The sequence below is a fragment of the Sagittula sp. S175 genome, assembly GCF_049800975.1.
GTDB lineage: Bacteria > Pseudomonadota > Alphaproteobacteria > Rhodobacterales > Rhodobacteraceae > Sagittula.
Genome location: NZ_JBNAGB010000012.1, coordinates 109,571 through 154,236, shown reverse-complemented (window position 1 = coordinate 154,236; position 44,666 = coordinate 109,571). Strand labels below are relative to the sequence as shown.

At 63.5% G+C, this 44,666-nt stretch carries 40 protein-coding genes and 1 tRNA gene (1 of these 41 cut by a window edge); 20 read left to right on the top strand and 21 right to left on the bottom strand.

Annotated features, from left to right (window positions below; translation table 11 throughout):
- From ACP16H_RS16155 to ACP16H_RS16130, 6 genes are all read left to right on the top strand, one after another.
- On the top strand, positions 1-380 hold a 380-nt coding region (locus tag ACP16H_RS16155; protein WP_425070187.1), incomplete at its 5' end, for a transposase.
- A 60-nt stretch (positions 381-440) separates the two neighbouring features.
- The gene (locus tag ACP16H_RS16150) at positions 441-1,673 is read left to right on the top strand and encodes a type IIL restriction-modification enzyme MmeI (protein ID WP_425073275.1); all 1,233 of its coding nucleotides are present in this window, start codon (positions 441-443) and stop codon (positions 1,671-1,673) included.
- Positions 1,670-2,458, top strand: a complete 789-nt coding sequence (locus ACP16H_RS16145; protein WP_425073274.1) for a hypothetical protein — start codon at positions 1,670-1,672, stop codon at positions 2,456-2,458. The genes ACP16H_RS16150 and ACP16H_RS16145 overlap by 4 nt, the downstream gene beginning before the upstream one ends.
- Positions 2,455-3,270, top strand: a complete 816-nt coding sequence (locus ACP16H_RS16140) for a hypothetical protein (protein WP_425073273.1) — start codon at positions 2,455-2,457, stop codon at positions 3,268-3,270. Before ACP16H_RS16145 ends, ACP16H_RS16140 begins: the two co-directional genes overlap by 4 nt.
- Before the next feature lies 1 nt (position 3,271).
- Complete coding sequence (locus tag ACP16H_RS16135) at positions 3,272-5,371, top strand: DEAD/DEAH box helicase (protein ID WP_425073272.1); 2,100 nt, start codon at positions 3,272-3,274, stop codon at positions 5,369-5,371.
- Positions 5,371-6,579, top strand: coding sequence for a GIY-YIG nuclease family protein (locus ACP16H_RS16130; RefSeq protein ID WP_425073271.1), 1,209 nt, complete (start codon positions 5,371-5,373; stop codon positions 6,577-6,579). The genes ACP16H_RS16135 and ACP16H_RS16130 overlap by 1 nt, the downstream gene beginning before the upstream one ends.
- A 178-nt stretch (positions 6,580-6,757) precedes the next feature.
- On the opposite strand, the gene ACP16H_RS16125 is transcribed toward ACP16H_RS16130, so the two are convergent.
- From ACP16H_RS16125 to ACP16H_RS16095, 7 genes are all read right to left on the bottom strand, one after another.
- Positions 6,758-6,847 (bottom strand) — tRNA-Ser (locus ACP16H_RS16125).
- A 187-nt stretch (positions 6,848-7,034) separates the two neighbouring features.
- A complete protein-coding gene (locus ACP16H_RS16120) occupies positions 7,035-8,930 on the bottom strand; it encodes a capsule biosynthesis protein (protein WP_425073270.1) in 1,896 nt (631 codons plus the stop codon).
- Positions 8,908-9,567 carry an ABC transporter ATP-binding protein gene (locus tag ACP16H_RS16115; protein WP_425073269.1) on the bottom strand — a complete coding sequence of 220 codons (660 nt, stop codon included), beginning with the start codon at positions 9,565-9,567 and terminating at the stop codon, positions 8,908-8,910. Before ACP16H_RS16115 ends, ACP16H_RS16120 begins: the two co-directional genes overlap by 23 nt.
- Positions 9,568-9,688: 121 nt before the next feature.
- A complete protein-coding gene (locus ACP16H_RS16110; RefSeq protein WP_425073268.1) occupies positions 9,689-10,795 on the bottom strand; it encodes a Hint domain-containing protein in 1,107 nt (368 codons plus the stop codon).
- A gap of 156 nt (positions 10,796-10,951) precedes the next feature.
- Complete coding sequence (locus ACP16H_RS16105) at positions 10,952-12,235, bottom strand: Na+/H+ antiporter NhaA (protein ID WP_425073267.1); 1,284 nt, start codon at positions 12,233-12,235, stop codon at positions 10,952-10,954.
- Between the two features lie 330 nt (positions 12,236-12,565).
- Positions 12,566-13,594: a permease gene (locus ACP16H_RS16100; protein WP_425073266.1), complete on the bottom strand. Its 1,029-nt coding sequence runs from the start codon at positions 13,592-13,594 to the stop codon at positions 12,566-12,568.
- A complete protein-coding gene (locus tag ACP16H_RS16095) occupies positions 13,587-13,925 on the bottom strand; it encodes an ArsR/SmtB family transcription factor (protein ID WP_425073265.1) in 339 nt (112 codons plus the stop codon). Before ACP16H_RS16095 ends, ACP16H_RS16100 begins: the two co-directional genes overlap by 8 nt.
- A 364-nt stretch (positions 13,926-14,289) precedes the next feature.
- Here ACP16H_RS16095 and ACP16H_RS16090 point away from each other — a divergent pair, with 364 nt between their 5' ends.
- Both ACP16H_RS16090 and ACP16H_RS16085 read left to right on the top strand, forming a co-directional pair.
- Positions 14,290-14,886 (top strand): uracil-DNA glycosylase family protein, encoded by a 597-nt coding sequence (locus ACP16H_RS16090; protein ID WP_425073264.1) that lies wholly within the window; start codon positions 14,290-14,292, stop codon positions 14,884-14,886.
- Positions 14,879-15,667: an SseB family protein gene (locus ACP16H_RS16085; RefSeq protein WP_425073263.1), complete on the top strand. Its 789-nt coding sequence runs from the start codon at positions 14,879-14,881 to the stop codon at positions 15,665-15,667. Before ACP16H_RS16090 ends, ACP16H_RS16085 begins: the two co-directional genes overlap by 8 nt.
- Before the next feature lie 39 nt (positions 15,668-15,706).
- Here ACP16H_RS16085 and ACP16H_RS16080 read toward each other — a convergent pair whose 3' ends face one another.
- From ACP16H_RS16080 to ACP16H_RS16060, 5 genes are all read right to left on the bottom strand, one after another.
- Positions 15,707-16,288 carry an Isoquinoline 1-oxidoreductase subunit gene (locus ACP16H_RS16080; RefSeq protein WP_425073262.1) on the bottom strand — a complete coding sequence of 194 codons (582 nt, stop codon included), beginning with the start codon at positions 16,286-16,288 and terminating at the stop codon, positions 15,707-15,709.
- A 51-nt stretch (positions 16,289-16,339) separates the two neighbouring features.
- Positions 16,340-17,329, bottom strand: coding sequence for a P1 family peptidase (locus ACP16H_RS16075; protein ID WP_425073261.1), 990 nt, complete (start codon positions 17,327-17,329; stop codon positions 16,340-16,342).
- 9 nt (positions 17,330-17,338) lie between these two features.
- The gene (locus tag ACP16H_RS16070; RefSeq protein WP_425073260.1) at positions 17,339-18,079 is read right to left on the bottom strand and encodes an SDR family oxidoreductase; all 741 of its coding nucleotides are present in this window, start codon (positions 18,077-18,079) and stop codon (positions 17,339-17,341) included.
- Positions 18,080-18,089: 10 nt separating this feature from the next.
- The gene (locus tag ACP16H_RS16065) at positions 18,090-18,818 is read right to left on the bottom strand and encodes an SDR family NAD(P)-dependent oxidoreductase (protein ID WP_425073259.1); all 729 of its coding nucleotides are present in this window, start codon (positions 18,816-18,818) and stop codon (positions 18,090-18,092) included.
- Positions 18,819-18,886: 68 nt separating this feature from the next.
- The gene (locus tag ACP16H_RS16060; RefSeq protein ID WP_425073282.1) at positions 18,887-19,756 is read right to left on the bottom strand and encodes an alpha/beta fold hydrolase; all 870 of its coding nucleotides are present in this window, start codon (positions 19,754-19,756) and stop codon (positions 18,887-18,889) included.
- 439 nt (positions 19,757-20,195) lie between these two features.
- Here ACP16H_RS16060 and panB point away from each other — a divergent pair, with 439 nt between their 5' ends.
- On the top strand, positions 20,196-21,023 hold the full coding sequence (panB, locus tag ACP16H_RS16055; protein ID WP_425073258.1) for a 3-methyl-2-oxobutanoate hydroxymethyltransferase: 828 nt from the start codon (positions 20,196-20,198) through the stop codon (positions 21,021-21,023).
- Positions 21,020-21,865, top strand: a complete 846-nt coding sequence (gene panC / locus ACP16H_RS16050; RefSeq protein WP_425073257.1) for a pantoate--beta-alanine ligase — start codon at positions 21,020-21,022, stop codon at positions 21,863-21,865. The genes panB and panC overlap by 4 nt, the downstream gene beginning before the upstream one ends.
- Before the next feature lie 49 nt (positions 21,866-21,914).
- On the opposite strand, the gene ACP16H_RS16045 is transcribed toward panC, so the two are convergent.
- Positions 21,915-22,778 (bottom strand): hypothetical protein, encoded by an 864-nt coding sequence (locus ACP16H_RS16045; protein WP_425073256.1) that lies wholly within the window; start codon positions 22,776-22,778, stop codon positions 21,915-21,917.
- Between the two features lie 147 nt (positions 22,779-22,925).
- Between ACP16H_RS16045 and ACP16H_RS16040 the strand changes: the two genes are divergently transcribed.
- Positions 22,926-25,430, top strand: a complete 2,505-nt coding sequence (locus tag ACP16H_RS16040) for a chemotaxis protein CheB (protein ID WP_425073255.1) — start codon at positions 22,926-22,928, stop codon at positions 25,428-25,430.
- A 19-nt stretch (positions 25,431-25,449) separates the two neighbouring features.
- Here the strand turns inward: ACP16H_RS16040 and ACP16H_RS16035 are convergent, their stop codons facing one another.
- The 5 genes from ACP16H_RS16035 to ACP16H_RS16015 form a co-directional block, all read right to left on the bottom strand.
- A complete protein-coding gene (locus ACP16H_RS16035; protein WP_425073254.1) occupies positions 25,450-27,150 on the bottom strand; it encodes a Dyp-type peroxidase in 1,701 nt (566 codons plus the stop codon).
- Complete coding sequence (locus tag ACP16H_RS16030; RefSeq protein ID WP_425073253.1) at positions 27,147-28,223, bottom strand: hypothetical protein; 1,077 nt, start codon at positions 28,221-28,223, stop codon at positions 27,147-27,149. The genes ACP16H_RS16035 and ACP16H_RS16030 overlap by 4 nt, the downstream gene beginning before the upstream one ends.
- 2 nt (positions 28,224-28,225) lie before the next feature.
- A complete protein-coding gene (locus ACP16H_RS16025) occupies positions 28,226-28,930 on the bottom strand; it encodes a hypothetical protein (RefSeq protein ID WP_425073252.1) in 705 nt (234 codons plus the stop codon).
- 139 nt (positions 28,931-29,069) lie between these two features.
- Positions 29,070-31,283, bottom strand: coding sequence for a DEAD/DEAH box helicase (locus ACP16H_RS16020; protein ID WP_425073251.1), 2,214 nt, complete (start codon positions 31,281-31,283; stop codon positions 29,070-29,072).
- A 175-nt stretch (positions 31,284-31,458) separates the two neighbouring features.
- Positions 31,459-32,829: an aspartate aminotransferase family protein gene (locus ACP16H_RS16015; RefSeq protein WP_425073250.1), complete on the bottom strand. Its 1,371-nt coding sequence runs from the start codon at positions 32,827-32,829 to the stop codon at positions 31,459-31,461.
- 264 nt (positions 32,830-33,093) lie between these two features.
- Between ACP16H_RS16015 and argE the strand changes: the two genes are divergently transcribed.
- On the top strand, positions 33,094-34,248 hold the full coding sequence (argE, locus tag ACP16H_RS16010; protein WP_425073249.1) for an acetylornithine deacetylase: 1,155 nt from the start codon (positions 33,094-33,096) through the stop codon (positions 34,246-34,248).
- 4 nt (positions 34,249-34,252) lie between these two features.
- On the opposite strand, the gene ACP16H_RS16005 is transcribed toward argE, so the two are convergent.
- Complete coding sequence (locus ACP16H_RS16005; protein ID WP_425073248.1) at positions 34,253-35,125, bottom strand: glutathione S-transferase N-terminal domain-containing protein; 873 nt, start codon at positions 35,123-35,125, stop codon at positions 34,253-34,255.
- A gap of 210 nt (positions 35,126-35,335) precedes the next feature.
- Here ACP16H_RS16005 and ACP16H_RS16000 point away from each other — a divergent pair, with 210 nt between their 5' ends.
- Both ACP16H_RS16000 and ACP16H_RS15995 read left to right on the top strand, forming a co-directional pair.
- Positions 35,336-36,214 (top strand): RNA polymerase factor sigma-32, encoded by an 879-nt coding sequence (locus ACP16H_RS16000; RefSeq protein WP_425073247.1) that lies wholly within the window; start codon positions 35,336-35,338, stop codon positions 36,212-36,214.
- Positions 36,211-37,002: a ChaN family lipoprotein gene (locus ACP16H_RS15995; RefSeq protein WP_425073246.1), complete on the top strand. Its 792-nt coding sequence runs from the start codon at positions 36,211-36,213 to the stop codon at positions 37,000-37,002. The genes ACP16H_RS16000 and ACP16H_RS15995 overlap by 4 nt, the downstream gene beginning before the upstream one ends.
- An 18-nt stretch (positions 37,003-37,020) precedes the next feature.
- Here the strand turns inward: ACP16H_RS15995 and ACP16H_RS15990 are convergent, their stop codons facing one another.
- Positions 37,021-37,548 carry a putative metalloprotease CJM1_0395 family protein gene (locus tag ACP16H_RS15990; RefSeq protein ID WP_425073245.1) on the bottom strand — a complete coding sequence of 176 codons (528 nt, stop codon included), beginning with the start codon at positions 37,546-37,548 and terminating at the stop codon, positions 37,021-37,023.
- Positions 37,549-37,643: 95 nt separating this feature from the next.
- Here ACP16H_RS15990 and coaBC point away from each other — a divergent pair, with 95 nt between their 5' ends.
- The 5 genes from coaBC (at position 37,644) to ACP16H_RS15965 (ending at position 43,430) form a co-directional block, all read left to right on the top strand.
- Complete coding sequence (coaBC, locus tag ACP16H_RS15985; RefSeq protein WP_425073244.1) at positions 37,644-39,008, top strand: bifunctional phosphopantothenoylcysteine decarboxylase/phosphopantothenate--cysteine ligase CoaBC; 1,365 nt, start codon at positions 37,644-37,646, stop codon at positions 39,006-39,008.
- Positions 39,009-39,027: 19 nt separating this feature from the next.
- Complete coding sequence (dut, locus tag ACP16H_RS15980) at positions 39,028-39,501, top strand: dUTP diphosphatase (protein ID WP_425073243.1); 474 nt, start codon at positions 39,028-39,030, stop codon at positions 39,499-39,501.
- The gene (locus ACP16H_RS15975; RefSeq protein ID WP_425073242.1) at positions 39,501-40,544 is read left to right on the top strand and encodes a HesA/MoeB/ThiF family protein; all 1,044 of its coding nucleotides are present in this window, start codon (positions 39,501-39,503) and stop codon (positions 40,542-40,544) included. Before dut ends, ACP16H_RS15975 begins: the two co-directional genes overlap by 1 nt.
- An 11-nt stretch (positions 40,545-40,555) precedes the next feature.
- Positions 40,556-41,299: a hypothetical protein gene (locus tag ACP16H_RS15970; protein ID WP_425073241.1), complete on the top strand. Its 744-nt coding sequence runs from the start codon at positions 40,556-40,558 to the stop codon at positions 41,297-41,299.
- A 109-nt stretch (positions 41,300-41,408) separates the two neighbouring features.
- Positions 41,409-43,430 (top strand): M3 family metallopeptidase, encoded by a 2,022-nt coding sequence (locus ACP16H_RS15965; RefSeq protein ID WP_425073240.1) that lies wholly within the window; start codon positions 41,409-41,411, stop codon positions 43,428-43,430.
- A 48-nt stretch (positions 43,431-43,478) separates the two neighbouring features.
- Here the strand turns inward: ACP16H_RS15965 and ACP16H_RS15960 are convergent, their stop codons facing one another.
- Positions 43,479-44,471: a TraB/GumN family protein gene (locus tag ACP16H_RS15960; RefSeq protein ID WP_425073239.1), complete on the bottom strand. Its 993-nt coding sequence runs from the start codon at positions 44,469-44,471 to the stop codon at positions 43,479-43,481.
- Between the two features lie 78 nt (positions 44,472-44,549).
- Between ACP16H_RS15960 and ACP16H_RS15955 the strand changes: the two genes are divergently transcribed.
- Positions 44,550-44,666: the 5' portion of a DUF2161 domain-containing phosphodiesterase gene (locus tag ACP16H_RS15955; protein WP_425073238.1), read on the top strand. 561 nt of this gene lie beyond the right edge of the window; the window shows 117 of its 678 coding nt (coding positions 1-117); its start codon is at positions 44,550-44,552; its stop codon lies off the right edge, out of view.

Here is a 44,666-nt window from a genome sequence, read left to right as displayed (position 1 = left end):
CGAACGAGGCGATCGGCAGCGTCACCGCAGACGGTGCGTATGATACCCGCAAATGCCACGACGCCATCGCTGACCGCGGTGCCCATGCCGTCATCCCACCCCGCAAAAACGCTAAGTCGTGGAAGGCCGTCACCGCGGGTGCGGTGGCCAGAAACGAGGCCCTGCGAACTTCGAAATACCTCGGCCGCGCTATCTGGCGAAACTGGAGCGGATACCACCGCCGAAGCCGCGTCGAGACCAAGATGCACTGCGTTAAACTGCTGGGGCAGCGCCTCATGGCGCGGGACTTCGACCGACAGGTCGCTGAGCTTCAGGTCCGTATCGCCGTTCTGAACGGCTACACCGCCCTTGGCATCCCTGTCACAGAAGTCGTGGGATAAATCCGTCCGGGGAAAGGGGAACTCCGCTCAGAGACGGTTTTGTGCAACAGAGTCGCCGGCATGGACCACGTCTTCAAGGGGAAGGTGAAGTCCTACCGAGCATTTGATTTCGTGGCGGCATGGTTCTTCAAAGCGTCGATCTATCTGCGAGGGCGCAATGTCTGTGCGGCTCTGGTGTCGACCAATTCAATCTGCCAAGGGGCATCCGCAGCAAACCTGTGGCCAGAAATCTTGACTGGCGGGGTGGAAATCGGGTTCGCGCACCGATCCTTCAAGTGGCGCAACAATGCATCGGCAAATGCAGCTGTCATTTGCGTCGTCGTCGGTGTGCGAAACAAGTCCAATGCCATCAAGCGCATATTTGATGAAGGTGTTTCTGAGGAAGCCGCGAACATCAATTCCTATCTGCTGAACGATCAAAACGTGTTCGTCTCTGGATCGAGCAAAGGGCTTTTCGGGCTTCCCGAGATGAACTTCGGTTGCATGCCATATGATGCGGGCAACCTGCTGCTGCTTCCGGACGAAAAAGAGAAGATGCTGGCAGAAGCACCCGAGGCTTCGCGGTTCATTCGGCGCTTCATGGGATCGCAAGAGGTGGTGAAAGGCATTGAGCGCCATTGCCTCTGGATCTCAGATCCTGACCTGGCAGATGCAATGGCCATCCCGCAAATTGCACGTCGCGTGGATGCGACCAAGGAAGCTCGCCTCAAGATGACAGACAAAGGCGGCGTCGAACTCGCAGAGCGGCCACATCAATTCCGCGAGCATGTGGCACCTCAACACCATGCCATCTTAGTTCCCAGCGTTACCTCCGAACGCCGCCCCTACCTGCCCGTGGAACGGGTTGGTGCCGATGTGATCGCTTCGAACCTGAACCAAGTACTCTACGATGCCCCTGAATGGTGCATCGCGCTGATCGCCTCACGCCTGCACCTTGTATGGATCGCCACGGTCTGCGGTAAACTGAAATCCGACTTCCGCTACTCCAACACCCTCGGTTGGAACACCTTCCCGGTGCCGAAATTCACCGAGGCGCAGCTGGCCGATCTCTCGACCTCCGCTCGCAAGATCCTCAAGTGTCGCTACAGCCACTACCCCAAGACCATCGCGGACCTCTACGACCCCGAAAAGATGCCCGACGACCTGCGCACCGTGCACCGCGAGAACGACGACCTGCTTGAAACCATGTACATCGGCCGCCCCTTCCGCAACGACACCGAACGACTGGAGAAGCTCTTCAAGCTCTACTCCGCCAAGGTGAAGGCGCAGAGCACGAAAGGCGGCAGCGCATGACCGATGACTACGTCCTTTTCCAGATGTGGGGGTCTCGCCGTCAGTCCCTGATCGACGGGCACCAGTTCTACGTCGAGCAGGCACGGAACCGCCTGCTGAATCAGTTCGGCAACATGGAGGCCGACGCAGATCAGGCGTCGAAGGATTGGCTGAAAAAAGCCAGCCGCGATTTCGACCCAGATCGGCACGATGAAGGCGTTATCTACGACGCCGCCGAACAGGCCGGGGTAGATTTCTACCAGTTGCTTAGCGATATGCGCGATCAAACCTATCTGAGCGTAGTCGCAGGCATGTACCACGGGTGGGACAAACAACTACGCTCTTGGTTGGCGGGCGAAGTCCATCATTGGTATTCTGGATCAGCGGCTTCCCAAAAAATCTGGTCCATCAACGCTGAGAAAATTGAAGACCTGCTGCAGAGTCAGGGGTGGGGCTTTAGCTCCAAGCCGTATCATCGATTGCTGGACGCCTGCCGGCTGATCGTTAACGTGTACAAGCATGGTGAAGGGGGTTCGTTTGAAGACTTGAAGATGCGGTATCCCGAGTACCTTCCGGGCACGAACCATGGTGTCACATCGAACTCTCCGGCGGCATCCTACCTGGACCACACAGACATGAAAGTCAGTGACGCGCAGTTGCAGTCGCTCTCTGATGCTATCGTCGCCTTCTGGAGAGATGTCCCTGAGAACACGCGCATCAAAGACATCCAGAAATTTCCTGGCTGGTTCGCCACGGCAGTTGCACAGGATCAAGCGAAAGTTCCGGGGGCCAAGTGCTTCCCATGAGCGACCCCCAAAAAACAAGCGAGGCGGCGCCCGAAGGCCCGCCTCATGATCTTGTCCACGGGAGGGGCCAGAAGCCTGCCGAAGCACCTAAAGGCAACCTCACCGCGTCTCACGAAAAGATAGATAGCGCCGATATCGCCATGGATCAAGTTCAAACTCTGACCGACCTGACAGTTCAGAAGCTGTTAACGGATTGCCTCAGCGACCGCAGACTTCAACGCTACGCTCCCGCAGCCGACGACTCGGGAGTCGCACGGGAGGATTTGTATCTATGGAACTGCGACATGTCAGAGTCCTTCCACTTTGCGCTACACATCGCCGAAGTGAGCTGCCGTAACAGCATTCACAGCGCTCTCACATATGGCGGACGAAGTTGGTTCGACGACCCGACCTTCCTCAAGATCCTTGCCCCGGCACGCCGGAAAGACTTAGAAAATGCGCTTGACGACGAGTCTTCCCAGCACGGCGCGGTGATGGATACACATCACTTGGTCTCCGCCCTATCCTTCGGATTTTGGGAACACCTTACGACAAAGCGATTCCAACGATACTTGTTTCCACGTGGTTTTCAGAAAAACTTCAAGTGCGCCCCCAAGAGTGCAAAGCTCGACGACCTCCATACATTGATCGAAAGCGTTCGGCGGTGGCGGAACCGCATTGCCCATCACAACGCGATCTTCGACAAGGGCCCCTCCGCAAAATACCAGGACACTCTGAAGTTGATCGCATGGTCCTCATCGGATCTGGAGACATGGGTGGCAAACCGTTGTCGGGTGAACCAGATCATCAATGCCCGCCCAAAGGGAGAATGACATGGTAGAAATGGTGAATGTGACCTTTGGGCACTCAAAATCGACAACCAACGCTCTGGGTCAGCGCGTCATGCAAGCCCGCGCCTACGACGCCCGCGCCGCGCAGTTCCTACTGCTAAAGGCGCCTCCTGCCGCCGGGAAAAGCCGCGCGCTGATGTTCATCGCCTTGGACAAGATGCGCCACCAGGGTCTGTGCAAGACCATCGTCTGCGTGCCCGAGACGTCCATCGGCGGATCGTTCCGCTCGACCGACCTGACCCGCTACGGGTTTGAGGCGGACTGGGAGGTCGAGGACAAGTGGAACCTCTGCCTGACCGGCGATGACGCCGAAAGCCAGAAGGTGAAGGCCTTCGAGGCCTTCATGGTGAACGACGCCAAGGTGCTGGTCTGCACCCACGCGACATTCCGCTTCGGGTTCGACTCCGTGGCTGCGAAGAAGGGCATCGAGACGTTCGATGACTGCTTCATCGCCATCGACGAATTCCACCATGTCTCTGCCTCGGACAACAACCGCCTCGGGGTGATCCTGCGCAGCCTGGTGACCCGTGCGGGCTGTCATGTCATGGCGATGACCGGCAGCTACTTCCGCGGCGACAGCGACCCGGTGCTGCGCCCAGAGGATGAGGACCAGTTCAACAAGGTCACCTACAGCTACTATGAGCAGCTTGAAGGCTACGAGTTCCTCAAGGCGCTGGGGATCAACTACGAGTTCTACAAGGGCAATTACACCAACGGTCTGGAGGGGGTTCTGGACCCCGACAAGAAGACCATCATCCACATCCCGCACCGTGGATCGTCGGAGGCCTTCGACGACAAGTACAACGAGGTCGGGCGGATCATGGATTTCCTCGGCGAGATCGAGGGACGTGACCCGGAGACCGGTTTCGACCTGGTGCGCCGCCCCGATGGCCGCGTGCTGAAGGTCGCGGATCTGGTGGATGACGGCCCCGGCCGGGACATCGTCAAGGCCGCGCTGTCGCGCGAGATCAAGGGACCGGATGGCAAGCGGGATGATGAGGCCGACCGCGCCAAGGTCGACATCATCATCGCGCTTGGCATGGCCAAGGAAGGCTTTGACTGGGTGTGGTGCGAACACGCGCTGACCATCGGCTACCGGTCGTCGCTGACGGAAATCGTGCAGATCATCGGCCGCGCCACCCGGGACGCCCCGGGCAAGCCACGCGCCCTGTTCACCAACCTGGTGGCCGAACCGGGCGTGGAGACGGGTCTGGTGACAGACGCCGTGAACGACATGCTGAAGGCCATCTCCGGCTCGCTGCTGATGGAGCAGGTGCTTGCGCCGAACTTCAAGTTCTACCGCCGCGAGGATGGCGACCTGCGTGACCCGGCCAAGGTGGATGAGGACGGCACCGTCACGATCGGCATCAAGGGACTGATCGAGCCCCCAACCGATCGCGCCCGCGACATCTGCGAGCAGGACATGCACGACTTGTTGGCCACGGCCTATCAGGAAATGGACCGTCGCGTCCTGTCCCCCGAAACTGCGCCGGAGGTGGCCACGCAGATGGTGCTCTCCGAGATCATCGAGAAGCGCTACGAGACCCTGGGGGATGAGGAAGCGGAATCCGTCCGCCAGCACCTCGCAGCCCACATGAACCTGATGACGCTGGCGCGCCGTGCCGAGCAGAAGGGCTTTGGCGAGAAGGAACAGGCCAGCTTCGACGCGGGCAAGGCGTCGAACGAGGGCGGTTCGGGATCCGGAGATGCATCCGATGAGGATGACGATGGTGCCAGCGCGCCCAACACATTGCTGCAGATGGTCAAGAAGTTCATCAATGTCCGCGACATCGATGTCGAGTTGATCGACAGCGTCAACACCTTCCGTGAACGGTTCGAGGTGGCGTCGAAGTCCCTGGACGCGGACCTTCTTGCGCATGTGCAGTCCGCGATGGTTGCCATCCGGGTCAGCATGACCGCAGACGAGGCGCGGACTCTGTGGCCCAAGATCAAGGCATTCCGGGCGATCGAGAAGCGCGAACCCAATCCACATTCGGCTGACCCACTTGAAAAGCGGATGGCCGAGGCCCTCGCCTGGCTCAAGGCCGAGAAAGCGAAGCGCATGCGCGAAGGGGCGCTCTGATGGTACGACCGACGCTTGATGAGATCTTTGCCGAAGACGACGAATTCGGCCTCCTCAACGTGAAGTCGCGCGCGGGTGGCGCTGGGGCGGCGCAAGACAGAGGCTTGCAGGCTTTGCGGTACGTTATGGCATTCCGGGACCAGCATGGTCGGCTGCCGGACCCTGACGCCTTCGACCACGACGAAATGCGGCTGGGGTCGATTTGGGAGAGTGTCCGGCAGGCACCGACCGAGCAGATGCGCGCCGAGGACCATATGGGCCTGCTGGAAGACCCGGAGCCACCTGCCCCCTGCTCATGGCGCGATGAACCGGAAGATAGCGATGTCCCGTCCAGCTTGGATGACATCTTCGATGACGATGACCTTGATGTCGACGCATCTCTGGTCACGCTGAAGCACAGTACGCCGTCCGCCGAGAGGCACCTTCCGGACCACCGCGCCGAGTTCGTTCCTTGCCGCGACTTCGATGCCTTCAAGGAACGGTTTGAAGCAGTACAACAAGCTTTGGAGGCCGGTGATCGCAAGGCTCTGCCCGTCAAGAAATGGGCGGTGATCGAACCAATTGAAGGGGACTTCTTCATCCGTAACGGCTTGCTGGCGATGATCGCCGAGAAGTCCGAGATGACGGCCCGTGGCGGTGCACGTGATCACCGCCTGCGCGTGATCTTCTCGAACGGGATGGAAAGCGATCCGCTGATGTCATCCTTCCGCAAGTCGCTGAACGATGACAAGACCGCTCGCATGGTCGAGAAGGTCGGGCTCGGGCCCTTGGATCCGGAATGGGAATCCGATCGGCTGGAACTGTCCGGCACAATCTATGTGGCCCGATCTCGATCAACTCAGCCAGAGATCCAGTCTCAGCGTATGATCCTGCACAAGATCGGAGTGACGTCTCAGGATGTTGCCCGTCGTGTCGCCGACGCCCGAAACGATCCAACCTTCCTGCTGGCCCCCGTCGAGATCGTTGCAACTTTCGACCTGACGAACCTTGCCCGCGCCAAGGTCGAGAACCTCCTGCATCGCTTCTTTGCCGACGCGCGTCCAGGTGAACTTTTTGTTTTGGACCGCTTTGGCAAGAAGGTGTTCCCGAAAGAGTGGTTCTTTGTTTTGCCGGAACATGTCGCCCGCGCTGCCAAGCTCATCGAGCAGGGCCGGCTGCATCAATACCGATATGATGTATCTTCCCAATCGATCGTACCCAAGACATGATGAGGACAAGTCGATTGGCGCGACGGTCAGGTTTGCTTAGTGCTCAAGACCTACGGATCCGGCACCAGTGACAACCTCCCTGCCATAAGCTGTCGCACGCAAGCGCAATCTGTTTGGCGGGTTAAATGGCGGGTACCCAACCGGTTTCGCCATTTTGCCCAATTTTTTCAAGGGTGTATGGCGGAGAGGAAGGGATTCGAACCCTCGAGACGGTTCCCCGCCTACACACTTTCCAGGCGTGCGCCTTCGACCACTCGGCCACCTCTCCGACGCCGCGTCTAGCAAAGCTCGCAGGGGGGGTGCAAGCAGATTTCCGGGTTATTTGTCAGATTGATGAACGGATCTGCGAAAAGCCGGTCTCCGGACGCGCCTGACCGTCATCGGACCCCTGAAAAGACAAGGCCCTTCGCACCGTTTCCTGTGCGAAGGGCCTGCATGTCAGCGATCCGCCAGTGTCAGCTCGAAACCTGTTCGCGCAGGATCGAAGCGGTCAGCGAGACCATCAGGTACGCCCCGGCGAAGATCAGGAAGGCGAGGATCGTGTTCTCGAATTTCCGCGGATAACTCGGGTCCTCCGACGCGACCGGCGACACCGAGATTGTCATGTAGCGCGCCTGGTTGTCCGCCTCGCTGCGCGCCGTTTCGAGCCGCTCCAGCGCCGATTGCAGCATCAGGTCGCGGGTCGCCAGATCAGCCTCCGCCAGCTTCAGCTGGATCGCCATCTCGGCCAGCGACTGCTCGCCCGAGGTGGCGGTGGTCATCTCGTTGTTGAGCGTCGTCAGCAGGTCCTCGAGACGGCGGATGTCGCCGCGCGTGCCGTCCACCTTGGCCTGGTTCGGGCGCGGGTTGTCCAGCAGGGCCTGCAGCTGCAACCGCTTTTCCTGAAGCTCCAGTTCGCGCGTGTTTATCTGCGCACGCAGCGCGCCGATCTTGGCCTCCGGGTCGACGATGTTGCCCTCCTGCTGCATCCGCACCAGCTTTTCCTGGGCGGCGCGGCGATCGGCGGTGGCCTTTTCAAGGTTCACCTCGGCGGCGACCACCGAATCCGAGCGCTTGCGCATGGTCAGGTTGTCCACGCGCTCCTCGGCATAGCCGATCAGCGCACGACTGAACTCGGCGGCCAGCTCCGGATCGGCGGCGGTCACCTCCATACGAATCACACCCTCGGTCGGGTCGAAACTGATCTGCGCGTTCTTCTTGTAGAGTTTGTACGCATCCTCGTTGGACGAATCCGGGTCGAGGCGCTGCAGCGGGTCGATGTTCTCCTGCGAAAAGTGGCTCACGAACCCCTTGTCCTCGTCGAGCCGCAGCATGACCTCCTTGGATTGCAGGTAGCTTTGCGTCGCGATGGCGTCCTGCGAGGTGTCGAACTGGGTGCCCTTCAGCAGGCTCGACACGCCGCTGGCGCCGTCGTTCTTGAGGATCAGGAACTCGGACTTGGTCGAATACATCGGCGTGGCGACAGCGTAGTAGTAGAACCCCATCACGAAAGTCGGCAGCAGCACAAAGACCGCGAGGCGCGCCATGAGAAGCACCAGCTTCTTGCGGCGGCGCGAGGCCAGTTCCTTCTGGATGCGACCGATCTCGATGGCCCGACGCTCCGCCGGGCTGATCGTCTCGGTCGACGGCAGTTGTTGCTTGGCCACCTGCACGGTTTGCGGCAGCTGGACTTTGCCCTCCTGCGGCTGTTCCGCGGCAGAGGGGCGCACGAGTTCCAACATGTTGGTGCGCTGAAACGGATCGATTCCGCGGGCGCGCAGCAGGCGCACGGCGTCGAAATCCGAGGTCGGCGCCAGACCGTGTTTCTGCGCGACGCGGCGCGCCATGCGCAGCTGGCGGCCCGTCAGGCCTTCCTGCTTGATGGCCTCCATGTCGGTCTCGCCCTTGACCTGTGCGGCGGACGACACCTCTCCCTCACGGGCTTGCGGCGCGGCCGGAGGGTGGCCCTGCGACGCTGCGGCCTGCGCAGAGGCGGGCTGTGTCGGTGCAGGCCTTTGCGGCGGCGCGGCCTGGGCAGTCTGACCTGCCGGAGCCTCGGGGCGCGGCGGATAGGGTTTTACGCTGGTCGTGGGACGCGGCGAGGCATCGCCTGCCGAAGGGGATGCCGCCGGGGCAGGGGGACGGGGTGCGGCAGCACCGGGCGCTGCCTGCGGCACCGAAGCACGGCGCACCATCGAAGCCTGAGGCGTCGCCGGCGGGCGTGCCCCCGTCGCCGAGGCAGGCGCAACAGGCCGCGGCGCCGCGGGCGGCACCCCGTTGGCCGGCGTCGGAGCCATCGTCCCGTCATCCATGCTGTCGCCAGTACCCGTGCGACGGATGCGGAATTTCTTAGCCTTGGGTTTCGTAGTCATACAACTGTTTCGCTTCTTCCAAGGTTTCGAACATATGCAACTGGCCGTCCATCAACACGGCGGCCTTTTTTGCGAACTTTTCAAGAATCTTCGGCTGGTGCGACACGATCACGATCGTCGTCGTCCGCAGCCGTTCGGCCAGCAGGTCGCCAGCCTTCTGGTTGAAATCGGCGTCGGTGGAATTCGGCATCCCCTCGTCGATGAGGTACATGTCGAAATCCAGCGCCAGCATCAGCGAGAAGGTGAACCGCGCCTTCATCCCCGAGGAATAGATCCCCACCGGCTGGTCGAAGTACTCCTTCAGGTCGCACAGCCATCGGCAGAAACTTTCGACGTAATCCGGGTCCAGCCCGTACATCTTGGCGATGAACCGCGCGTTTTCCCGGGCCGAGATCTTGGACACCACGCCACCCATGAAGCCCAGCGGAAACGAGATGCGACAGCCGCGCCGGATCTCGCCTTCGTCCGGCTTTTCCAGCCCCGCCATCATGCGGATCAGCGTCGTCTTGCCGGTGCCGTTCGGCGCGAGAATGCCAAGGCTTTCGCCCAGTTCGACACGAAAGGACGCCCGGTCAAGGATCACCTTGCGCTGGGTCCCGGTCCAGAAGGACTTCGATACCATGTCGAATTCGAGCATTCCCGCGTGGCTCCCGCGTTTTGCCTGTTATCCCCACTTGGGGTTTGGATTTTATTAAAAAAGGAATTGGGCCACATTATGACCCTGCGCGGAAACAATGACAACGAGGCCCGCGATCACCTCAACGTGCTGAAACAGTCCGCCGCAAGCGGGGCAGGGTCAACGCCTCGCGGCGCTTCAGCACCGGACGGGCGGTCGGGCCATAGGCCTCGGTGACGGGACGGTCGGCGAGCCTGGGGAACAGCGCAAGCACCGCCAAGCGGTCGGCGGGATGCAGACCGGACAGGCCGATAGGGCCGGGGTAAAAGCTTTCGGTCGCCACGCCATTGGCGCGGACAAGGTGATGATCTTGCAGCAGGATGTGGTGATAGCAGACACACCTGATCCCCCGCGCGACACGCAGGGGACCGCTCGCCTCGGCCAGATGTTTCGCACGCACCAGCCTTTGCGCGTCAGGCGGATCGCGGGAATTCAGCAGCAGGCAATGCTGCGGTGACACCAGCAGCGGACGCACAGCGCCCAGCACCCCCTCCGGCAGACGGACCGGGCGCATGTGCGGGTTCAGTGCCAAGTCGCGCGGGCCATAAGCGCGCCTTCCCGCCCACAGCACCGTCTGTGGTCCCGCATCCAGCGTCAGCACCAGATCGCCGGGCCTCAGCGCCTCCACCGGCCGCTCCCCGGAGGGCGTTGCCACCAGCGTTCCGCTGACAAGGCAGGCAGTGACGGTGTTGTTCTGGTCGAGGTTGATCTTGACATCATCGCCCGCCGGATCGGTGTCCAGCCCGCGCACCTGGATCGAGGTGATGTCGGGCAGGTTGCCCACGTCGTCCTGGATAGCGGTGAAATACCGGGTGGGCCCACCCCCCTGAGGCGTAGCGACGATCCATGCGATCTGCGACAGGCCCGAGTCGCCGTACAGTTCTGCCGTGCTGGCCCCGTTGTTGTAGGTGATCGTGACCCGGTCCGCGTAGTTGGTCGAGTTGGGCGTATATATGTCGATGTCGTAGGTGATGCCGTCGATGGTCAGCGTGCCGTTGTCCGCGTCCGTCGTGTCGTTGATCTCGATGATCTCGGTCGCGGTGTTGAGCCCGGACGTGTCCGTATAGGTCGCGTTGTCCACCAGCCCAAGGATATCCCCGCCGCCGCCCGCCGCCGTGGTGTAGGTGGTGTTGGCGCTGATGCCAGACAGCTCGATCAGGTCATAAAGGGGTGTGTTGCTGGCCCCCATGGCGGTCTCCGGTTTCCGACCCCCTTGGTGTGATTAACCCCTTCGCCCTCCATATGGCGCCGTCATGTCCAATCCGCGCCCTTTGCTTTCAATGCTGAACAAACGGAAACGGCCGCCGGGTTGCCCCGACGGCCGCCTGATCCGTTTTGCGCGGAATTACAGCTCTTGCTTCTGCACTCGCGTGACCTTGCCCACTACGATGGACACGATGGCGGCGGCAAAGCTGAACAGCGCCCCCATCTTGGCCGCGTCCTGCACGGGGCCCGGGTCGAACGCCACCGAGGCCACGAACAGCGACACGGTAAAGCCGATGGCGGCGACGCAGCCGATCACCACGAGGTCGATGATCCGCATCCCTTCGGGGATACCCAGCCTCAGCGGCACCGCCGCGATCCAGCCGAACAGGAAAATCCCCACCGGCTTGCCCACCAGAAGACCCGCCAGCACCAGCCAGGTCGCAGCGCCCATGGAAGAGAATTCGACCCCCGCGTTCAGCAGGCCAAAGAAGAACAGGATGATCTCCACCGGGTACTTAAGCGCGTGTTCCATGGCGTTCAGCAGATCGTGCAGGTGCTCCTCGGCGGCCGAGAAGATGCCAAAGGCGCGGTCCGCATGAGGGATCGCCGGCACGATCGGCAGCAGACCAAGTGCCGGGTGCAGACCCGATTTCATGAAGCCGTACCAGGAAATGCAGCCCGCAATCGCATAGGGCCAGAACGACAGCTTTTCGCGCACCCAGGTCGACTTGGGCCGCGCCTGGTCACCCGCGTCCATCTTGCGCGGCAGCGAGTTGAACAGCACGAACACCGCCACCGCCGCGCCCGCCGACAGCAGCAGCCAGATCGGCGCAAGGTCGCCCGACGGGTAGAAGATCGCAAGGATGATGAGCCCCGCCGCGTCGTCGGCAATCGCCAGCAGCAGCAGAAAGCGCACCGCCGGGTGGCCCGCGCCGAACACCAGCCGCCCGACCAAGTAGCTGAACGCGATGTCGGTTGCGGTCGGGATCGCCCAGCCATTGGCCACGGCACTGTAGGTCTCGGACCCCATCACCATGGCCAGGCCAAGGTAGACCGTGATCGGCCCAAGCATCCCGCCCAACGTTGCAAACAGCGGCGTCGCCGCCTTTTTCCCGCGCAGGGAGCCCTCTTCGAGGATCACCGCTTCCCAGACTTCCTTGGCCGCGATGGCAAAGAACAGCGCCATCAGCACGTCGTTCACGAGGTAATGCAGCGTCAGCGTGCGGTGCCCGTCATGCAGGTGCCCGATGGGCGCGTGATCCCAGATCACGAACTCGACAAAGTGATGGTAGGTGTTTGCCCAGTAATGCGGATCGCCCGCCACGGGCGCGATCACGTCAAGGTTCGCCCAGATCAGCGCCATCACGGCCCCGATGATGAGCAACAGCGAATAGCTCGTCAGAAAATTCCAGACGCGATACATAGGCACCCCTCTTGTCCCAAGCCCTGTCTTTATCGGCGTGAACAAGGCACCCCTCTCGGCCCGGCTCCGCCCACATTGACGCGGGATTAACGGATTGTCGCACTCGGGGCAACGCACGCCCGCGCCTCGGGGTATGTTTAACGCCAACATCCGGTGGCTTTTGCACAAATTGAAGAGGGTTGGAGAGGACCCGCCGTCTGCGATGGCCCTTTGCGCTGTGGGAGGTGACAGCAGGCCCGGCGGGTCCTCTCAGCGGTCATCTTGCGCCCCCGGACCCCGCCGCGCCTTGACCTTCATCAGACGCGGCTTGGACGACCTGGCGTCATGGGGTCACGCAAGCACGCCCCATGTCAGGCCCGCCAGCACCGAACCCGCCAGTGCGATCCCGAGGTAGGCGGCAAACACGCGCGGCTTCACCAGCGCCCAAACGGCAATCGCCGCCGGAATGCAGCTGACGCCGCCCGCCAGCACGAAACTCATCGCGGCACCGGGGGCCATGCCCATCTGCATCAGCTGGTCCACCAGCGGCACGGCGGCGTAGCCGTTCAGATAGGCAGGCATGCCCACCAGCGCGCCCAGCACGACTGGCATCACGCCCGTCCCACCCAGCACGCCCGCGACCGTCTCGGCAGGGATGTAGCGGATCATCACCGCCTCGATGATGTAGGCCAGCGTCAGCCATTTCAGCAGGAACAGTGCATTCTCAAGCGCCGCCGACCTGAAGGCCTCGCGCCGCGCGCCCTCCTGCCAGAACCGCCACAATGGCTTGCCCTGAAAGGGTTTCTTCACGCCGCAGCAGCCGCCGACCTTGGGCTGTACCCGCAGCGGATCGGCAAAGACCGGGGACCGCTTCGTCACCATGACGACGGCGCCTCCCAGCAGGCCGATGCCCACCGCCGATGCAGCCTTGGCCATGGCGAATTCCACGCCCAGCACCCCCGCCGTGATGCTGAACATCGCCGGATCCATCAGTGGCGAGGCCAGCCAGAAGGCCATCACCGCGCTCAGCGGCGCGCCCACCGCCAGAAGGGCCGCGATGAACGGGATGACGTCGCAGCTACAGAACGGCGACAGCCCGCCAAGGGCCGCGGCAAAAACGATCATCCGCGCCTCCCGGCCGACAAAGGCCTTGGCCAGCAGCGTTTCCGCCCCGGTGGCTTTCAGGTAAGCCACTGCAAGGACAGCGAATATGATGAACGGCGCGGTGCCCGCCAGCGCCCTGGCGGCAAAGATCACCGTGGCGGGAAACGCGGTCCGGTCCAGCACGGCGACCGCCAGCAGGATCAGCGCGCTGGTGACCCATGCCTTTGACAAGCCGCCGAATCGCGGACCATGAGAATGCGTGTGAACCTCAGCCATGATCATGCCCTTCCGTACCGCAATCGGCACAACAATTCGTTAGCAGATAATCGGACAACTGCCGCACCACCGTGTAATCAGCGGCGCAGATCGTCGCGCGCCCCTGCCGCTCCTGCCGCACCAGCCCGGCGGCGGCGAGGATCTTCAGGTGATGTGTCAGGGTCGAGCCGGTGATGCCGCAACGCGCGCCCAACACGCCGATCGTCAACCCGCCACCGCCCGCGCGCACCAGCGCCTGCATGACGGCCAGACGTTGTTCCGACCCCAGGGCGGCAAAGGTCGAGGCGGCGGTTTCCGGGATCAGCGGGGCGGGAGTGTCATTCATTTTCATGATTCTAGAAATGTAGAAATACAGCGAGTCGTGCAAGCATTTATTTCGAGAAGTTTCGAAATGATCTGCCGTATCCGTGCCGGGTTAACGAAAAAGATTCCTGCGCAACGGGGCGGGACCCCTCAGCCTGAGTCGCGCGTTAAGGAAGGTTTCCAACCGGCCGCGAATCGCGCTCAAAACGGCCGGTTCACCCCTTACGGCGAGGTAAGGTCGGTTAAGATCCGCTACCCGACTTGCGTCTCCTGGTCTTTGCGCCACAACCCCTGCCACCGCACGCTCCGTTACCCTACCGCGCGCGGCGCGAACCCGTTTCGGCTGGGTTAATGGTCTTGTGCCTTTGCACGGCGGCCCCCATCTTGCAGGCATGCCCGCGCAACTTCCCACCCTGCTTGAAGAAATCCGCGCCTGTACCCTCTGCGCGCAACGCTTTGCCGCGACCGAGACAGCCCACGCGCCCCGTCCGGTGGTACGTGCGCACGCAACGGCGCGGTTGCTGATCGCCGGGCAGGCTCCCGGCGCGCGGGTGCACCAGTCAGGCAAGCCCTTCACCGACCCGTCCGGTGACCGCCTGCGCGCGTGGCTGGGGCTGGAAGCGGCTGAATTTTATGACGAAACCCGTGTCGCGATCCTGCCAATGGGCTTTTGCTTTCCCGGGTACAAAGGCGGCGCGGACCTGCCGCCGCCCGCGCTGTGCGCCCGCACGTGGCGCGCGGCCCTGATGCAGGAATTGCCGAATATCGCGCTTGTCCTGCCCATCGGCGGCCTCGCCCAACGCTGGCATCTTGGTGTAAAAACCAATGTAACCCAAACGGTTAGCCAATGGCGCGACCACATGCCCGACGCGATCCCCTTGCCTCATCCGTCGTGGCGCAATACGGCATGGCTGAAACGCAACCCGTGGTTCGAAGCCGACCTTCTGCCGGTGCTCAGGACCCGCGTCAGGGATATTCTCGATGGCTGAAACCCAATTGGATCAAGCGCTTGCCGCCATGGAGGCCGCCCCCGAGGACACCACCGCGCGCCTTACCTTCTACGACCGCCTCGCAACATCCGAACTGTTCCTGATGCTCGACCAGGAGCCGCAGGGCGACACGATCTCTCCAGAAGTCTTCGACGTCGCTGACGCGCAATTCGTTCTGGTTTTCGACCGCGAGGACCGCCTGTCGGATTTCGCCGCAAGACCAGTGCCTTACGTCGCCATGTCGGGCCGCGCTCTGGCCGGGATGCTGGCCGGGCAGGGCATCGGCATCGCGCTCAACGCAGGCACTGGCGCGGAAACCCTGCTGCCGCCAGAGGCGCTGCTCTGGCTCGCTGACACCTTGTCTCAGGCACCGCAAACCGACGAAGCCCGCGTCGAAAAACTCCGCGCACCCAAGGGCTTGCCGCAACAGGTCCTGACTGCGCTCGACGCGAAACTGGCCAGCGCCATGGGGCTGGCAAAAACCGCATGGCTGGCCGAAGCCGTCTACGAGGGCGGCGGCACCAGCCACATCCTCGGGATCATCGGTGCGCCCGAGGGGGCAGAACCGGCGCTGGCCGGCGCAGTGCAGGAAGGCCTTGTTTTCTCGGGACTTGAGGCCGGGGCGCTGGATGTCACCTTCCTCAAGGCCAGCGACCCGCTGACCGCCGAACTGGCACGCGTCGGCCTGCGTTTCGACCTGACCGAACCGCCCGAGCCTCAGGTTCAGGTGGAGCGGCCCGCGCCCGGATCGGACCCGGACAAGCCGCCGATTCTGCGCTGACCGGCGCGGTAAGGGACTCTTAACGCGCTTCTGCCAAAGTCATCCCGGACAGGCCGCGCCCGTGTCGATCCAGGCGCGTGTGAGTTGCCCCAAGGTCTCCTGCGATCCCGGCGCGGGGGTCCGTCCCTCTCCCGGCTGCCAGCCCCAGCCGACAAGGCCGTCCTCAGCCATGTGCTCGTGGATCGCGTCCAGCCCACGCCCGCCATTCCGGGCGGGATCTTTCAGTTGCGCGCAGATTTCCCCCAGCGATAGCCCCTGCCACCCCATCGACACAGGCGCGAGATGCCATGGTTCATGTCCAGGCAGGCTGCCGGGATAGCTGGTAAAGGCTTGATTTTCCTCACCATGACAGGCGGTGCAATGTAACCCCGCCGGGCCGTCATCGTTGTCACCCCGCGTGATCGGCGGCATATGCGGGGTCATCTCGTCTCCCTGCGTCGGGCTGTCTCCGACCGGATGGCAGTTCAGGCAGCGCGGGTGGGTCAGGACCTTTCCCATTTCCTCGAACAGGGCGACGGACCGTGCCGCATCATCCTCGATATGTGCAAAGCTTTCAGGCGGTTGCAGGTCCTGCGCCGCAAGGGGCGAGGCGACGATCAAGGCAAAGACGGCGGTGCGCATGGGGATCCTCTCAACTGGCTCACCCGCACAACGCACCCGGATGCAAAGGGTTCAGACCAGCGTCTCGCGCAGCGTCGGCAGGGTGTCGCCGGGGGTGGGCGTGGCCTCCCACACCGCACGGGCTATGGCCCGCGACAGGCACAGGCTGGCGGCATGGCCCAGCATTGCGAGCGCCAGCGGATCGACTTCGCGTGCGTCGGTCGAAGCGGCGAACACCAGGTCCCCATCCATCGGCGTATGCGCCGGCAGGATCGCCCGCGCCATGCCGTCATGCGCCGCCACCGCCAGCCGATGACACTGCGCCTTGTCCAGCCGCGCATCGGTGGCGACCACGGCAATCGTCGTGTTCCCCTGCTGCGCCATGGTCTGCGCCTTCAGGCTGGGGCGCAGGGCGATCGAGGGCGTGGGGTCCACGCCCAAGCCCCCGTATTCATTGCCCACTTCGAAGGCCCCGGCGTGGAAATGCCGCCCCGAACCGGTCACCACGCAGCCCATCGGATTGACCGCTACCAGCGCACCCACGCTCACGCCCTCCATCACCAGCGAGGCCGACCCGAGGCCTCCCTTGTACCGCGCCGTCTGCGCGCCGGTGCCCGCGCCCACGGACCCGAGGTCGAACCGCTCCGCTGCCGCCTGCAAGGCCGCGCGGCCCAAGGCGGGGTAGGGGTTCTCGCCCCACTCCTTGTCGCCACCGTTCAGCAGGTCAAAGAGGATCGCCGCAGGCACGATTGGCACTCGCGCCGAGAACACCGGGAACCCGCGCCCCTGCGCGTGAAGTGCATCCATCACCCCCTGCGCCGCCGCAAGGCCAAAGGCGCTGCCACCCGACAGCACCAGCGCATCGACGCCCGGCGCGCTCTTGTCCGGGGCCAGAAGGTCGGTCTCGCGCGTGCCGGGGGCGCCGCCATGCACGGCCACCGAGGCGGTGAACGGCGCATCCGCAGTCAGTACCGTCACGCCGGATTTCAGGACGTCATCCCGCGCGTTGCCGACCCGCAGGCCGGGCACGTCGGTTATCAGGTTCAGCGGTCCCGGGATCATTTCACGCCCTCAGATGCAGCGCCCGCCGTCCACTTCCATGCAGACGCCGGTGATCATGCTGGCCTCGTCCGAGCACATGTAAAGCGCGGCGTTGGCAAGGTCCTCGGGTGTCGAAAACCGCCCCAAGGGGATGGTGGACAAGAACTTTGCCCGCATCTCGGGCGTGTCTTCGCCAAGGAAGGAAGGCAGCAGCGGCGTGTCGCCCGCCACCGGGTTCAGCGCATTGACGCGGATGCCGAAGGGGGCCAACTCCACCGCCATGGCCTTGGTCGCCGTATTCATCCAGCCCTTCGACGCGTTGTACCAGTTCAGACGCGGGCGCGGAGACACCCCGGCAGTAGAGGCGATATTGAGGATCACGCCCGACCCGCGCGCCTTGAATTTTGGCACGATGGCGCGGGCGGTGAGGTAGACGGACTTGCAGTTCACCGCGAACACCCGGTCGAACATCTCCTCGGCCACCTCCTCCATGGGGGTTGGCAGGTGGGTGATGCCGGCGTTGTTCACCAAGATGTCGGGCACGCCTAGTTCGGCCTGCACCCATTCCAGCATCGCTGCGACACTGGCCCCGTTGGAAACGTCCACATGGGCTGGCGTGCCGCCGATCTCCGCTGCCACCCGCTCGGCGGCTTCCTTGTTGATGTCGGCCACCAGCACCCGCGCGCCTTCGCGGGCAAAGCGGCTGGCGATCCCCTCGCCAAAGCCCGATCCGGCCCCGGTGACCACGGCGATCTTGTCCTTCAAACGCATGATGCCCCCCTCAATACGTCGCACGCCCACCGGACTGGTCGAACACCGCCCCGGTCGAGAAACTGGATTCCGCCGAGCACAGCCAGCAGGCCATGGCGGCGATCTCGTCCACGGTGCCGAATCGGCCCATGGGGATCTTGGACTTCATGAAAGCGGTGAACTCCGGCGTCATCTGCTCGAAGATCGGCGTCTCCACGGCGGCGGGCGCGATGGCGTTCACCGTAATCTGTGTCTGCGCCAGCTCCTTACCCAGCGATTTCGTCAGGCCGATCACGGCGGCCTTCGACGTGGAGTAGGCCGAGGCGTTGGGATTGCCTTCCTTCCCGGCTATCGAGGCCATGTTGACAATACGCCCCACCTTGGTCGGGTCCATCAGTCGTGCGGCGGCCTGGTTGCAGTAGAACAGCCCGTGCAGGTTGAGCGTCATCACCGCATGCCATGCCTCATGCGGGTAATCGACCACCTTCACGTTCGGCCCGGTGATCCCGGCGGAGCAGATCAGCGTGTCGAACCCGCCCATCTGCGCCATGTCCTCCTGCATTCCCGCTGCCACGGCGACGGCGTCGGTGACGTCGACCTGCCGCGTCCTCAGGCGGCTGTCCGTGACGGCGGTCAGGTTGCCCAGCGAAATGTCCCACAGGGTCACCGTGGCGCCCTCGTCCGCAAGACGCATGGCAATGGCCAGCCCGATCCCCGAGGCGCCGCCCGTGACGATGGCATGGCGGTTGTCGAAACGCATGTGAAGCTCCTCCCTTTGGGCTGGATCATGGCGAGTGCAACGGTCGCGGTCCAGCCCCGTTGATTGCGCTATCGGGCGAGGAAGTCCCGCAGGGCGCGGGCGGTGGCTTCGGGAGACTGATCGACAAAGAAATGCCCGCCGGGGATGGCCTGCGACCTCATGTCCGCCAGCCGGTCGGCCCAGGTGGCGGGCACGTCGTAGGCGCGTGCCATGGCTCCGTCAGCGCCGTACAGCACCAGCGACGGGCAGTCCACGCGGCGGTCAAGGTCGGCGGCATCCAATGCGAAATCCACGTCGATGGCGGCGCGGTAATCGTCGCACATGGCACGACGGCAGTCCGGGTCGCGCCACGCCCTGCGGTAGGCGTCGAGCTGCGGAAAATCCGACAGCTGTGCGCCGCCCCAGCCCAGCAGGCAGCTTTCGTAATAGCCGTCGGGATCGGCAGAGATCATGTCTTCGGGGAAAGGATGTGGCTGGCTGAGGAAGAACCAATGGTAATAGGCGCGCGCCACCGGAGTGGTCAGCTGGTCCAGCAGCAGGTGCGTCGGCACGATGTCCATGAGGCTCAGGGTTTGCACGACCTCGGGCGCGTCCAACGCCAGCCGATGCGCGGTGCGCGCGCCGCGGTCATGGCCGACAAGGTGGAACCGTGCGTGGCCGAGGTGCCGCATCAGCGCGACCATATCCGCCGCCATCGCGCGAAAGCTGTAGTTTTCCATCCCCTCCGGCTTGCCGCTTGCCCCGTAGCCGCGCAGGTCAGCGGCCACGACGGTAAAGCGTTCTGCCAGCCGGGGCGCGACTTCGGCCCACATGGCGCGGGTCTGCGGGAAGCCGTGCAGCAGCAGAACGGGCGGGCCGCTGCCTCCGGTCTCGAAGGCGATGTCGATGTTCTCCAGCCGTGTTGTATCCGCGACGAAACCGGCGATGTCGTTGTGCATGTTGAAACTCCCTTGACCCAGCATGGCATCGCGCTGTGGGGAGGTCACGTTTACTTTTCCTCGGTCCTGGCCGGCAAGTCCGTGGCCTGCATTCCTTGCCCGGTGGTGATGGATGGGGCCTAAGTCACCTACAGGGGGAAAGGTTCTGGACGACATTGAAAGAGCGGAAATGAAACCTTCCCGTCGGAGGCCTGTCTCGAAATGAAAACGCGGCAGGGGGCGACGCGGTCTGGCAAGAGTGATATGATCGGGGCGGCGGGGCAAAGGGTGCCAAAACGCAGCGTTTTCCCCCTCGCAGGTTCCTTAAGTGGTTCCCAAATGTTATGTAGCGCTGCGGCGCGGCGTGTGATAGGACCGCGCAACAATGTGACGGAAGGCGTGGCGTTCGCGATATATCGTGACCCGGAAGGGGCCGTCGTTCTGGAAGGAGGAGCTGACCATGAGCACCACTGGACACATCCGGGCCAAGACGCCCGAGGACATTCGCAATGCAAAGGGCGGTGCGCCGCTGGTAAGCCTGACGGCCTACACGACGCCCATGGCCGAGATGATGGATGACCACGTGGACTTCGTTCTGGTGGGTGATTCCGTCGGCATGGTGCTGCACGGGCTCGACTCGACCCTTGGCGTGACGATGGAGATGATGATTCTCCACGGTCAGGCGGTGCGTCGCGGCCTGAAGAAGGCGATGATGGTCGTCGACATGCCGTTCGGCTCCTACGAGGAGTCGAAAGAGCAGGCCTTCCGCAACGCCGCGCGGCTGATGCGCGAGACCGGCGCCCCGGCGGTGAAGCTGGAAGGCGGGGTCGAGATGAAGGAAACCATCGATTTCCTGACCAACCGGGGTGTTCCGGTCATGGCCCATATCGGTCTGACGCCGCAGTCGATCAACACTCTGGGTGGCTACAAGGTACAGGGCCGTGGTGCCGCAGCGGGCAAGCTGCTGGCCGACGCGCGTGCTGTCGAGGAGGCAGGAGCCTTCTCCGTCGTGCTGGAAAAGATCCCCGCACGGCTGGCGGATGCTGTCACCGCGCAGGTGAAGATTCCGACCATCGGAATCGGTGCCTCGGCGGGCTGCGACGGGCAGATCCTGGTGGTGGACGACATGCTGGGCCTCTTCACGGCGTTCAAGCCGAAGTTCGTGAAGCGCTACGGCACCTTGGGCGAGGACGGCCGCGCTGCCATCGCCGAATACGCCGAAGACGTCCGCGCGCGGAAATTCCCGGCGCCGGAGCATATGTTCTCGGACGTGGAACCCGCTGCGTGACGAAACCCATGATCGAACGGACCCGCGACGCACTGCGCGCGCGGGTCGCCCACTGGCGCGCCGAGGATGAGACCGTCGGCGTCGTCCCCACCATGGGCGCGCTGCATGACGGGCATTTGTCGCTGGTCGAACGGGCCAAGGCGGAATGCGACCGGGTGATCGTGACGCTCTTCGTCAATCCGACGCAGTTCAACAACCCCGACGATCTGGACAAATACCCACGCACCGAGGAGAGCGACCGCGAGAAACTCGCGCCCTACGATGTGGACGTGCTTTACGCACCGACTGTCGACCAGATGTATCCGACCGGCTTTGCCACTAGGGTGTCGGTCGATGGGCTGACGGACGTGCTGTGCGGCGCGCATCGGCCCGGCCATTTCGATGGTGTGGCCACGATCGTGACCAAGCTGTTCACCCAGACCGGCGCGGATCGAGCCTATTTCGGCGAGAAGGATTATCAGCAATTGCAGGTCGTCCGCCGCATGGCGACCGACCTCGACCTGCCGATCCACGTCATCGGATGCGAGACCGTGCGCGACCCCGACGGACTGGCCATGTCCTCGCGCAACCTGCGGCTTTCGGCAGAGGCGCGGGCCGTGGCTCCGGCGTTGAACCGCGAGATGCGCGCCATGGCCCGGAAGTTGCATGCGGGACGGCTTGCCTCTGATCTGCGCGCCGAAGCGACCGAGCGACTGCTGGCCGAAGGCTTCGAGAAGGTCGACTACCTCGAACTGCGCGGCGCCGAGGATCTAGAGTTGCATGACCGCTTAATCGGGCCGGGTCGGCTGTTCGCCGCGGCATGGCTCGATGATGTACGGCTGATCGACAATATCGCAGTCTAAGCGCGGTCGTGCAGTCCTCGGGGGCCGCGCCGACGGCCCTCTGGGCGGTTCAGCTGACCGAGGACTTCTTTTGCACGTCGTGATGCCCGTGGAGAATACCCAACCGCTCGCCACGGGTCATGCCCGTTCGTGGAGACCATTTCAGATCTTGACCGTGTCGGTGGGTTGGCACGCTCAGTTCCAGCGTCTCGCGCTCGGAGCTTCCGTTCGGCGGGCAGGCGGGCAGGCCAGCATGTTCAATGTCCCAGCCGTTGGACACGGCTTGCGTCAGGGAGTCGTCCTGCGAAGACAGGTCCGCAAGCCGGGGGAACTCCGGACGCGTGGCGCATTCCAGGTAGCGCGTGAGCAAGCCGATATAGTCCGACAGTTCGTCACGGCGCGCGCGCATCGTCTTGACCCGCGCAGCCAGCAGCTTTGCCTGCGGGTCGTTCAATCCATGTTCGAGAATATGGTCAAAGACCTCCAGCGCGGGCAGCAGAAGTTCATGCAGGACGGGTGCGGTGACGTCGCTCAGGCTATTGTCCGCGACGGTTTCGCCACCGAAGGGAGGGGTGAAAACAGCAGATATGTCGCCGAGGGTACGGACGATCCTGACACTGGCCGAGGCAGACCCGTCTGCTGCCACATGGGTCAGAACCCGCAAACCATGCATGACCAGATTGGGAATCTGCAGCTGAAAATCCGTGTGACTGAACACGGCAGAATCTTCGACGTGGGCAAGATGTTCGTGGATGATCTGGCAGACATCAGGATGAAGTGCTTCGTGAATCGGGGTGGGCGCGTCCAGCATCATACGGGTCGAATGCTTCGGGAATCGGGCCCTGGCATTGGCAAGAAACCAAGTGGAAAACGGTTCGGCGCGTGTGAGCCAGATCTCCAAAGTACCGCTATCGCAAAGAGAATCTCTATTCATGGTTGCGCCGGCTCCCTTGGAATCGTTAATTTGGACTTGCGATCGGAGCTGCAGGCAGACTCGATCTGTTAAGCATGTGTAAACCAGATTGGTGAATAAGAGCTTAACGCTTGGGAAAGTGACGGCGGCGCCAGAAGGGCCTTGGGGATGAGTGAGTCGGATACTGTTCTGACAGTCGTGGGGATTGCCGCGTCTGCGGGAGGGCTCGAGGCCATGTCGCTGCTTGCGCAGCATCTGCCCTTGGACCTGAATTGTGCCTATATCCTTGCGCAGCACATGTCCCCGCACCACGCCAGCGTGATGCCCACCCTGATTTCGCGCGAAACGCGGCTAAAGGTGAAAGCCGTGCAGGAAAGCATGCAGCTGGAACCGAACACCATTTACGTGCCCGTCCCGAAATCCGACCTTGTCGTCGAGGATGGTCAGGTCCAGTTGCGCGAACCTTCCGGTCAGCCAGCCGAGCCCAAACCCTCGGCTGACCGGCTGTTCCGGTCTATTGCCGAAAAATATGGGGAACATAGCGTCGGGATCGTGCTGTCCGGAACCGGCAGTGATGGCAGCTATGGCGTGCAAGCCATCCGCGAGGCTGGTGGAATCACCATCGCGCAGGACAGTGCGTCGGCGAAATATGACACCATGCCGTCTTCGGCGGTGGAATCCGGTGCCGTTGATCTGATCCTTTCACCACGTCAGATCGGCGAACAGCTTCGGACCATCCTGGAGCGGCCACGCGATTTTTCGGAACTCCAGACGCTCATCGACCAGCCGACCGAATACGATGACCTGTTCCACTTGCTGCAGGCCCGCAGCCGGGTGAACTTTCGCCACTATAAGGAAACCACGGTCAGCCGCCGCATCCAGCGCCGCATGATCGCCATCGGCTTTGAAGACTACGCGCAATATGTCGAGTACTGTCGCAACAACCTCGAGGAACTCGATGCCCTGTTCCGAGATTTGCTGATCTCGGTCACCCGGTTCTTTCGTGATCCCGATCAATTCGATGCCCTTCAGACGGAGATGGCAAGCTATCTGAGCGAGGCGCGCGGTCGGCCGATCCGGGTCTGGGTGCCGGGGTGCGCGTCGGGCGAGGAAGCGTATTCCATTGCGTTCATTATCTGCGAGCTGCTGGGCCTGACCGGCAAGGACAGCGATGTCTCGGTGCAGATCTTTGCCACTGACCTGGATACCGCGGCCCTGGCGCGCGGGCGGGCGGGAGTTTACCCCTCTGCCGCGGCGGCCGGTATCCCGGACACCATGCTGCGCAAGTATTTCACGCTGACGGACAACCTGCTGCGCGTGAAACCCGAGGTGCGCAAGATGGTGCTGTTCTCGCAGCACAACGTGTTTCAGGACCCGCCGTTTTCTGAAATCGACCTGGTGAGTTTCCGTAACACGCTGATCTACTTTGAATCCTCGCTGCAGGAAAAGGTAATGTCGCGCGTGCTTTATGCGCTGCGCCCCGGCGGGTTGCTGTTCCTCGGGAACTCTGAAAATGTCGGAGAACTGGAACCCTATTTCCAGCAGGTCGCTGAACGGACTCGCCTGTTCCGCAAGCGGTCGTCGGCCAGTTTCGATCAGAAGGCCTTGGTCCGTTTCGGCATTCCGCCACGTCGGCAATCCAGGGCCAAGACCATTCCGTCAGCTCTGGACGAGGATGCTTCGGATCGTGACAACATGTTCGAGGTGCTGGCAGCCTCGGTCGCGCCGGTCGGATTTCTCGTGAACGAGCAGAAGGACCTCGTGCGGATCTTAGGCGACATTAGTGATTTCACCAAGGTCACCGATGCGGTGCGCGGCCGCCTGACCACCAACACGCTGAAGCAGGAACTGGCGTCGGAGGCGGCAAGCCTGATCCCGCTTTGCCTGAAATACAACAAGGCGCGGGACGGGTTGTGGCGCAAGATGCTGGGGCATGGCTTCAACCGCGTGCGCCTGCGCGGCTACCCGATCTCCATGCCGAACGAGAAAAAGACCCGTTACGTACTGGTGTCGATCGAGACGCAACTGGTCGAAAACGCCACCGGCACCCTCGAAGCCCGCAGCGGCGACGAGCAGGATTCGAACTACCTGACCTACGTCGAGAATGAACTGGCCGATGCCCGCGAGGCCTTGCAGATCACCATGGAGGAACTGCAGACCTCGAACGAGGAATTGCAATCGACCAACGAGGAGCTTCAGTCCACCAACGAGGAGCTTCAGTCCACGAACGAAGAACTGGAAACCTCGAACGAGGAATTGCAGTCCACGAACGAGGAACTGATCACCGTCAACGAGGAACTGCTCATCAACACCGACGAGCTGAACAAGCTGGTGGTCGAGCAGAGTGCCATCCTCGAAGCGTTGCCATTGCCCTTGCTGGTGCTCGACCAGATGCTGAACGTAAAGAGCGCCTCGAAGACGGCGATAAAGGTGTTCAACCTGTCGGAGCGTGGCGCCAGCCTGGGTCATATCAGTCAGGTGGCCCTGCCCAACGACGCCTTTCCCAAGCTCGTGGATGTCTGCAGCAAGGCGCTGACCCGTCGCGAACAGGACGTGCTGCATTTCGAAAGCAACGGGCGGCGGCAGTCGCTGCACATCGCGCCGTACTTCATTCAGGAAAATGATCTGGTCGGTCTGACCGTGATTCTCGAGCCACGGTCAGAAGAAGACTGAGTTGCCAAGGGGGTGTCGATCAGGTCGGATCGACGACCCCCATCGCAATGGCGCGCAGCGCGGTGATCGACGGGATAAAGAAGTAGTCCCCGCCCCGGCATTCGACCACCGTGTCGAGCCTGCTCATCGTGTAGGGGCACGTACCGGACGCCGGGTCAGCGGGAATGGCCATCCGCTTGTGGTGTTCGTGGTTTCCCAGAAGGGGGCAAGTGTCATTGCCCTGATGGAAATCCAGCCCGTACTGGATCCATTGTTGCTGGATGAATTCGAACTGCCGGAACAATGAGGCGCAGAGGATCATCATCGTGACGCCCTGTTCGGTCTCGTCGGTCTGCTGGTCGGCGGGCAGCGTGCCATAGGGCAGGCCGCGGCGCATGATCCGCCGGCGCTTGTTCAGGGCGGTTGTGGCCTCGGGGTTGTCAGCCTTGGCGTCGGTGGCGTTCAGCGGGTCGAGGTAATCACGGGTATTTACGCGGCGCATGTGTGCGCCGAGCGGCGTCTTGTAGCCTTGCATGTCATTGGCGTAACGAAAATTCGCGGCCTCGGGCTTGTCGAGGTAGGCGATCTGCGCGGCAAAGCGAGCCATGGCGGTGTCGGCTTCAAAGCCTTCGGCCTTGCGCATGTCCATCCACTTGGCGTGCGTCGGCGCGGCGGCCAACGGGATGCCATCGGGCCAGCGTCCGACCATCTTCGCGCGCAGGGTGACGTCTGCCTCCTCCTGCGAAATCCCCTGCACGCGGGCATAGCGTGCGGCCTCGTCGCTCACTGTCCGCCGAAAGGTGGCCACGTTCTCGTGCAGCTTGCGATAGGCCATGAAGCTGCCGTTGCGCATGAACTCCGGCGGGTGGGCGCTGGGCGGCAGTTCCTGGGCTTCGTCCGGGTGGCCGAGGATGAACTCGCCGGGGTTCAGTGGCTGCCAGCCGCCGTTGTCCTTTGATCCCATGCGTTTGCCGCGCCCGACGACGCGCTCGCGCTCTTCCTTCGCGGGCAGTTGCCCGGCAAAGACCGGATCGCCAATCCCGTCGGTAAAGCCGAAGTGCTCGCGCGGGGTCGGCAGCCAAAGACCGTCAATCTGGTCGAACACGGCCTGAGCATCGTGCCATGGGTCCGTCCCGCTGGCGCCGTTTCCTTCGATCAGTCGCACGCCCCCGTTGCTGTCACAAAGGTCGCGCAGGGTCTGTGTCATGCGCGCCAGGTCGTCGACAGGCTCGACGACTTTCAACAGAGGATCTTTTGGATTCAAGTCCTTATGAGAATTGTCAGCTGACAATTTCCGCTGAGCGTTCAGGGAAATCCAGACGTGTACATCGTGGTCGTTGTCGATGCAGCGGTTGTCCTGCCAGATCTGGTCCCAGTGCTTGTCCCATTTGCCAAGAGCGCTTTCCGGGACGGTCTGGTCGCGGTCTCCCAGCAGGAAAGCGCGGTCCTTCATCCCGGCGATGAATTCCTCGGGCATGCCTTGCAGCACCCGGTTGGACAGCTGCAACCGATAGAGCCCCATGAAGGTGAAACCGACGTTCAGGGTGCAGGGCGGCTTGTCCTCGGGCTTGGGCCAGCGGGCGGCGGTGGTCACGTAGGGCAAAAGATCGTTGACGAAGGCACGGCCCTTCGCAGCGTGGCTGATGTTGAAGAACATGTACCGCGCGAAAGGGTAGGAGTAGCGGCCATAGGCCCGCGCCACGTTGCCCTGAATATCGTCGAGGTCGAGGCGGTAGCTCATGACGTGGCCCTCGCGGGTTCGGTGGGGAGGCTGGGGGAGCGGATGACGCCGGGGGCCTGCGTCGGACCATCGAGGTCGTCGGGCGCGTGCAATGCCAGCCATATGCCAAAGGCCGCGTGGATCGCCTCGGGCGTCTCACCCTGCATGTCGATCACGAAGTCCGAGAATTTCTGCTGGATATACAACCCCTTCAACACGCTGCGCAAGTCATCGTATTGCGCCGGGGGCAGGGGTTTCTCGCCATTCCGGATCGCGTAACGCACGGAGAGGATGAAGGCCACACAGGCCAGCGCCCCCGCGATAATCATGGTCCAGATCGGGTTGCCACCAACGAGGGGCATGTCCCACTCGGTGAACAGCGCCAGCAGGAAGGCAAGGCAGGCCACGGCCGCGGGCAGCAGGACGGCAGCGGCCAGCGGCTTCAGCGGCAGGCGGTTGAAGGCCTTCAGCAGCTGGTCCTGTGGCATGATGTAATAGTCGTGGAAGGGCATCGTCGTCTGCACGTGGCAGCGTTCGAGGTAGTCGGCAAAGCCCTTGGCGTCCGTTACCCCGTCGAAGCCGTGGCAGTTCGAATAGATCGCCGCCAGCTCCTCGCCCATGGTGGTCCAGAGCTCTTCGGCATAGGTGCGGCGGACCTTCTCCTGCTCGCCTTTCGACAGGGTGGCGGGCAGGGGATCGCCCGTTCGGGTCACCGCGTCGATGTCGGCGCAGAACACGAGGTAGGAGCAGTTGAGGTAGTCGATGTGCTGCGGCAGGGCGGGGTTCCCGGCGTCCTTGTCGCCCGCCAGCGCCTTGATCGAGGACTTGATGGCATCATGCCCCTCGCGCCCGTTGTAGACCACGTCGTCCAGCACGAACATCCTTGCGAGGTGGGTGCGCTGGTTGCGGGCGAACGGGCTGCCAAGGCCGGTGTCCACCGTCGCAGGGGACTGGTGCGCGACAGGCAGTTCCACCAGCGCATTGCGCAGCCGCTGACGCCATGACCAATGGCCGTGGCCCTTGATGGCGCAAGTGCCGTCCTTCACCGGCGCAAGGGTCGTCAGGAAGATATGGCCCGAGTCGAAATCCGGCATGGTCAGGATCCTTCCTGCTCGGGCAGGCCCTCGGAGAGGGCGCGCTGGGTGTCGAAATCTTCCTGCGCCTGCCTGACAAACCTTTCGCGGTTCTGGTCGGCGCGTTCGGTGTCGAGGCTGGCGACAGGGCCGAACCCGGGATCGCCCAGATGGTTCTGGACGCGATACATGGCGTCCTTCCACGCCTTGGCAAAGTCTTCGGCGGACTGGCCGGCATGGGCCTTTTGCAGGTTCAGCACGGTGTCATAGACCGTAAGGGCTGCCTTCACATCGCGCTGCGCCGAGCCGGGCGTCGCGTTGTAATAGTGGTCGGTGTAGATCTGGTTGTGGGTGATGTAGGTCTTGAACGGCGTGATCGGGATCGACAGCGGGTATTTCGTCGCCGTGTACCAGAAGAGGTCCAGACCCTTTGGAATCCCGTCGGAAAACGCGTCGATATACTGGTCCCATGTGCCGTTGAAATTCGACAGGAACAGCATGTAGTCGTTCTGCAACTGGTGCTGCTTGCCCTGGCCCAGGTCGGGCCAGTCGTCGGGTTTGATGATGACCCAGCGGGCAAAGTGAATGAGCGACAGACCCAGCAGCCCAAGGAGGTTCTCGGGCAACCCTCGTGCCACCATGAAGAGCAGGCGGTTGACCCAGGTGATGCGTGGATGGCTGGGCGTGACCACATTCATGGCATAGGCCTTGCCCGCGATGTTGGACATCGGAAACCCTCACGTGCTGAAATGCTTTACGCTAGGGTAACGTTTGAAGGGATTCGCGCAATAGTTGATATTTGCGGTCTGAGGGCGGCCTGGGACGGCAAAGGAAAGGCCCGCGCTCTGGCGAGGCGGGCCTGTGAGATCACTTTGCGCGGGGCTTGCGGCTGGGGGCTGCATCGCCGCCCTTGGACTTCACCTTGAAGCGCGGGTCATCGGGGCGGGCGTCGCTTCCGGGCTTCCCAGCATAGGGTTTGCCCGAACTCTTGCCCGCAGGCTTGCCCTTGAAAGGCTTGTCGCCGGGTTTGCCTTTGCCCTTGAAGGGCGCATCGCCGGGTTTCCCCTTCGGCTTGCCAAAGGTCTTGCGATCACCGTCCTTGCCGCGCGGCGCATCCATGCGCATGTCGGTGCGCATGGCATTGGGGCGCGTGGTCTTGGGCTTCTCCGCCGGGGCGTCGTCGCGACGTGCGGCGGGGCGCTTGTCAAAGCTCTTTGCCGGACGGCTCTCTGCCCTGTTCTCGGAACGCGGCTCGCGCTTTTCAAAGGTCTTCTCCGCGCGCGGCTTCGGCTTGTCCGCCGAGGCATCGGCGCGCGGGCGTTCTGTCCGGGACTCGTCGCGCGGCGGGCGGCTGTCCTTGCGCGGCGGACGCGGGCGGTCGGAATCGCCGAAATCCTTGCGGCCACCGTGGCGCGGCCCCTTGTCGAAGGGCTTGCCCCCGAAACGACCATCCGGACGGCCACCGGGTTTGCCGCCCGGCCGACCGCCGCCCGGACGCTGGGGCATGTCGGGTTCGCCATCCAGCGCGCGCAGGGTGATGTCCTTTTCAAGGACTCCCTGACCGTCGACGGCGTTCAGCAGGGGCTGCACGCCAGCCTCGGCGACCTCGACATAGGTTTCGGTATCGGCCACGCGGATGCGCCCGATCTGGGCCTTGTCGATATTCCCGGCGCGCAGCAGCAGCGGCAGCAGCCAGCGCGGCTCGGCCCCCTGGTCGCGTCCGACCGACAGGGCGACCCACTTCGACGGGCCAAAGGGCGCGCGTTCGGCGCGCTCGGTCTTCGTACCGGGCTGGTGCAGTTCCTCGGGAGCGGACAGGCCCTTTTGGTACATGCGCAGGCAGGCTGCGGCGATCTGTTCGGTCGAGAAACTGTCGATCAGGCGCGCGGCAAAGGCGGCTTCTTCCTCGGTGATCGGATCGGACCATGCGGGCAGGGCCATCAGGCGCTCTTCGTCCTTGGCGGCGATCTCCTCGGGCGATGGGGCGGTGCCCCAGGTCGCGTCGATCTTGGCCCAGCCCAGCAGGCGCTGCGCCTTCTTCACGTCGCGGTCGGACACGATCAGCGCCGAGGTGCCCTTGCGCCCGGCGCGACCGGTGCGGCCCGACCGGTGGGTCAGGGTCTCGGTGTTGGACGGCAGATCGGCGTGGATCACCAGTTCGAGGTTCGGCAGGTCGATGCCGCGCGCCGCGACGTCGGTCGCCACGCAGACCTTCGCCCGCCCGTCACGCAGCGCCTGAAGCGCATGGCTGCGCTCGTCCTGGCTCAGCTCGCCCGACAGCGCCACAACGGCAAAGCCCCGGTTGGCAAAGCGCGCCACGAGGCGGTTCACCGCAGCGCGGGTGTTGGCAAAGACGATGGCATTGGGTGCATCGTGGTAGCGCAGCAGGTTGATGATCGCGTGTTCCACGTCCGAGGGGATGCACTGCACGGCGCGGTATTCGATGTCGGAGTGCTGCTCGCCCTTCACCTGCGTAGTGATGCGCTGGGCATCGCGCTGGTAGCTTTCCGCGAGGCGGGCAATGGCGGGCGGCACGGTGGCCGAGAACAGCAGCGTGCGGCGATCCTCGGGGGATTCCGAGAGCATGAATTCCAGGTCCTCGCGGAAGCCGAGGTCCAGCATCTCGTCCGCCTCGTCCAGCACGATGGCGCGCAGCGCCGACAGGTCCAGCGAGCCGCGCTCGATGTGGTCGCGCAGGCGGCCCGGGGTGCCGACGACGATATGCGCGCCGCGTTCCAGCGCGCGGCGCTCGGTGCGTGCATCCATGCCGCCGATGCAGGACACGACCCATGCGCCGGTCTTGGCATAAAGCCACGACAGTTCGCGCTGCACCTGCAGGGCCAGTTCGCGCGTCGGTGCCACGACCAGCGCCATGGGCGCGGCGGGCGGCGGCAGGGTGCCGTCCTCGCCCAGAAGCGTCGGCGCGATGGCGAGGCCAAAGCCCACGGTCTTGCCCGACCCGGTCTGTGCCGAGACCAACAGGTCCTGCTCGGCCAGTTCCGGCGCGGTCACGGCCTGCTGCACATCGGTCAGCGTGGTATATCCGCGCTCGGCGAGCGCTTCGTTCAGGGGGGTCAGCATCGGGGGAAGTCCATCAGGGAGCGCACGAAAGGGCGTAAGCGGTGGCTCCTACAGCAGACTCACCGCGTTGTCCATCTAGGAATGCGCGGCATTCTGTGCAGATCGGGGGAGGCGTCACCCCCCCTGGCCCCCTCCCGCGTATCTTCACGATGACGAAGGAGGGCGCCGAGCGTTGTCAGCCGAGGGTCTCGCGCACGGCCTGAGCGGTTTTCGACGCGATTTCCTCCGCTTCCACCTTGGTCAGGCAGAGAGGAGGGGCGAAGCCCAGGATGTCGCCTTGCGGCATGGCGCGGGCAATGACACCCTTTGCCAGCAGCGCGGCAGCGAGGCTGTAGCCCACCTTTTGCGAAGGATCGAAGAAGGTGCGGCTATCGCGGTCCGCCACGAATTCGATCGCTGCGAGCATACCCTCACCACGGATTTCGCCGACATTGGGGTGATCGGCCAGCGCATCGCGCATGGCGGCGCGCAGGTGGGCGCCAACGTCAGATGCGTTCTGCACGAGGCCCAGTTCGTCGATGAGCTTGAGGTTGGCAACGCCCGCCGCAGCCCCGATGGGGTGGGCGGAGTAGGTCCAGCCGTGGCCGATGGGACCATTCTCGTCGGTGCCCTGTTCGAGGACCTTCCACATGCGGTCGCCCACGATGGAGCCCGACAGCGGCGCGTAGGCGGAGGTCAGGCCCTTGGCGATGGTGATGAGGTCCGGTTTCAGGCCGTAGTGATCCGAACCGAACATGCTGCCCAGCCGCCCGAAGCCCGTCACCACCTCGTCTGCGATCAGCAGGATGTCGTGCTTTTCGAGGATGGGCTGGATCGCCTGCCAGTAACCTGCGGGCGGGGGCACGATGCCGCCCGTGCCCAGCACCGGTTCACCGATGAAGGCCGCGATGGTGTCGGCGCCCTCGCGTTCGATCAGCGCCTCAAGTTCGGCGGCGCAATGGGCGACGAAGTCCGCCTCGGACATGGTCAGGTCGGGGCGGCGGTAGTAGTAGGGTGCCTCGGTATGGATTACCTGCGCCAGCGGCAGGTCGAATTTCTTGTGAAACAGTTCGAGGCCGGTGAGCGAGCCGGTCATCAGGCCGGAGCCGTGGTAGCCGCGCCAGCGCGAGATGATCTTTTTCTTTTGCGGCAGGCCACGGATGTTGTTGTAGTACCAGACCAGCTTGATGTTGGTCTCGTTGGCGTCCGAGCCAGAGAGGCCGAAATAGACCTTGGACATGTGCGACGGCGCACGGTCGAGGACCATCTTGGACAGGGTGATCGAGGCCTCGGTGCCGTGACCGACATAGGCGTGGTAATAGGCCAGTTCCTTCGCCTGTTCGGCGATGGCCTCGGCGATTTGCGGGCGACCGTAGCCTACGTTCACGCAGTAGAGCCCCGCAAAGGCATCAAGTAGCCGGTTGCCGTCACGATCCGTGATGTGGCAGCCCTCGCCGCCGGTGATTACGCGGGTGGGGGTTTCACCGCGCGCGTGCTGGGCAAGATGGGTCGAGGGGTGGAAGAAGTTCTCGCGGTCCCACTGGGACAGCTGGTCGTTGGTCAGCATTCGGGTCCTCCGGTCATGCGGCTGCGCGCCGCGGGTGTGGTTTCACGGAGGACCTGGGCCAAACCTTGGACTGCGCGTCTTCGGGGTGCCTTGGGCTCCGCGAATCCCGGCAGCAGCGCGCAATGCCTTTATTGTCGGGATTGCCCGGTTTTTAGCCGATCTGTCGCGGGTTGGCCAGTGGGCGGCGCTGCTGGCGTTGACCTTAAGGCGTGTTGACTGCCACGGCTGAAGGCGGAACGATGAAATATTGAACAGGAGGCCGCCATGTCCGTCATGCAAAGGACCGAAGAGCTGATGGGCGACTTGATCGCTTTTCCGACGGTGTCGGCGGACAGCAATCGCGATCTGATCGACTGGGCTGCCGACCGGCTGGAGCATCACGGCGCGCGCTGCGAGGTGATGACCGACGACAGCGGGGCCAAGGCGAACCTCTGGGCCACGTTTGGGCCGGAAGTGGACGACGGGCTGGTGCTGTCGGGGCATAGCGACGTGGTCCCGGCGGAGGAGCCGAACTGGACGTCGGATCCCTTTGTCATGGAAGAGCGCGAGGATCGCCTGTACGGGCGCGGCACCTGTGACATGAAGGGTTTTATCGCCTGCGTCATGGGGATGGCGCCGAACTTCGCCACGTGGAAACTGGCGAAACCGATCCATGTGGCGCTGACCTACGACGAGGAGGTAGGGTGTTACGGCGCGCGGGCGCTGGTGGATACGCTGGCGCGGCAGGGGGTGCGGCCCGGCATGGCTCTGCTGGGCGAACCCACGATGATGCGGGTGATCGACGGTCACAAGGGCTGCTGCGAGTACACGACGCATTTCAACGGCTGTGAGGGGCATGGCTCGGCCCCGGATCGCGGGGTGAACGCGGCGGTCTATGCGACGCGCTACGCTTCGAAGTTGATGGAGCTGGAGGCAGAGCTGCGCGGGCGAGTGCCACGGCATAGTCCGTTCGTGCCGCCTTGGTCGACGATTAACATCGGGCGCATCGCGGCGGGGGCGGCGCGCAACGTGATCGCCGGGCAGGCCGAGATCGAGTGGGAGATGCGTCCCGTCACGCCGCTGGACACCATGCACGTGCTGTCGGAAATCGACCGCTACGCTGTGCAACTGATGACCGAGATGCAGCGTGTCGACCCGACATCGACCATCCTGCGCGAGGTGATCGGCGAGGTCGCGGGACTGATGCCCGAGGAAGGTAACCGCATGGCCGAGATCGCCTGCGCGCTGACCGGGGCGAATGGCTGCGACGTGGTGTCCTTTGGCACCGAGGCGGGACTGTTCCAGTCGCTGGGCACGCAATGCGTGGTCTGCGGGCCGGGGTCCATCGAGCAGGCGCACCGGGCGGATGAATTCATCGCCCGGTCGCAGGTGAAGGCCTGCCTGGACATGCTAGGCGGCTTGCAGCGCTATCTCGTCTGAGCCGTCAGACGAGGGGCATGAAGGCAGGCCAGGCCTCGGGGTCGGCCACGGTCTTGTCGCGGCAGGTCGGGTTGCAGAAGCCGAAGGTACGGCCATCCATCTCCATCAGGTAGGTGGGCGCGTTGCCCGAGTAGGGGCAGGCGGCGTTCTCGGGCGTGCCTTCCGCCACGGCGCGGGCGGGGCGCGGGGCCGGGCCGGGCCATGGCTTGGTCGTGAGGTCCATGGCGTATTTTGCCATATCTTCGCCAACGACCAGTCCCAGAGACCGCCAGCGGCGGAAGGCCGGGTCGTTCAAGTGGCGGTGGACGTAGGCCTCCGCGGCCGGGCTGACCGGCAAGTCGTAGGTGGCGATGCGAGCGGCCACCGGCGCAAAGAACGCATCGGCGGCGGAGTAGTCGCCCGCCAGCCACGGTCCACCGGACGTCTCCAGCGCGTGGGACCAGAGGGTCTCGATCCGGGCGAGGTCGCTTTTCACGTCCTCCGATGGGGTGAAATCCGAGTAGGCGACACGCAGTTTCATCGGGCATGCCCCGCGCAGGGCGGAAAACCCCGAGTGCATTTCCGCCGCGAGGTTCCGCGCCAGCGCCCGCAGCGCCGGGTCGGCGGGCCAGATCCCGGCGTCGGGGTGGCGCGTGGCGAGTTCCTCGGCGATCGCGAGGCTGTCCCACACGACATGGCTCTCGGGCGTGACCCATGTGGGCACCGTGCGGGCGGGCGCATACTCCGGCATTTGGGCGGGAACGTCTCCGGTCGAGAGGTCGACCAGCCGGATCGACACCGGGATATCGAACCGATGAAACAGCAGCCAGCCACGCAGCGACCAGCTGGAAAAGGCGTAATCACCGATGATCAGGGTTCCGGACGCGGCCTTGGACATTGACTTTCTCCACTTTGGATAACGGGAGGTTAAAGCGTTGGCATCGTTCAGGGAAATTCACCTTTGTGGCAAACCCCATCAAGAATGCACATGGATGGTGCGCACTTTATGGGAACTTTTTTGCCGGTCGCAGTGAACCTTTGCGCAGCGTCATGCGTAGTACATGCAAATCCCCGATCAAGGGGGACCACGGCACGACTTGGGGGTACCATGGCACTCGACGGCTTCAACGATCAGACAATGTCCCGACGGGCGATGAAGGCGGAATTGCTGGATGCAGAGACGGAACTGCGGCTGGCCTATGCATGGCGCGACGAGGGTGACGTCGAAGCGTTGCATCGCCTCATTCAAGCGTACATGCGGCTCGCGATCTCCATGGCGGCCAAGTTCAAACGCTATGGCGCACCGATGAACGATCTGATCCAGGAAGCGGGCCTCGGCCTGATGAAGGCCGCAGACAAGTTCGACCCGGATCGCGGTGTGCGGTTTTCGACCTATGCCGTCTGGTGGATCAAGGCGTCCATCCAAGATTATGTGATGCGCAACTGGTCCATGGTTCGCACCGGCTCTACGTCCTCGCAAAAGGCGCTGTTCTTCAACATGCGTCGCGTGCAGGCGCGGCTGGAACGCGAGGCGCAGGCCGAGGGGCAGCAGTTGGACGGCTACCAGCTGCGCCACATGATTGCCTCGGAAATCGGCGTACCGCTGCGCGACGTCGAGATGATGGAGGGGCGGCTGTCCGGCTCGGACTTCTCGCTCAACGCCACGCAGTCCGTTGACGATGAGGGCCGCGAGTGGATTGATGCTCTGGAAGACGACAGTGCGCAAAGCGCAGAGATCGTCGAGAATGCCCACGACACGGAATGTCTGCGCGGTTGGTTGGTGCAGGCCATGGTGTCCTTAAACGAACGCGAGCGCTTCATCGTCCGTGAACGCAAACTGCGAGAGGAGCCGCGGACGCTGGAATCCTTGGGTGTGGAGCTGAACCTATCCAAGGAGCGTGTGCGCCAGCTGGAGGCGGCCGCTTTTGGCAAGATGCGCAAGGCGCTTGAAGCTCAAAGCGGGGAAGTGCAACACTTCCTGGCATGAAACACCTGCTGACAGCCATTGCGGCCTTGACCTTCATGACCCCCGCGGCATTTGCCGACGGGGGTTTTGGCTCTGACGTGATCTTTCTGGGAGAGGTGCACGACAATCCGGCCCACCATGCGCGACAGTCTGAGCTGGTGGCAGAGATCAAGCCTTCGGCGGTGGTCTGGGAAATGCTGACAGGCGTGCGCGCTTCTGCGATTACCGAGGAAATGCTGAGCAGCGAGAAAGTTCTTGGGCCGTTCCTGTACTGGGAGGAAAATGGCTGGCCGGATTTCGCCATGTATTATCCCATCTTTACGGCCTCCGATGCCCAGCATTTTGGCGCCGCCCTCCCGCGCGACGAAGCTCGGCGCGTGATGGGGGAGCCGGTGGCGGATGTTTTCGGCACGAATGCAGAGCTTTTCGGGCTGGATCAGCCCCTGTCTGATACGGAGCAGCAGGCACGCGAAGCCTTGCAGATGGCCGCACATTGCGATGCCCTGCCCGAAGAAATGCTGCCGATGATGGTGGATATCCAGCGGCTTCGCGATGCCCGGATTGCGGCAGTGGTGCGGGAGGCTCTGGTTGCAACTGGCGGTCCGGTGGTCGTCATCACCGGCAACGGCCACGCACGCAAGGATTGGGGCGCGCCGGCTGCGTTGAAAATGGCCATGCCGGAGGTGTCTGTGTATGCGCTGGGGCAGGGGGAAAGCGACACCTCGCCGGAGGGCACCTTCGACGCCGTTGAATATGCACCTGGTGTGGACCGTGAAGATCCCTGCGCGACGTTCAATAAAGGCGGCTGACCGGAGGATGTCCGGGACTCAGCTACGCTGATCGACCTCGCCAGTCTGCTCCGCGCGGCGAAGTGCGGCAAGATCGGCCACAGCGCGGGCGCGTTGCGCGTCCGCCATGGACGCGATCTGGCGATCTGCGCTGGAGGGTTCCGCCGGAGCGAGGGCCGCAGCCTTCACTTGGTTCATCTTGTCTATGGTGGCTTGGGGATCGCCCTCTACCGGGGCGACGTCGATGGGCACTTCGCCCCCGATGGCGTAGCGTTGCCCATCGGGGCCCGCCTGGTAGGTGTAACTCGCGCCTCCCGCCAGGGCGCCACCGACGCTTTTGTGGGCCTGTTCATGTGCGCGGACTTCGCGGTCGCGGGCCTGCAACTTGGACACCATATTACGGTCGGCTTCTGAGAGGGCGGCGTCGTCGGCCTTTGCCACGGGTTTGACGCTGTCGTCCTTGGCCTGCGCGGCGCGCGCATCGGACATCTTCTGATGATAGGCGGCCATCAGAGGGGCGACGGCATCCCAACCGGCCTTTTGAGATGTGGGGTCGACTGCTGCCATGCGACTCTTCCCTTTGCGGACGCTGAGAGGGTAGGGTGCAGCCGTTAACGGCTTGTTTCAATCCACCGGATTGAATGAAATTGGAAAGAGATCGAATGAGCGCGGGTGTTTTGGCGGGCAAGCGGATCCTGTTGATCGTGGGCGGAGGAATCGCGGCCTACAAGTGCCTTGACCTCGTTCGCCGCCTCAGGGAGCGCGGCGCGGCCGTGACGCCCGTCATGACACGCGCGGCTGCCGAATTCGTCACGCCGCTCAGCTTGTCTGCGCTGGCAGGGGAGGAAGTCCACCGCGACCTTTTCGACCTGACGAAGGAAGCTGAAATGGGGCATATCCAGCTAAGCCGCGTGGCCGATCTGGTGGTCGTCGCCCCGGCAACGGCAGATTTGATGGCCAAGATGGCAGGCGGTCAGGCAGACGACCTCGCATCGACGCTGCTGATGGCGACGGATACGCCGGTGATGATCGCCCCCGCCATGAACGTCCGCATGTGGGAACACCCCGCGACGCAGCGCAACCTTGCAACGCTCAGGGGCGACGGCATTGCCGTGGTTGGGCCGAATGCCGGTGACATGGCCTGTGGAGAATACGGTCCGGGCCGCATGGCCGAGCCTCTGGAGATTGTTGCGGCCATCGAAGGCGCGCTGGCGGACGGTCCGCTGAAGGGGCGACGAATCCTTGTGACCTCCGGTCCGACGCACGAACCAATTGATCCCGTTCGTTACATCGCCAATCGTTCCTCTGGCGCTCAGGGGACAGCGATTGCCAATGCCCTGCGGGATCTGGGGGCCGACGTGGTCTTTGTCACCGGCCCGGCCGAGGTGGCGCGTCCCACGGGCGTGCGCTTGATCGAGGTCGAGAGCGCGCGCGAGATGCGTGAAGCCGTCATGCAGGCGTTGCCGGTCGATGCAGGGGTCTTTGCCGCTGCCGTTGCGGATTGGCGGGTGAAAACGGCGTCCGGCTCGAAAATCAAGAAAGAGGCGGGCAAGCTGCCGGTTCTCGAATTCGAGGAAAATCCCGATATCCTGCGCGAGGTGTCTGGTTTGGAAAACGGGCGGCCCTCGCTCGTGGTCGGTTTCGCTGCCGAGACGGACGACGTGGTGGCCCACGCAATGGCAAAACGTGCGCGGAAGGGCTGCGACTGGATCGTGGCAAACGATGTCTCTCCGGGCACCGGGATCATGGGTGGCACTGAAAACGCCGTTGTCCTGATCACGGCAGAGGGGGCAGAAGAATGGCCCCGGGCCGACAAAGGCGAGGTCGCACGGCGCCTGGCCGAGCGGATCGCGTCAGCGTTGTCGGTCGTCGCAGGCAAGAAGATCTGTCCCGTATGCGGGCATGTGTTTGTCGGTCGAGGCTGGGATGGCATAGATGCACACTGGCGGGCCATGCATGACGATGTGATGCCCTATGAGAAGGCGTGGCCGCTGTTGAAGGCTGGCACTTACCCGGGCGCGCAGTGAGGGGGCAAGCGGTGCAATCATGACCACGGCAACAATTGTATTCGCCTGGGAGCCGGAGGCTGACACGGCGCTGGGCCTGCCAATCTATGCCACCACTGGCGCTGCCGGCGCGGACCTGAAGGCGAATTTCCCGGACCGGGAGGCGGTCCATTTGGCCCCCGGCGCTCGGACCCTGGTGCCGACCGGATTGCGTCTGGCCATTCCTGACGGGTTCGAAGTGCAGATCCGGCCGCGTTCGGGTTTGGCGCTGAAGCACGGAATCACGCTGCCCAACGCACCCGGGACGATTGACAGCGACTATCGGGGACCGCTGGGCGTCATCGTGATGAATGCCGGGCAAGAGCCCTTCACCATCGCGCATGGAGACCGGATCGCACAGATGGTCGTGGCGCCGGTGGTGCAGGCCGTATTCGTGGTGGCAGACGACTTGTCGGAGACTGAGCGCGGCGATGGCGGCTTTGGATCGACGGGGATCACCGGGGGACGCGGCTGATGCTGCTCATGCTGCTGGTGGCGGCGGGTCTATGGGGGCTGGGCGTGGTCATGGGGACATCCCGGCGCGCGCGCCTTGGCACCTTGGCGGCGCTTTACCTCGTTGTTCTGGCAGTGCATGTGGGGCTGGCCTCCGGCCATCCCCTGCGTCTGGCGGTGGGTGGAGATCTACGCGGCTGGCTGATCCTTGGCGGGATCGCCGCGCTGGTTGCGGTTTACGCGCTTGCAGTGCGTGGATTGAAGGCGCGGGCAGAGGAGGGTGACGTGACCGAAGAACCTGCGCGCGGAGAGTTCCGCCCCGGAGAGCTGGATCGCTATGCCCGGCACATCGTGCTGCGAGAAATCGGCGGCCTTGGCCAGCGGCGGTTGAAAGAGGCGCGCGTTCTGGTCGTTGGTGCCGGTGGGCTGGGGTCTCCGGCTTTGCTGTATCTGGCGGCTGCAGGTGTCGGTACGATCGGCGTGATCGACGACGATGAGGTCGACGCAGGCAACCTGCAACGGCAGATCATCCATACGGATTCGGGTATCGGGATGCCCAAGGTCTTCTCGGCAGAGAAGGCCATGAAGGCGCTGAACCCATACGTCGAGGTCAGGCCGTACAAGCGGCGGCTGGACGAAGAGATCGCGGCAACCCTTCTGGCCGACTATGATGTCGTGCTGGACGGAACGGACAATTTCGGCACCCGCTATCTGGTGAACAAAGCCTGCGTGGCGGCTGGAAAACCGCTGATTTCGGGCGCCCTCAGCCAGTGGGAGGGGCAGGTTTCCGTGTTCCATCCCGCCGAGGACGGGCCTTGCTACCAGTGCATCTTTCCCGAAGCCCCCGCACCGGGGCTGGCACCCAGTTGCGCCGAGGCCGGCGTTCTGGGGCCGCTGCCCGGCGTGGTCGGCAGCATGATGGCGGTCGAGTGTATAAAACTGATCGCCGGGGCAGGGTCGGTGCTGCGTGGTGAGATGCTGATCTACGACGCACTTTGGGGCGAAACCCGAAAGATCGGCCTGAAGCGCCGGGCGGATTGCGCCTGCTGCGGGGAGAAGGGGTGAAACCCCGACCTATGCTGCGCTGGGCCGGTCATCTGGCCGTAGTCTTGGCTCTGACTGCGCTGACCCAGTTGGGAGGTCTGGCATGGATCGGCGCCGTGTTGATGCGGCGACGGTGGCTGTTCGTCGTCTTCTATGCGCTTCTGTGGGGCGCAGCCTGGGTTGCTGCGCCCATGGCTGGCCGCGTCGCATTGCCCTGCACGGGCGATGTGCTGCGAATGCAATCACCGGTTTATTGCGTCGCGATGCGGAACTTCGTGACGCCGGAAATGGCTCTGGTCGCGCAGGGCGCCGCAGAGGCGGTCGCCCGGCAGTATCCCGGCACCGTGACGCTGGCCCTGGATGGCGGGTTGCCATTCCTCGATGGATTTCCCCTGTTGCCGCATCTCAGTCACGACGATGGCGAGAAGCTGGATCTGGCATTTTACTACGCCGACGAAGCCTATGCGCCGGGTCGGAGCCGGTCACCCATCGGATATTTCGCGTTCGAGGCGCTGGACGCACCGGTTTGCCCGCCGGCTTGGCTGACGTTGAGATGGGATTTGAGGTGGTTGCAGCCGCTCTGGTCGGCGTCGGATTTGCAGGTCGAGGAGGCTCGGACAGTGGCGCTGATCCATGCTCTCGAAACCGACGCGCGCGTGGCGAAGATCTTTGTCGAGCCCCCTTTGCTGCAGCGCTGGGGACTGGCGGGGCCGAAGCTGCGGTTCCAGGGCTGTCGTGCCGCGCGGCATGACGATCATGTGCATGTTCAGCTCTGAGGCCGGATGCCGTTTGGTTGCGTCGTTCGGCCAGCAAGAAACGGGATGGCGTGATTGAAGCGGTAAGGATTGAGGCTTAGGTTTCGGGTAAGCCTTATGGAGATGCTTCATGACCAACCCCTTGCTGGCCGACTGGGACACACCCTTCGGCATCGCGCCGTTCGACCAAATTTCGGATGAGGATTTCGCCCCCGCCGTGGACGTGGCGCTGGCCGAGCACCTGTCGGAGATCGAGGCAATCGCCAACTCCGCAGAGACACCGACCTTCGCCAATACGATCGAGGCCATGGAAGGCGCGGGCGAGGCGCTGGACAAGGTGCTGGGTGTGTTCTTCAACGTGGCCGGGGCCGACAGCAACGAGGCGCGGCAGGCGCTTCAGCGCGCGTTCTCGCCCAAGCTGGCGGCGCATTCCTCGGCCATTTACTCCAATGAAAAGCTGTTCGCCCGCGTTGCAGATCTATGGGAACGGCGCGAGACGCTGGGGCTGAGCGACGAGGAAGCGCGCGTGCTCTACCTGTCGCATCGCGGTTTCGTCCGTGCCGGCGCGGCGTTGCAGGGCGAAGACGCCGAGCGGATGAAGGCTGTGAAGGAGCGGCTGGCCGTCTTGGGGACCGATTTCACCCAGAACCTGCTGAAGGACGAATCCGACTGGTCGATGGATCTGGCAGAGGAGGATCTGGAAGGCCTGCCGGGATTCGTGGTCGATGCTGCGCGGTCCTCGGGCGAGGCGCTGGGCAAGGCCGGGCCTGTGGTTACCCTGTCGCGGTCGTTGATCGTGCCGTTCCTGCAGTTTTCGCCGCGCCGCGCGCTTCGTGAAAAGGCTTGGCGTGCGTGGTCCATGCGCGGGGAAAACGGCGGTGCGACGGACAATCGCGGCATCGCTGCGGAAACGTTGAAGCTGCGCGAGGAAAGGGCAAAGCTGCTGGGCTACCCGGATTTTGCCCATTTCAAGCTTGAGCCGGAGATGGCGGGCACGCCGGAAAAGGTGCGCGACCTGCTGATGGCCGTCTGGGAACCCGCGAAGGCGGCGGCCCTGCGCGATCAGGCCGAGATGGAGGCGATGCTTGCCGCCGATGGCGTCAGCGGCCCCTTGGAGCCTTGGGACTGGCGTTACTACGCGGAGAAACGGCGCAAGGCTTTGCATGATCTCGATGAGGCAGAGCTGAAGCCCTACCTGCAACTGGAACGGATGATCGAGGCCTCCTTCGCCTGCGCCAACCGCCTGTTCGGACTGGAATTCGCGGCGCTGGATGTGCTGCTTTACCATTCGGATGCGCGCGCTTGGGAAGTCACGAAGGACGGTGCGCATGTGGCCGTGTTCATCGGTGACTATTTCGCCCGCGCGTCGAAGCGGTCGGGCGCGTGGTGTTCCGCCTTCCGGTCGCAGGCCAAGCGGCCTCGTGTCGAGACGCCCATCGTCGTCAATGTCTGCAATTTTGCCAAACCGTCAGCAGGCAAGCCCGCGTTGTTGTCCTATGACGACGCGCGCACGCTGTTCCACGAGTTTGGCCACGCGCTGCACCAGATGTTGTCCGATGTGGAGTTCGGGTCGGTGTCCGGCACCTCGGTCGCGCGGGATTTTGTCGAGTTGCCATCACAGTTGTATGAACACTGGCTGGAAGTCCCCGAGGTGCTGGCGGAATTCGCCACCCATGCGGAGACCGGCGAGCCGATGCCGGAGGTCCTGCTGGACAAGGTGCTGAAGGCCGCGACCTTCGACATGGGCTTTCAGACCGTGGAATATGTGGCCTCGGCGATGGTGGATCTGGAGTTTCACAGCGGTGACGCTCCGGCAGACCCGATGCAGAAACAGGCCGAAGTCCTCGAAGGGCTCGGCATGCCGCGCGCCATCACGATGCGCCATGCGACGCCGCATTTCGCCCATGTCTTTGCCGGGGACGGGTATTCCAGCGGCTACTACAGCTACATGTGGTCCGAGGTGATGGACGCCGACGCATTCGCGGCCTTCGAAGAAGCCGGCGGTGCGTTCGATCCGGTCGTCGCCGGAAAGCTTCAGGAGTTCATCCTGTCGAAGGGTGGGTCCGAGGAGGCCGAGGACTTGTACCTGCAGTTCCGCGGCAGAATGCCCGGGGTCGATGCCCTGTTGAAGGGGCGCGGTCTCGCAGCCTGAGGGGGAGTCGGGGCATAGCCCCGACCTACGCCCACCCCTGTGTTGCACCTAGAAGGGGGCGCGCTCCAGCGTGAACCCTTCTTTCTCCAGCAAGCTCAGGATCCCGTCCACGCCGGCCAGATGCGCTGCGCCGAAGGCGGCGACGACGCTGCCCTCGGTGGTCTCCAGCGAGTCGAGGATGACCGGGATCCAGGCGGCGTTGCGCTCCTTCAGCAGTGCGCCGTTCATGAAGTCATTTACCGCATCATTTTCTTCGGCGCTGAGCGGCGTCAGGCGCGGGCCCAGCACTTCGAGCACGATCTGTCCCTCGGCGGCGCGCTCGGTGAAATAGCTGTTCAGCATGGTCTCGAAGAGGTCTTCGTTCGTGTCGGGGGATGCGAGCGCGGCACGGATCATCGCAAGCTGCGTGTCCATCGGGATGTCGTCGAACAGGCGAAAGAATGTGTCGTAGGCCTCAAGGGACTGCGTCGGAACACCCTGCGCCTGCGCGGCGGCTTCGAGCCGAAAATCCAGACCGTCCTTCTTTTGCAGCAATTCGGTCATGCAGGAGGGAACCGAAAGAAGCATCGAGACATACCACGGCTGCATCTGCGCGCCGATGAAAGGCGGCATCCCGCGTGCATCCAGGGCCGCCGAAAGCGCCTGCCAATCTTCCTCGGACAGCATGTCAGGCAGGGTCTTGCCCTTCAGCATGAAGACCGAGGGATCGGTCAGAATTCCTTTTTCCATCTGTTTCTGATCGGCTTCGGTCATCTCGAGCAACAACAGGGCCGCATCGTCCATCAGTGGTGACAAGCGGCTGACAGGGCCATCAAGGCGGGTGTCCGAGATATGCATCGTACCCACGAGATGCAGGACTTCGTCCCCCTTGCGTGCGATCCAGTGGTTGCCTTCGGCGTAGGGCATGGTGCCGAGTTGGGCATCGACCTGCGCGCGGTCATCGGGCAGCAGCCCGGGCATAAGGTCTTGGCCGGTGCATTCGGCCTGGGCGGCGCTGACGAGGCCGAGCCAGAGCAGCAGTGGCGTGAACAATCGTTTCATCGGTACTCCTTGCGTTGGCCGTAATGTCGGGGGAATGGGGGCGCTGGACAAGGGGCGACTGCTGCGGAAGATAGGCGCATGAAGCGGGAAAGCGAATTGTACGGGCCAGTGAAGGCGCTGCTGGAGCGGCAGGGCTATACGGTCAAGGGTGAGGTCGGCGCGGCGGACATGGTTGCGCTGCGCGATGACGATGCG

Bases quoted from the DNA above. Each gene is read 5' to 3' on its own strand.
- ACP16H_RS16090 (WP_425073264.1), top strand. From the start codon at position 14,290: ATGCCCGCGCAACTTCCCACCCTGCTTGAAGAAATCCGCGCCTGTACC.
- ACP16H_RS16015 (WP_425073250.1), bottom strand. From the start codon at position 32,829: ATGCTGACCAACGACCAGCTGTCCCAGTGGGACCGCGAGAACTTCTTC.
- ACP16H_RS16030 (WP_425073253.1), bottom strand. From the start codon at position 28,223: ATGCCGGATTTCGACTCGGGCCATATCTTCCTGACGACCCTTGCGCCG.
- ACP16H_RS16035 (WP_425073254.1), bottom strand. From the start codon at position 27,150: ATGAGCTACCGCCTCGACCTCGACGATATTCAGGGCAACGTGGCGCGG.
- ACP16H_RS16105 (WP_425073267.1), bottom strand. From the start codon at position 12,235: ATGTATCGCGTCTGGAATTTTCTGACGAGCTATTCGCTGTTGCTCATC.
- ACP16H_RS16080 (WP_425073262.1), bottom strand. From the start codon at position 16,288: ATGCGCACCGCCGTCTTTGCCTTGATCGTCGCCTCGCCCCTTGCGGCG.
- ACP16H_RS16045 (WP_425073256.1), bottom strand. From the start codon at position 22,778: ATGAATAGAGATTCTCTTTGCGATAGCGGTACTTTGGAGATCTGGCTC.
- ACP16H_RS16075 (WP_425073261.1), bottom strand. From the start codon at position 17,329: ATGATCCCGGGACCGCTGAACCTGATAACCGACGTGCCCGGCCTGCGG.
- ACP16H_RS16005 (WP_425073248.1), bottom strand. From the start codon at position 35,125: ATGTCCAAGGCCGCGTCCGGAACCCTGATCATCGGTGATTACGCCTTT.
- ACP16H_RS16150 (WP_425073275.1), top strand. From the start codon at position 441: ATGGACCACGTCTTCAAGGGGAAGGTGAAGTCCTACCGAGCATTTGAT.
- ACP16H_RS16000 (WP_425073247.1), top strand. From the start codon at position 35,336: ATGGCACTCGACGGCTTCAACGATCAGACAATGTCCCGACGGGCGATG.
- ACP16H_RS16040 (WP_425073255.1), top strand. From the start codon at position 22,926: ATGAGTGAGTCGGATACTGTTCTGACAGTCGTGGGGATTGCCGCGTCT.
- ACP16H_RS15995 (WP_425073246.1), top strand. From the start codon at position 36,211: ATGAAACACCTGCTGACAGCCATTGCGGCCTTGACCTTCATGACCCCC.
- ACP16H_RS15965 (WP_425073240.1), top strand. From the start codon at position 41,409: ATGACCAACCCCTTGCTGGCCGACTGGGACACACCCTTCGGCATCGCG.
- ACP16H_RS16020 (WP_425073251.1), bottom strand. From the start codon at position 31,283: ATGCTGACCCCCCTGAACGAAGCGCTCGCCGAGCGCGGATATACCACG.
- ACP16H_RS16060 (WP_425073282.1), bottom strand. From the start codon at position 19,756: ATGCACAACGACATCGCCGGTTTCGTCGCGGATACAACACGGCTGGAG.
- panB (WP_425073258.1), top strand. From the start codon at position 20,196: ATGAGCACCACTGGACACATCCGGGCCAAGACGCCCGAGGACATTCGC.
- ACP16H_RS16065 (WP_425073259.1), bottom strand. From the start codon at position 18,818: ATGCGTTTCGACAACCGCCATGCCATCGTCACGGGCGGCGCCTCGGGG.
- ACP16H_RS16070 (WP_425073260.1), bottom strand. From the start codon at position 18,079: ATGCGTTTGAAGGACAAGATCGCCGTGGTCACCGGGGCCGGATCGGGC.
- ACP16H_RS16120 (WP_425073270.1), bottom strand. From the start codon at position 8,930: ATGACTACGAAACCCAAGGCTAAGAAATTCCGCATCCGTCGCACGGGT.
- ACP16H_RS16095 (WP_425073265.1), bottom strand. From the start codon at position 13,925: ATGAAAATGAATGACACTCCCGCCCCGCTGATCCCGGAAACCGCCGCC.
- ACP16H_RS16025 (WP_425073252.1), bottom strand. From the start codon at position 28,930: ATGTCCAACATCGCGGGCAAGGCCTATGCCATGAATGTGGTCACGCCC.
- ACP16H_RS15990 (WP_425073245.1), bottom strand. From the start codon at position 37,548: ATGGCAGCAGTCGACCCCACATCTCAAAAGGCCGGTTGGGATGCCGTC.
- coaBC (WP_425073244.1), top strand. From the start codon at position 37,644: ATGAGCGCGGGTGTTTTGGCGGGCAAGCGGATCCTGTTGATCGTGGGC.
- ACP16H_RS15975 (WP_425073242.1), top strand. From the start codon at position 39,501: ATGCTGCTCATGCTGCTGGTGGCGGCGGGTCTATGGGGGCTGGGCGTG.
- ACP16H_RS16110 (WP_425073268.1), bottom strand. From the start codon at position 10,795: ATGGGGGCCAGCAACACACCCCTTTATGACCTGATCGAGCTGTCTGGC.
- ACP16H_RS16130 (WP_425073271.1), top strand. From the start codon at position 5,371: ATGGTACGACCGACGCTTGATGAGATCTTTGCCGAAGACGACGAATTC.
- ACP16H_RS15960 (WP_425073239.1), bottom strand. From the start codon at position 44,471: ATGAAACGATTGTTCACGCCACTGCTGCTCTGGCTCGGCCTCGTCAGC.
- ACP16H_RS16100 (WP_425073266.1), bottom strand. From the start codon at position 13,594: ATGGCTGAGGTTCACACGCATTCTCATGGTCCGCGATTCGGCGGCTTG.
- ACP16H_RS16140 (WP_425073273.1), top strand. From the start codon at position 2,455: ATGAGCGACCCCCAAAAAACAAGCGAGGCGGCGCCCGAAGGCCCGCCT.
- ACP16H_RS15970 (WP_425073241.1), top strand. From the start codon at position 40,556: ATGCTGCGCTGGGCCGGTCATCTGGCCGTAGTCTTGGCTCTGACTGCG.
- ACP16H_RS16115 (WP_425073269.1), bottom strand. From the start codon at position 9,567: ATGCTCGAATTCGACATGGTATCGAAGTCCTTCTGGACCGGGACCCAG.
- ACP16H_RS16085 (WP_425073263.1), top strand. From the start codon at position 14,879: ATGGCTGAAACCCAATTGGATCAAGCGCTTGCCGCCATGGAGGCCGCC.
- dut (WP_425073243.1), top strand. From the start codon at position 39,028: ATGACCACGGCAACAATTGTATTCGCCTGGGAGCCGGAGGCTGACACG.
- argE (WP_425073249.1), top strand. From the start codon at position 33,094: ATGTCCGTCATGCAAAGGACCGAAGAGCTGATGGGCGACTTGATCGCT.
- ACP16H_RS16135 (WP_425073272.1), top strand. From the start codon at position 3,272: ATGGTAGAAATGGTGAATGTGACCTTTGGGCACTCAAAATCGACAACC.
- ACP16H_RS16145 (WP_425073274.1), top strand. From the start codon at position 1,670: ATGACCGATGACTACGTCCTTTTCCAGATGTGGGGGTCTCGCCGTCAG.